Origin of the sequence: Streptomyces sp. NPDC021224 (assembly GCF_044332905.1) — a bacterium.
Lineage (GTDB): Bacteria > Actinomycetota > Actinomycetes > Streptomycetales > Streptomycetaceae > Actinacidiphila.
In genome coordinates, this window is sequence record NZ_JBIRPW010000002.1 from 360,096 (window position 1) to 415,898 (window position 55,803).

General features: G+C 73.9%; 52 protein-coding genes and 1 riboswitch (2 of these 53 running past the window's edge). Of the genes, 24 read left to right on the top strand and 28 right to left on the bottom strand.

The window, feature by feature from the left end; translation table 11 throughout:
* From ACH4PY_RS06690 to ACH4PY_RS06700, 3 genes are all read right to left on the bottom strand, one after another.
* Positions 1-547, bottom strand: partial view of a 1-phosphofructokinase gene (locus ACH4PY_RS06690; protein WP_398176666.1) — the 5' portion only. 218 nt of this gene lie to the left of the window's left edge; the window shows 547 of its 765 coding nt (coding positions 1-547); its start codon is at positions 545-547; its stop codon lies off the left edge, out of view.
* 72 nt (positions 548-619) lie between these two features.
* Positions 620-1,813, bottom strand: coding sequence for an N-acetylglucosamine-6-phosphate deacetylase (nagA, locus tag ACH4PY_RS06695; protein WP_398176668.1), 1,194 nt, complete (start codon positions 1,811-1,813; stop codon positions 620-622).
* Positions 1,813-2,745: an ROK family protein gene (locus ACH4PY_RS06700; RefSeq protein ID WP_398176670.1), complete on the bottom strand. Its 933-nt coding sequence runs from the start codon at positions 2,743-2,745 to the stop codon at positions 1,813-1,815. Before ACH4PY_RS06700 ends, nagA begins: the two co-directional genes overlap by 1 nt.
* 272 nt (positions 2,746-3,017) lie before the next feature.
* Between ACH4PY_RS06700 and ACH4PY_RS06705 the strand changes: the two genes are divergently transcribed.
* Genes ACH4PY_RS06705 through otsB form a run of 3 tightly spaced genes read left to right on the top strand, consistent with a single transcriptional unit; the run spans position 3,018 to position 5,461 of the window.
* The gene (locus ACH4PY_RS06705) at positions 3,018-4,310 is read left to right on the top strand and encodes an extracellular solute-binding protein (protein WP_398176672.1); all 1,293 of its coding nucleotides are present in this window, start codon (positions 3,018-3,020) and stop codon (positions 4,308-4,310) included.
* Positions 4,311-4,317: 7 nt separating this feature from the next.
* Entirely contained in the window at positions 4,318-4,563 is a 246-nt protein-coding gene (locus ACH4PY_RS06710) for a DUF3263 domain-containing protein (protein ID WP_398176674.1), read from the top strand.
* A gap of 52 nt (positions 4,564-4,615) precedes the next feature.
* Complete coding sequence (gene otsB / locus ACH4PY_RS06715; RefSeq protein WP_398176676.1) at positions 4,616-5,461, top strand: trehalose-phosphatase; 846 nt, start codon at positions 4,616-4,618, stop codon at positions 5,459-5,461.
* 186 nt (positions 5,462-5,647) lie between these two features.
* On the opposite strand, the gene ACH4PY_RS06720 is transcribed toward otsB, so the two are convergent.
* Both ACH4PY_RS06720 and ACH4PY_RS06725 read right to left on the bottom strand, forming a co-directional pair.
* Positions 5,648-7,057 (bottom strand): trehalose-6-phosphate synthase, encoded by a 1,410-nt coding sequence (locus ACH4PY_RS06720; RefSeq protein WP_398176678.1) that lies wholly within the window; start codon positions 7,055-7,057, stop codon positions 5,648-5,650.
* Positions 7,058-7,315: 258 nt separating this feature from the next.
* Complete coding sequence (locus ACH4PY_RS06725) at positions 7,316-8,281, bottom strand: glucosyl-3-phosphoglycerate synthase (protein WP_398176680.1); 966 nt, start codon at positions 8,279-8,281, stop codon at positions 7,316-7,318.
* Positions 8,282-8,448: 167 nt separating this feature from the next.
* Positions 8,449-8,575: riboswitch (SAM riboswitch) on the top strand.
* A gap of 17 nt (positions 8,576-8,592) precedes the next feature.
* Between ACH4PY_RS06725 and thrC the strand changes: the two genes are divergently transcribed.
* The 4 genes from thrC to groL all read left to right on the top strand — a co-directional run bounded on the left by thrC (position 8,593) and on the right by groL (position 12,741).
* Entirely contained in the window at positions 8,593-9,891 is a 1,299-nt protein-coding gene (thrC, locus tag ACH4PY_RS06730; RefSeq protein WP_398176682.1) for a threonine synthase, read from the top strand.
* Positions 9,888-10,163 carry a ubiquitin-like small modifier protein 1 gene (locus ACH4PY_RS06735; protein ID WP_398176684.1) on the top strand — a complete coding sequence of 92 codons (276 nt, stop codon included), beginning with the start codon at positions 9,888-9,890 and terminating at the stop codon, positions 10,161-10,163. Before thrC ends, ACH4PY_RS06735 begins: the two co-directional genes overlap by 4 nt.
* 434 nt (positions 10,164-10,597) lie before the next feature.
* Complete coding sequence (locus tag ACH4PY_RS06740) at positions 10,598-10,801, top strand: cold-shock protein (protein ID WP_003986833.1); 204 nt, start codon at positions 10,598-10,600, stop codon at positions 10,799-10,801.
* A 317-nt stretch (positions 10,802-11,118) separates the two neighbouring features.
* On the top strand, positions 11,119-12,741 hold the full coding sequence (gene groL / locus ACH4PY_RS06745) for a chaperonin GroEL (RefSeq protein ID WP_398176687.1): 1,623 nt from the start codon (positions 11,119-11,121) through the stop codon (positions 12,739-12,741).
* 87 nt (positions 12,742-12,828) lie between these two features.
* On the opposite strand, the gene murQ is transcribed toward groL, so the two are convergent.
* From murQ to ACH4PY_RS06760, 3 genes are all read right to left on the bottom strand, one after another.
* Positions 12,829-13,761, bottom strand: coding sequence for an N-acetylmuramic acid 6-phosphate etherase (gene murQ, locus ACH4PY_RS06750; RefSeq protein ID WP_398176689.1), 933 nt, complete (start codon positions 13,759-13,761; stop codon positions 12,829-12,831).
* A gap of 231 nt (positions 13,762-13,992) precedes the next feature.
* Positions 13,993-14,961: a MurR/RpiR family transcriptional regulator gene (locus tag ACH4PY_RS06755; protein ID WP_398176691.1), complete on the bottom strand. Its 969-nt coding sequence runs from the start codon at positions 14,959-14,961 to the stop codon at positions 13,993-13,995.
* Between the two features lie 56 nt (positions 14,962-15,017).
* Positions 15,018-15,614 (bottom strand): exonuclease domain-containing protein, encoded by a 597-nt coding sequence (locus ACH4PY_RS06760; protein ID WP_398176693.1) that lies wholly within the window; start codon positions 15,612-15,614, stop codon positions 15,018-15,020.
* Positions 15,615-15,704: 90 nt separating this feature from the next.
* Between ACH4PY_RS06760 and ACH4PY_RS06765 the strand changes: the two genes are divergently transcribed.
* Positions 15,705-16,067 (top strand): hypothetical protein, encoded by a 363-nt coding sequence (locus tag ACH4PY_RS06765; RefSeq protein ID WP_398176695.1) that lies wholly within the window; start codon positions 15,705-15,707, stop codon positions 16,065-16,067.
* Entirely contained in the window at positions 16,064-16,348 is a 285-nt protein-coding gene (locus ACH4PY_RS06770) for a DUF4031 domain-containing protein (protein ID WP_398176697.1), read from the top strand. Before ACH4PY_RS06765 ends, ACH4PY_RS06770 begins: the two co-directional genes overlap by 4 nt.
* Positions 16,349-16,364: 16 nt before the next feature.
* Here the strand turns inward: ACH4PY_RS06770 and ACH4PY_RS06775 are convergent, their stop codons facing one another.
* Complete coding sequence (locus ACH4PY_RS06775) at positions 16,365-16,706, bottom strand: hypothetical protein (RefSeq protein ID WP_398176699.1); 342 nt, start codon at positions 16,704-16,706, stop codon at positions 16,365-16,367.
* A 192-nt stretch (positions 16,707-16,898) separates the two neighbouring features.
* On the opposite strand from ACH4PY_RS06775, the gene ACH4PY_RS06780 reads away from it, so the two are divergent.
* Entirely contained in the window at positions 16,899-17,564 is a 666-nt protein-coding gene (locus tag ACH4PY_RS06780) for a class I SAM-dependent methyltransferase (protein ID WP_398176701.1), read from the top strand.
* Between the two features lie 27 nt (positions 17,565-17,591).
* On the opposite strand, the gene ACH4PY_RS06785 is transcribed toward ACH4PY_RS06780, so the two are convergent.
* The 4 genes from ACH4PY_RS06785 to ACH4PY_RS06800 all read right to left on the bottom strand — a co-directional run bounded on the left by ACH4PY_RS06785 (position 17,592) and on the right by ACH4PY_RS06800 (position 20,969).
* Positions 17,592-18,278: a hypothetical protein gene (locus tag ACH4PY_RS06785; protein ID WP_398176703.1), complete on the bottom strand. Its 687-nt coding sequence runs from the start codon at positions 18,276-18,278 to the stop codon at positions 17,592-17,594.
* 91 nt (positions 18,279-18,369) lie between these two features.
* On the bottom strand, positions 18,370-19,161 hold the full coding sequence (locus ACH4PY_RS06790; protein ID WP_398176705.1) for an ABC transporter permease: 792 nt from the start codon (positions 19,159-19,161) through the stop codon (positions 18,370-18,372).
* A gap of 39 nt (positions 19,162-19,200) precedes the next feature.
* Positions 19,201-20,019, bottom strand: coding sequence for an ABC transporter permease (locus ACH4PY_RS06795; RefSeq protein WP_398176707.1), 819 nt, complete (start codon positions 20,017-20,019; stop codon positions 19,201-19,203).
* Between the two features lie 2 nt (positions 20,020-20,021).
* Positions 20,022-20,969 (bottom strand): ABC transporter ATP-binding protein, encoded by a 948-nt coding sequence (locus ACH4PY_RS06800; protein ID WP_398176709.1) that lies wholly within the window; start codon positions 20,967-20,969, stop codon positions 20,022-20,024.
* Positions 20,970-21,649: 680 nt separating this feature from the next.
* On the opposite strand from ACH4PY_RS06800, the gene ACH4PY_RS06805 reads away from it, so the two are divergent.
* Positions 21,650-23,761 (top strand): HelD family protein, encoded by a 2,112-nt coding sequence (locus tag ACH4PY_RS06805; RefSeq protein ID WP_398176711.1) that lies wholly within the window; start codon positions 21,650-21,652, stop codon positions 23,759-23,761.
* Positions 23,762-23,784: 23 nt separating this feature from the next.
* Here ACH4PY_RS06805 and ACH4PY_RS06810 read toward each other — a convergent pair whose 3' ends face one another.
* Positions 23,785-24,495 (bottom strand): copper homeostasis protein CutC, encoded by a 711-nt coding sequence (locus tag ACH4PY_RS06810; protein WP_398176713.1) that lies wholly within the window; start codon positions 24,493-24,495, stop codon positions 23,785-23,787.
* A gap of 192 nt (positions 24,496-24,687) precedes the next feature.
* On the opposite strand from ACH4PY_RS06810, the gene ACH4PY_RS06815 reads away from it, so the two are divergent.
* Both ACH4PY_RS06815 and ACH4PY_RS06820 read left to right on the top strand, forming a co-directional pair.
* Entirely contained in the window at positions 24,688-27,054 is a 2,367-nt protein-coding gene (locus ACH4PY_RS06815) for a WD40 repeat domain-containing serine/threonine protein kinase (RefSeq protein ID WP_398176715.1), read from the top strand.
* 152 nt (positions 27,055-27,206) lie between these two features.
* Positions 27,207-27,383: a hypothetical protein gene (locus ACH4PY_RS06820; RefSeq protein ID WP_398176717.1), complete on the top strand. Its 177-nt coding sequence runs from the start codon at positions 27,207-27,209 to the stop codon at positions 27,381-27,383.
* 85 nt (positions 27,384-27,468) lie between these two features.
* On the opposite strand, the gene ACH4PY_RS06825 is transcribed toward ACH4PY_RS06820, so the two are convergent.
* The gene (locus ACH4PY_RS06825; protein ID WP_398176719.1) at positions 27,469-29,121 is read right to left on the bottom strand and encodes a DNA repair helicase XPB; all 1,653 of its coding nucleotides are present in this window, start codon (positions 29,119-29,121) and stop codon (positions 27,469-27,471) included.
* Between the two features lie 1,676 nt (positions 29,122-30,797).
* Here ACH4PY_RS06825 and ACH4PY_RS06830 point away from each other — a divergent pair.
* The gene (locus tag ACH4PY_RS06830) at positions 30,798-31,367 is read left to right on the top strand and encodes a VanZ family protein (protein ID WP_398176721.1); all 570 of its coding nucleotides are present in this window, start codon (positions 30,798-30,800) and stop codon (positions 31,365-31,367) included.
* A gap of 4 nt (positions 31,368-31,371) precedes the next feature.
* On the opposite strand, the gene ACH4PY_RS06835 is transcribed toward ACH4PY_RS06830, so the two are convergent.
* Positions 31,372-33,930 carry a helicase-associated domain-containing protein gene (locus tag ACH4PY_RS06835; protein WP_398176723.1) on the bottom strand — a complete coding sequence of 853 codons (2,559 nt, stop codon included), beginning with the start codon at positions 33,928-33,930 and terminating at the stop codon, positions 31,372-31,374.
* 163 nt (positions 33,931-34,093) lie between these two features.
* Here ACH4PY_RS06835 and ACH4PY_RS06840 point away from each other — a divergent pair, with 163 nt between their 5' ends.
* From ACH4PY_RS06840 to ACH4PY_RS06850, 3 genes are all read left to right on the top strand, one after another.
* Entirely contained in the window at positions 34,094-34,291 is a 198-nt protein-coding gene (locus tag ACH4PY_RS06840) for a hypothetical protein (protein WP_398176725.1), read from the top strand.
* A gap of 110 nt (positions 34,292-34,401) precedes the next feature.
* The gene (locus ACH4PY_RS06845) at positions 34,402-34,698 is read left to right on the top strand and encodes a PIN domain-containing protein (protein WP_398176727.1); all 297 of its coding nucleotides are present in this window, start codon (positions 34,402-34,404) and stop codon (positions 34,696-34,698) included.
* A 75-nt stretch (positions 34,699-34,773) separates the two neighbouring features.
* Entirely contained in the window at positions 34,774-35,742 is a 969-nt protein-coding gene (locus ACH4PY_RS06850; protein ID WP_398176729.1) for a hypothetical protein, read from the top strand.
* 19 nt (positions 35,743-35,761) lie between these two features.
* Here ACH4PY_RS06850 and ACH4PY_RS06855 read toward each other — a convergent pair whose 3' ends face one another.
* The 4 genes from ACH4PY_RS06855 to ACH4PY_RS06870 are packed head-to-tail and all read right to left on the bottom strand — an operon-like array spanning position 35,762 to position 39,790.
* On the bottom strand, positions 35,762-36,790 hold the full coding sequence (locus ACH4PY_RS06855; protein WP_398176731.1) for an ABC transporter substrate-binding protein: 1,029 nt from the start codon (positions 36,788-36,790) through the stop codon (positions 35,762-35,764).
* 26 nt (positions 36,791-36,816) lie between these two features.
* Positions 36,817-37,722, bottom strand: a complete 906-nt coding sequence (locus ACH4PY_RS06860; RefSeq protein WP_398176734.1) for an ABC transporter ATP-binding protein — start codon at positions 37,720-37,722, stop codon at positions 36,817-36,819.
* Positions 37,719-38,795 (bottom strand): FecCD family ABC transporter permease, encoded by a 1,077-nt coding sequence (locus ACH4PY_RS06865; RefSeq protein ID WP_398176736.1) that lies wholly within the window; start codon positions 38,793-38,795, stop codon positions 37,719-37,721. The genes ACH4PY_RS06860 and ACH4PY_RS06865 overlap by 4 nt, the downstream gene beginning before the upstream one ends.
* Positions 38,792-39,790: a FecCD family ABC transporter permease gene (locus ACH4PY_RS06870; protein WP_398176738.1), complete on the bottom strand. Its 999-nt coding sequence runs from the start codon at positions 39,788-39,790 to the stop codon at positions 38,792-38,794. The genes ACH4PY_RS06865 and ACH4PY_RS06870 overlap by 4 nt, the downstream gene beginning before the upstream one ends.
* Before the next feature lie 121 nt (positions 39,791-39,911).
* Between ACH4PY_RS06870 and ACH4PY_RS06875 the strand changes: the two genes are divergently transcribed.
* Entirely contained in the window at positions 39,912-40,592 is a 681-nt protein-coding gene (locus ACH4PY_RS06875; RefSeq protein WP_398176740.1) for an HAD family hydrolase, read from the top strand.
* A 29-nt stretch (positions 40,593-40,621) separates the two neighbouring features.
* On the opposite strand, the gene ACH4PY_RS06880 is transcribed toward ACH4PY_RS06875, so the two are convergent.
* The gene (locus tag ACH4PY_RS06880; protein ID WP_398176742.1) at positions 40,622-40,861 is read right to left on the bottom strand and encodes a hypothetical protein; all 240 of its coding nucleotides are present in this window, start codon (positions 40,859-40,861) and stop codon (positions 40,622-40,624) included.
* Positions 40,862-41,028: 167 nt separating this feature from the next.
* Here ACH4PY_RS06880 and ACH4PY_RS06885 point away from each other — a divergent pair, with 167 nt between their 5' ends.
* Complete coding sequence (locus ACH4PY_RS06885; RefSeq protein WP_043180173.1) at positions 41,029-41,412, top strand: cold-shock protein; 384 nt, start codon at positions 41,029-41,031, stop codon at positions 41,410-41,412.
* A gap of 123 nt (positions 41,413-41,535) precedes the next feature.
* Here the strand turns inward: ACH4PY_RS06885 and ACH4PY_RS06890 are convergent, their stop codons facing one another.
* The 4 genes from ACH4PY_RS06890 to ACH4PY_RS06905 all read right to left on the bottom strand — a co-directional run bounded on the left by ACH4PY_RS06890 (position 41,536) and on the right by ACH4PY_RS06905 (position 45,166).
* A complete protein-coding gene (locus ACH4PY_RS06890; RefSeq protein WP_398176745.1) occupies positions 41,536-42,477 on the bottom strand; it encodes a 1,4-dihydroxy-6-naphthoate synthase in 942 nt (313 codons plus the stop codon).
* Complete coding sequence (locus ACH4PY_RS06895) at positions 42,464-43,153, bottom strand: futalosine hydrolase (protein WP_398176747.1); 690 nt, start codon at positions 43,151-43,153, stop codon at positions 42,464-42,466. Before ACH4PY_RS06895 ends, ACH4PY_RS06890 begins: the two co-directional genes overlap by 14 nt.
* A 4-nt stretch (positions 43,154-43,157) precedes the next feature.
* Positions 43,158-43,649, bottom strand: coding sequence for a hypothetical protein (locus tag ACH4PY_RS06900; RefSeq protein WP_398176749.1), 492 nt, complete (start codon positions 43,647-43,649; stop codon positions 43,158-43,160).
* Between the two features lie 140 nt (positions 43,650-43,789).
* On the bottom strand, positions 43,790-45,166 hold the full coding sequence (locus ACH4PY_RS06905; protein WP_398176751.1) for an MFS transporter: 1,377 nt from the start codon (positions 45,164-45,166) through the stop codon (positions 43,790-43,792).
* 268 nt (positions 45,167-45,434) lie between these two features.
* Here ACH4PY_RS06905 and ACH4PY_RS06910 point away from each other — a divergent pair, with 268 nt between their 5' ends.
* Together ACH4PY_RS06910 and ACH4PY_RS06915 are read left to right on the top strand one after the other, a co-directional pair.
* Entirely contained in the window at positions 45,435-46,295 is an 861-nt protein-coding gene (locus ACH4PY_RS06910) for a DUF3027 domain-containing protein (RefSeq protein WP_398176753.1), read from the top strand.
* A 478-nt stretch (positions 46,296-46,773) separates the two neighbouring features.
* Positions 46,774-49,977, top strand: coding sequence for a sacsin N-terminal ATP-binding-like domain-containing protein (locus ACH4PY_RS06915; RefSeq protein WP_398176755.1), 3,204 nt, complete (start codon positions 46,774-46,776; stop codon positions 49,975-49,977).
* Positions 49,978-50,080: 103 nt separating this feature from the next.
* Here the strand turns inward: ACH4PY_RS06915 and ACH4PY_RS06920 are convergent, their stop codons facing one another.
* Positions 50,081-52,504, bottom strand: a complete 2,424-nt coding sequence (locus ACH4PY_RS06920) for an HAD-IC family P-type ATPase (protein ID WP_398176756.1) — start codon at positions 52,502-52,504, stop codon at positions 50,081-50,083.
* Positions 52,505-52,564: 60 nt separating this feature from the next.
* On the bottom strand, positions 52,565-52,864 hold the full coding sequence (locus ACH4PY_RS06925; protein WP_398176758.1) for a DUF2530 domain-containing protein: 300 nt from the start codon (positions 52,862-52,864) through the stop codon (positions 52,565-52,567).
* A 190-nt stretch (positions 52,865-53,054) separates the two neighbouring features.
* Here ACH4PY_RS06925 and ACH4PY_RS06930 point away from each other — a divergent pair, with 190 nt between their 5' ends.
* The gene (locus ACH4PY_RS06930; RefSeq protein WP_398176760.1) at positions 53,055-54,509 is read left to right on the top strand and encodes an NCS2 family permease; all 1,455 of its coding nucleotides are present in this window, start codon (positions 53,055-53,057) and stop codon (positions 54,507-54,509) included.
* Here ACH4PY_RS06930 and ACH4PY_RS06935 read toward each other — a convergent pair.
* Entirely contained in the window at positions 54,479-54,742 is a 264-nt protein-coding gene (locus ACH4PY_RS06935) for a hypothetical protein (protein WP_398176762.1), read from the bottom strand. The genes ACH4PY_RS06930 and ACH4PY_RS06935 overlap by 31 nt on opposite strands.
* Positions 54,743-55,014: 272 nt before the next feature.
* Between ACH4PY_RS06935 and ACH4PY_RS06940 the strand changes: the two genes are divergently transcribed.
* Positions 55,015-55,392 (top strand): MarR family winged helix-turn-helix transcriptional regulator, encoded by a 378-nt coding sequence (locus tag ACH4PY_RS06940; protein WP_398177605.1) that lies wholly within the window; start codon positions 55,015-55,017, stop codon positions 55,390-55,392.
* A 39-nt stretch (positions 55,393-55,431) separates the two neighbouring features.
* Positions 55,432-55,803: the beginning of an MFS transporter gene (locus ACH4PY_RS06945; protein WP_398176764.1), read on the top strand. 1,167 nt of this gene lie beyond the right edge of the window; the window shows 372 of its 1,539 coding nt (coding positions 1-372); its start codon is at positions 55,432-55,434; its stop codon lies off the right edge, out of view.

Consider the following 55,803-nt stretch of genomic DNA (forward strand, 5'->3'; position numbering starts at 1 on the left):
GTGCGGCGTGCCAGCCGCCCTCCTCGGCGAGGGCCAGCATGCCGGCACCGCCCGGGCCGAGGGGCGCGGCCACCGCGCGCGCCCCGCGCTTGTAGGCGTCCCGCGCCGCCCGCACGGGTTCGGCGAAGCCGGTCAGGGCCGCGAGCCCGGCGGCGTCCTGCACGACGAGGTCGGGCCGGGCGCCCAGGCCGCGGCGCAGCGCGGGCCCGTACGCGTCCAGGGCGACGTAGACGCCTGCCGCGCGCGCCTCGCGTATCAGCTCCGCGTACCCGCCGACGGGTACGCCCGGCGGCAGGCCCCCGCACAGCGCGACGCCCTCCGCTCCGCGCGCCAGCAGCCCCCGGTAGACGGCGAGCAGTCCGGCCCAGTCCCGCACGGGTCCGGGGTGCGGCTCCGTGACGCCGCTTCCGATACCGGTGACGGTGACCTCGTGTCCGAGCGCGCGCAGCGTGCGGGCCACGCGCACGCCCTTGCCGGGCGGGACGGGGGAGGATGTGGGCAGCACGGGTTCCATCGTGACGACGATCACCCGTCGATGATCCCGCACTCCCGCCTCCCCGCCCAGGGGGCGTCGCCCGCCCGCTGGGCGGCCCGGGGAAAAACGGGCGAGGTCAGGGGGTCAGGGGCGGACGATCCACTCGCCCTGCCGCATCACGCCCACCACGGCGTACTCCGCGTCCAGGACGACGAGATCCGCGTCCTTGCCCGCCTCCAGCGTCCCCACGCGGTCCGCGAGGCCGATCAGGCGGGCCGGGTTCGTGGAGATCGCCGCCACCGCGTCGGTGACGGAGAGCCCGTCGAGCGTGACGGCCCGCTTGAACGCCGTGTCGAGCGTGAGCGTCGATCCGGCGATCGTGCCGTTCTCGGCGAGCCGTGCGACGCCCTCGCGGACCTCGACCTTGAGCGGACCGAGGTCGTACGTCCCGTCGCCGAAGCCGGCGGCGTCCATCGCGTCGGTGATGAAGGCGACGCGGCCGGCCCCGGCGGTGCCGAAGGCGAGTTCGAGGACGGCGGGGTGCAGGTGGGTGCCGTCGTTGATGAGTTCGACGGTGACGCGCTCGTCCTCCAGCAGGGCCGCGATCGGGCCGGGGGAGCGGTGGGCGAGCGGCGGCATCGCGTTGAACAGGTGGGTCGCGACGGTGGCGCCCGCGTCGATGGCCTCGACGGTCTGCTCGTAGGTGGCGTCGGTGTGGCCGATCGCGGCGATGACGCCGAGGTCGGCGAGCAGCCGCACGGAGTCGATGCCGCCGGGGAGCTCGGATGCGAGCGTGAACATCTTGGCGGTGCCGCGGGCGGCGTCCACGAGCTTGCGGACGTCGGCGGGGTCGGGGTCGCGCAGCAGCGTCTCGTCGTGCGCGCCCTTGCGGCAGGGGTTGATGAAGGGGCCCTCGTAGTGGATGCCGGCGATGTCGCCCTGCTCGACGAGTTCGGAGAGCATCCCGGAGCGCCGGACGAGGAAGTCCATGGACTCGGTCACCGTGGACACGACGAGCGTGGTCGTGCCGTGCTCGCGGTGCGTGCGGACCCCGGTGAGGACCTCCTCGGCGGTGCCGGAGGTGAAGGACGCGCCGCCGCCGCCGTGGTTGTGGATGTCGACGAAGCCGGGGACGACGAGGTGGTCCGCGGGCAGGTCGAGGACGGCACCGGCGTCGGGCGCGGGCCCGGAACCGTTCCCGGAGGCCGTGTCCGCCGGGCCCGCGGAGGCGATCCGCGTGCCCTCGATCGTGATCCGGCCGCCGTCCACCACACCCGAGGGCAGGACCACACGGGCACCCGCCAGCACCGAGCGCTGCGTTGTCGTTACGGGAGCCATCAGGCGGTTACCTCCACGGAGAGTAGATCCCAGGCGAGCAGGCCCGCGCCCAGGCATCCGGCGGTGTCCCCCAGCGCGGCGGGGACGATGAGGGGGAGTTTCTGGAAGGTGATGCGGGACTCCACGGCGCTGCGCAGCGGGCCGAAGAGGGTGTCCCCGGCCTCGGCGAGGCCGCCGCCGATGATGAGCATCCGCGGGTCGAGCAGGGTGAAGCCGGTGACGAGGCCCGCGGCGAGCGCGTCCACCGCGTCCCGCCACACCTCGATCGCGCGCGGGTCGCCGGCCTCGACGGCGCGGGCGCAGTCGGCCGCGTTCGCGTCGGGCCCGCCGCCGGCCGCGGCCCAGGCGCGGGAGACGGCACCGGCCGAGGCGAGGGTCTCCAGGCAGCCGCGCTGGCCGCAGCCGCACTCGGGGCCGTCGGGCCGGACGACGACATGGCCGATCTCGCCCGCGTAGCCGTGGGCGCCCGCCTCGATCCGGCCGTCGATGCCGATGGCGCCCGCGATGCCGGTGCCGAGCGCGAGGAAGAGGAAGCGGTCGGTGCCCTGCCCGGCGCCGATCCGGCCCTCGGCGAGTCCGCCGCTGCGGACGTCGTGGCCGAGCGCGACGGGGACGCCGTCGAGGCGGGCGGAGAGCAGGTCGCGCAGCGGGACGTCGCGCCAGCCGAGGTTGGCGGCGTAGGCGGCGATGCCGCGCACGTCGTCGACGATGCCGGGGACGGCGACACCCGCGGCGGCGGCGGGCTCGCCGAACTCGCGTACCCCGTGGTCGCGCAGGTCCGCGGCGAAGTCCAGGATCGCCGCCACGACCGCGTCCGGTCCGCGCTTTCGGCCGGTCGGCCTGCGGTCCTCGTGCAGCAGTGTTCCGTCCGCTGCGACCAGGGCGGCTTTCATCCCGGTGCCGCCGACATCAAGGGCGATGACATGTCTCACGGAGGACAGTCTCCCGGGTAACCCCCAAAAAGGTCTAGTCCACTCGTCGAGGAAGATCCGCGGCGCTGCCGGGTCGATGTCCGTCGGGGCTGTTGTGGCATAGACCTCCTGGCCTGTGCGGATCGGTGTACGCGCAGGTCAGAGGGGTGGTCAGATCGCTGGACGGCCCCGATTGCGAAACAGTTTCGTAAGTGGTGTAGACCTTGGGTGAAGCTATGGGGAAGACTCTGCGCTTCCGCAGACAAATCCATCCTCGAAGGCGGTAAACCGGCATGCGCGTCCAGCGGCGAAGAGTGCGGCGGCTCCTCGGCACGGGGGCGCTCGGCCTGAGCACGGCCCTGACCGTGACGGCGGTCGGCGGATGCGGCGGGCAGTCCCCGCTCAGCAAGGACGTCACGCTGCACATGGTCGCCGCCGACTACGGGGACCCCAAGACGGGCAACAGCTCCACCGGTTACTGGAAGACCGTCGTCGACGGCTTCCAGAAGGACCACCCGCACATCAAGGTCGACGTCCAGGTCATCGACTGGGACCACGTCGACGACAAGGTCGACTCGATGGTCAAGGCCGGCAACGCCCCCGACATCGCGCAGATCGGCTCCTACGCCGGTTACGCCGCCAAGGGCCAGCTCTACAGCGCCGACAGCCTCTTCAGCATCAGCCAGCAGGCCGACTTCATCCCCTCGCTGGCCACCATCGGCTCCGTCAACCGGGTGCAGTACGGGCTGCCCTGGGTGTCCAGCTCGCGGCTGTTCTTCTACAACAAGACCCTCTTCAAGCAGGCCGGCATCAAGCAGGCGCCCAAGACCTGGGACGAGGTCGCCAAGGACGCCAAGAAGCTCAAGGCCAAGGGCGTCAAGGTGCCCTACGGGCTGCCGCTCGGCACCGAGGAGGCGCAGGCCGAGGCCCTCATGTGGATGCTCGGCGACTCCGGCGGCTACACCAGCAGCGCCGGCTCCTACAACCTCGACTACTCCGGCAACGTCACGGCCTTCCGCTGGCTGAAGCAGAACCTCGTCGGCAAGGGCCTGACCGGCCCCGGCAACCCCGGCAAGACCAACCGCCGCGACGTCTTCGCCGGCTTCCTCGCCGGCGACGTCGGCATGCTCAACGGCCACCCCACGCTGCTCGCCCAGGCCAAGGCCGCGCACATCGACGTCGGCCTCGCCGCCCTGCCCGGCCTCGACGCCCCCGCCCGCGACACGCTCGGCGTCGCCGACTGGATGATGGCCTTCAAGAAGAAGGGCGACGACCACCTCAAGGCCGACGCGACCTTCCTCCAGTACGTCTACCAGCCCGCGAACTCGCGCAAGTTCCTCGACGAGTACGGCTTCCTGCCCGTCACCAGCTCCGTCTCCCAGGAGATGGCCGACGACCCGAAGGAGGCGGACATGAAGCAGTTCATCGACGTGCTCCCGACGGCCGTCTTCTACCCCATGAACAAGACGTCCTGGGGCGCGGTCTCCGACGAGATCAAGAAGAGCATCGGCCAGGCGGTCGAGGCGGACCCCTGGCAGGTGCTCGGCGCACTCCAGCGGTTCGCGTCCTCGCAGAGCGGGCAGTAGCCCGCGTATGAGCGACCACGCGGAAGCGGGCGAGCTGCCCGAACGGGACCGGGCGGTGCTGGACCTCGCGTCCCGCTCCTGGCCCGGCCCCGGCGCCCGCGACCGCGCCGTCCGCGAACGCCTCGGGCTGTCCCCGACGCTCTACCTCCAGCGTCTCAACGCCCTCCTCGACGACCCCCGCGCCGCCGCGTACGCCCCGGCGACGGTCCGCCGCCTGCGTGACGCGCGAGCCGAGCGCCGCGCCCGCCGCTGAGCGTTTTCCGGGGGCCGCGCGGGGGGCCGCACCCCGCGGGTAGGTTAGGCGCATGGCCGAGATCCCGACGCCCGGAACGGGCGAGGGCCGAGAAGCCCTCGCCGCCCTCCTCGCAGAACCGCACCGCGCGGTCGTCGCCCTGGACTTCGACGGCACCCTCGCCCCCATCGTCCCCGACCCCGAGCAGGCCAGAGCGCACCCGGGAGCCGTCCCGGCACTGGCCCGGCTCGCCCCGCACGTCGCCGCCGTCGCCGTCGTGACGGGCCGCCCCGCCGGCGTCGCCGTACGGTACGGCGGCTTCGCGGGCGTCCCCGCCCTGGAGCACCTGGTGGTGCTCGGCCACTACGGGGCCGAGCGCTGGGACGCGCACAGCTCCGCGGTGCACAGCCCGGGCGCCCACCCCGGGGTGACCGCCGTCCGCGCGGAGCTGCCCGGCTTCCTGGACCGCAACGGCGCCTGGCAGGGCACCTGGATCGAGGACAAGGGCGGCCGCGCGGTCGCCGTCCACACCCGCCGCGCGGAGAACCCGGACGCCGCCTTCGAGGCGCTGCGCGGCCCCCTCACCGAGCTGGCCGCCACGCACGACCTGGTCGTGGAGCCCGGCCGGTACGTCCTGGAGCTGCGCCCGCCGGGCATGGACAAGGGCGTCGCGCTCGCCGCGTACCTGCGGGAGGTGGACGCCGGCAGCGTCCTCTACGGCGGCGACGACCTCGGCGACCTCGCCGCCTACGCCGCCGTGCGCGAGCTGCGCAAGCAGGGCCTGCCCGGTCTGCTGGTCGCCGCCGCGGGCGGCACCGAGGCCCCGCAGGAGCTGACGAGCCAGGCCGACCTGATCGTCCCCGGCCCGGAGGGCATCGTCGCCCTGCTGGACTCCCTCGCCGACGCCGTCACTGCCTAGGGCCTGTCGTCTGGATCTCCGCGGCGTCGCGTGTCCCGGCACGCACATCTGCCGCGTTGTCGTCGGTCGACAACGCTCCGCGTTGCCTCCCTCCTCCGCCTTGCAGCTGCACGCACCGGACCCCGCTCCGTCCTCCACGGAGATCCAAACGACAGGCCCTAAGCCGCACCGGCCCGCTCGCGGCGGCTACTCCAGCGCCGCGAGCTGGTCGAGGAACCACCGGGTCGGCGGCAGCGCCGTCGCCGCCGCGGCGAGCCGCTTCGTCCGGTCGGCGCGCTCCGCGTCCGGCAACGTCAGCGCGTCGTTCAGCGCCTCCGCGGTCGCGCTCACGTCGTACGGGTTGACCACGATCGCGTCGTCGCCCAGCTCCGCGTAGGCGCCCGCCTCGCGGGAGAGGATCAGCGCGACCCCGTTGTCGGAGACCACCGGCATCTCCTTGGCCACCAGGTTCATCCCGTCCCTGATGGGGTTGACCAGCGCCACGTCCGCCAGCCGGTACGCCGCGAGCGAGCGCGCGAAGTCGTCGTCGACCTTCAGCAGCACCGGCTGCCAGTCGGCCGTCCCGAACTCCTCGTTGATCTCCGCCGCCACCCGCGAGACCTCCGCGGTGTAGTCGCGGTAGACCGCCAGATCCTGCCGCGAGGGGTACGCGAAGGCCACATGCACCACCCGGCTGCGCCAGCCGGGCCGCTCCTGCAGCAGCCTGCGGTACGCCAGCAGGCCGCGCACGATGTTCTTGGACAGCTCCGTGCGGTCCACCCGCACCACGAGCTTGCGCCCCGGACCCGTCTCGGCCCGCAGCGTCGCCATCCGCTCCACCACGTCGTCCCGCCCCGCGCGCTCGCGCAGGAAGTCCGCGTCCGCGCCCAGGCCGTGCACGCCCAGCCGCGTCGTCCGCCCGCGGTACGTCACCGCGTGCCCGTCCGCCGACACCTCCGCGCCCAGCACGGCCACGCAGCACGCCGCGAACGCGTCCGCCCACCGCCGGGTGAGGAAGGCCGCCCGGTCCGCGCCGAGCATCCCCCGCAGCACCTCGGCCGCGATGTCGTCCGGCAGCAGCCGGAAGTAGTCCGGCGGCGCCCACGGGGTGTGCGAGAAGTGCCCGATCCGCAGGTCCGGACGCCGCTCCCGGAGCATCGCCGGGACCAGCACCAGGTGGTAGTCCTGCACCAGCACCGAGGCCCCGGGCGCGGCCGCCTCCGCCAGCGCGTCCGCGAACGCCGCGTTGTACGCCTCGTAGGACGCCCACCGCCCGCGGAACTCCTCGTCGAAGACGGGCTCCAGCGGTGTCTGGTAGAGCATGTGGTGCACGAACCACAGCACGGAGTTCGCGATGTCGTTGTACGCGGCATGGAAGACGTCCGGGTCGATCGCGAGCATCCGCGAACCCGGCTCGCCGACCCCGCGCCGCACCGCCTCCCGGTCGCCGTCACTCAGCGCGGCGCACACCCACAGGGAGTCGCCGTCCGACTCGATCGCGCTCAGTCCGGAGACGACCCCGCCGCCGCCTCGCCGGCTCTGCAGTTCGCCTTCGGCGAGGGTGTACGAGACCGGGCCGCGATTCGACGCGACGAGCACACGTGCGAGTCCATCCACGTCTGCGTACCTTGCCGTACGGCTGCCGCCTCAAACATCAGGGGCTTGGCGCTACCGCGCCGGGTGAGCGTTTGCGGGGGGCGCGGGGAACTGCGCGAGCAACCCACCACCGGCCGGTGGTCCGGATCGGACCGAAGAGACCCTTCAGGTCGGTGACGACCCGCGCCCCGGTGGGGGCTGAGCGCTCCGTTCTCCCCCAGAGCTCCGCCTGGGAGGTACCCCCACGCGCCCCTGACGGGGCGCAGCCCCTCCGTAGGGTTACGCGGCGCGGTGGCGCAGGTACTCGGGGACGGCGACCATCGGAGGGCGCTCCTCCGTGTCGACCGGGTGGGTCGAGGGGACGAAGCCCGAGGCGGCGCGGTCGTACTGGGTGAGGCGCGGCCGCACGAGATGGCCGCGCGCCAGCCGCAGATGCGCCGTGCGGTAGATCGCCGCGGCCATGCGGCCCAGCGCCGCCCCGTCCTGGTGGCGGTGGTGCCGGACGCCCACGTCCACCTGGCCGAGCGCGTCCAGCCCGACCAGGGCGAGCGCGTCGACGAGCATGCCCAGCTCGACCCCGTAGCCGACCGGGAAGGGGAGCTGTTCGAGCAGCGAGCGCCTTGCCGCGTACTCGCCGCCGAGGGGCTGGACGAAGCCCGCCAGGCGTGGCCAGTGCAGGTTGAGCAGGGGGCGGGCGACGAGTTCGGTGACGCGGCCGCCGCCCGCGGGGACGACCGTGCCGCCGGTCTCCAGCGGGCGGTCGTACATCGCCTTGACGAGCTGGACGCCGGGCTCGGTGAGGAGCGGGCCGACGATGCCGCTGACGAAGCGGGAGTCGAACTCCCGCAGGTCCGCGTCGACGAAGCAGACGATCTCGCCGCTGGTCACGAGCAGGGAGCGCCACAGCACCTCGCCCTTGCCGGGCAGTGCGGGCAGCCGGGGCAGGATGTCGTCGCGCGCGACGACGGTGGCCCCGGCGGCCCGCGCGACCTGGGCCGTACGGTCGCGGGAGCCGGAGTCGACGACGACCAGCTCGTCCACGAGCGGGGCGTCCGGCGTCATGAGGTCGCGGCGGACGGCGGCGACGATCGCGCCGACCGTGGCCTCCTCGTCGCGCGCGGGCAGCACGACGCTGACGGTCCCGGCCGGGCCCGCCGCCCGCTTGGCGGCGAGCAGCGTCTCCAGCGGCCGCTCGGCGGCCGACCAGGACCGTGTGGCGAGCCAGCGCTCGACCTCTTCCAGCACGTTCAGCGCTCCCGTGTGTCCCGTGTGTGACGCATCTCGCGGTACGGACGGCTATCTCACCGGTGTCCGGTGTCGGTTACAGTCTTGAACAACGTCCGTACGCCCCGCATGCCGGGGTCGAACGGCGGGACAAACGCCCGGACCGGCTCAGCCGTCCGGTGCCATACCGCTCATCCAGAGGGGCAGAGGGAACGGCCCGTTGAAGCCCCGGCAACCCTCCCGCCGACCGCGAGGTCAGGTGGGGACGGTGCCAATTCCGGCTCGCGGCGACCTACGCCGTGGGGAAGATGAGGAGAAAGGGCCTCGCCACCATGGCTGTGCAGAACACCGCCACCACCACCCCCCAGGACGCCTCGCAGGACGCCGTTTTCGGCCCCGCCGTCGCGCTCTCCTGCCGCGAGTGCGGCACCCGCTACCCGCTGACCCCGGTCTTCGCGTGCCTGGAGTGTTTCGGGCCGCTGGAGGTGGCCTACGAGCTGCCGACCGGTGACCCGGAGCAGCTGCGCAAGCAGATCGAGGCCGGTCCGGCGAACATCTGGCGCTACGCCCCGCTGCTGCCCGTCCCCGCGGACGTGACCGAGAAGCAGAACCTGAACCCCGGCTGGACCAAGCTCGTCAAGGCCGACAACCTGGCCCGTGAGCTGGGCGTGACCGGCGGCCTGTACGTCAAGGACGACTCCGGCAACCCGACGCACTCGTTCAAGGACCGGGTCGTCGCCATCGCGCTGGAGGCGGCCCGCACCTTCGGTCTGACGACGCTGTCGTGCTCCTCCACCGGCAACCTGGCGGGCGCGGTCGGCGCGGCCGCGGCGCGGGCCGGTTTCCGCTCCTGCGTCTTCATCCCGGACGACCTGGAGCAGGGCAAGGTCGTGATGGCCGCGGTCTACGGCGGCGACCTGGTCGCGATCAAGGGCACGTACGACGACGTGAACCGCTTCTGCTCGGAGCTGATCGGTGACCCGGCCGGCGAGGGCTGGGGCTTCGTCAACGTCAACCTGCGCCCGTACTACGGCGAGGGCTCCAAGACGCTGGCGTACGAGATCGCCGAGCAGCTCGGCTGGCGGCTGCCGGACAACCTGGTCATCCCGATCGCCTCGGGCTCGCAGCTCACCAAGATCGACAAGGGTCTCAAGGAGCTGATCGCGCTCGGCCTGGTCGAGGACAAGCCCTACAAGATCTTCGGCGCGCAGGCCGAGGGCTGCTCGCCGGTCTCGGCGGCCTTCAAGGCCGGCCACGACGTGGTGCGCCCGGTCAAGCCCGACACCATCGCCAAGTCGCTGGCGATCGGCAACCCCGCGGACGGCCCGTACGTCCTGGACATCGCCCGCCGTACCGGCGGCGCGATCGAGGACGTCACCGACGAGCAGATCGTGGACGCCATCAAGCTGCTCTCCCGCACCGAGGGCATCTTCGCCGAGACGGCGGGCGGGGTGACCGTCGGCGTGCTGAAGAAGCTGATCGAGACCGGGCAGCTCGACCCGGCCGCCGAGACCGTCGTGCTGAACACCGGCGACGGTCTGAAGACCCTGGACGCCGTCTCCCCGACCACCGGGCCGACCGCGACCATCGCCCCCTCCCTTGCCGCCTTCCGAGAGGCTGGACTCGCATGAGTGCTTCCGTCCGCATCCCCACGATCCTCCGCACGTACACCGGGGGCCAGGCCGAGGTGCCCGCCGAGGGCGCGACGCTCGGCGAGGTCATCGAGTCGCTGGAAAAGAATCATGCGGGTATTTCCGCCCGGGTTCTCGACGACTCCGGAAAGCTCCGGCGTTTCGTGAACGTCTATGTCAACGACGACGATGTACGGTTTTCCGACGGACTCGCCACTGCGGTGCCGGACGGTGCCAGCGTGTCGATCATTCCCGCGGTCGCCGGCGGCTGAAACCGGATACCGGCAACGGATACCGAGCGTGAGCGAGAGCGTGATCCGCTAGGTGTCACGGAACTGACGAGAATACGCAGAAGCTTGGACGTTTAGACCCCGCCCCATCCGGGAACTGCTTTCGCCCCGGGTGGGGCGCCCTCATGTGCGGCCCGAAGTCGTAGCGCCGATTTATCGGCAAATTCACACGCGATAAGTGCGCTATGTCCGCTGTGTCCCGCCCGAGTTGCCCTACATTATCGTTTCTTCCTCGGTTATTTCGGATGCGTCGCGCCAAGAATTCTCGTCCAATTGACCTGTTGCGGACGGCATCCGTGCAGATACATTCAGCCGCGGTCGACGCGTTCCGGCGCACACCCTCCACGGGGGGTGAGGTCTGACCCGGGCCCGCGGAGCGCGGGCCCGCGATAGGGCCAGTAATAGGGGAGTTAGGAATGGCTCAGGGCACCGTCAAGTGGTTCAACGCGGAGAAGGGCTACGGCTTCATCGCGGTCGACGGTGGTGCGGATGTCTTCGTCCACTACAGCGCGATACAGATGGACGGCTACCGCACCCTCGAAGAAGGCCAGCGAGTCGAGTTCGAGATCTCGCAGGGTCAGAAGGGGCCGCAGGCGGACATGGTCCGCGTGGCCGGCTGATCGGCGCGGGCGCGTTCGGCCACCGACGCGACGCCACGAAGGGCCACCCCCGCACGGGGTGGCCCTTTCGCCGTTGTGCGCCCCCCCGCGGGGGCGCCCCGTCCGTGGCGGGCGCTTGCACTCGGCAGGGGAGAGTGCTAATCATTGGCGTTAGCACTCTGCGCGTGAGAGTGCCACTTGGACCGGGTCGGTGAGGCCCGTCCGGACGCCGGGAAGGAACCGGCGGCCGGCAGGCCGTCCGTCGCGGGCGCCACGCGGTCCGTTCCACCGCCCCCGCCTCCGGTGGGGGAACCCCCAGTCCGCGGAGGACACTTCACATGGCTAAGATCATCGCGTTCGATGAGGAGGCGCGGCGCGGCCTTGAGCGCGGGATGAACCAGCTCGCCGACGCCGTTAAGGTCACCCTCGGTCCCAAGGGCCGGAACGTCGTCCTTGAGAAGAAGTGGGGCGCCCCCACGATCACCAACGATGGTGTGTCCATCGCCAAGGAGATCGAGCTGGAGGACCCGTACGAGAAGATCGGCGCCGAGCTGGTCAAGGAAGTCGCGAAGAAGACCGACGACGTCGCCGGTGACGGCACGACGACCGCGACCGTCCTGGCCCAGGCCCTGGTCCGCGAGGGCCTGCGCAACGTCGCCGCCGGCGCCAACCCGATGGCCCTCAAGCGCGGCATCGAGCGTGCCGTCGAGGCCGTCTCCGCCGCCCTGCTGGAGCAGGCCAAGGACGTGGAGACCAAGGAGCAGATCGCTTCCACCGCCTCCATCTCCGCCGCCGACACGCAGATCGGCGAGCTCATCGCCGAGGCGATGGACAAGGTCGGCAAGGAAGGCGTCATCACCGTCGAGGAGTCGCAGACCTTCGGTCTGGAGCTCGAGCTCACCGAGGGCATGCGCTTCGACAAGGGCTTCATCTCGGCGTACTTCGCCACCGACCTGGAGCGGATGGAGGCGTCGCTCGACGACCCCTACATCCTGATCGTCAACTCCAAGGTCTCCTCGGTCAAGGACCTGCTCCCGCTGCTGGAGAAGGTCATGCAGTCGGGCAAGCCGCTGCTGATCATCGCCGAGGACGTCGAGGGCGAGGCCCTGTCGACCCTGGTCGTCAACAAGATCCGCGGCACCTTCAAGTCCGTCGCCGTCAAGGCCCCGGGCTTCGGCGACCGCCGCAAGGCCATGCTGGGCGACATCGCGATCCTCACCGGCGGCACGGTCATCTCCGAGGAGGTCGGCCTCAAGCTGGAGAACGCGGGCCTGGACCTGCTCGGCCGCGCTCGCAAGGTCGTCATCACCAAGGACGAGACCACGATCGTGGACGGCTCCGGTGACGCCGACCAGGTCGCCGGCCGCGTCAACCAGATCCGCGCCGAGATCGAGAACAGCGACTCGGACTACGACCGCGAGAAGCTCCAGGAGCGCCTGGCCAAGCTCGCGGGCGGCGTCGCGGTCATCAAGGCCGGTGCCGCGACCGAGGTCGAGCTCAAGGAGCGCAAGCACCGCATCGAGGACGCGGTGCGCAACGCCAAGGCCGCCGTCGAGGAGGGCATCGTCGCCGGTGGTGGCGTGGCCCTGCTGCAGGCCTCCGCGGTCTTCGAGAAGCTGGAGCTGGACGGCGACGAGGCGACCGGCGCCAACGCCGTGAAGCTCGCGCTGGAGGCCCCGCTCAAGCAGATCGCCGTCAACGGTGGTCTCGAGGGCGGCGTCATCGTCGAGAAGGTCCGCAACCTGCCGATCGGTCACGGCCTCAACGCCGCGACCGGCGAGTACGTGGACATGATCGCCGAGGGCATCATCGACCCGGCCAAGGTCACCCGCTCCGCGCTGCAGAACGCCGCGTCGATCGCCGCGCTGTTCCTGACCACCGAGGCCGTCATCGCCGACAAGCCGGAGAAGGCCGCCGCGGCCGCTCCGGGCGGCATGCCCGGCGGTGACATGGACTTCTGATCCCCTCCCGGGATCACCTGTCCTGCACGCGTACGACGGCGCCCGCTCCCCGATCCGTTCGGGGGGCGGGCGCCGTCGTGTCCGCCCCTACACGGGCCGGGCCGACTCCAGCGCCTCGCGCAGATGGCCGCCGGACTCGCGCAGCAGCCGCTCCGCCGTCGCCGCGTCCACCCGCGCCAGCAGGGTCAGGATCGCGGGCTTGACCTCCCCGTCGGTCGCGGTGAGCGCGTCCTCGATCGCCGTGTCGTCCGCGCCGGTCGCGAGCGAGACGATCCGGCGCGAGCGGGCGCGCAGCTTCTCGTTGGACGCGCGCACGTCCACCATCAGGTTCCCGTACGTCTTGCCCAGCCGGATCATGGTGATCGTCGAGAGCATGTTGAGGACCAGCTTCTGCGCGGTGCCGGACTTCAACCGGGTGGAGCCGGTGAGCAGTTCGGGCCCCACGACGACCTCGATGCCGTGCTCGGCGGCCGCCGCGAGCGGCGAGCCCGCGTTGCACGCCAGGCCCACCGTGAGCGCCCCGAGCGCCCGCGCGTGCTCGACCGCGCCCAGCGCGTACGGGGTGCGCCCGGAGGCGGAGACGCCCACGACGGTGTCGGCGGCGGTCAGCCCCAGCGCGTCCAGGTCGCCCGCGGCCAGCTCCCTGCTGTCCTCGGCGCCCTCGACCGAGGTGACCATCGCGGACGGCCCGCCCGCGATGAGCCCCACCACCTCCCCGCCGGGCGTGGTGTTGAAGGTCGGCGGGCACTCGCTGGCGTCCAGCACGCCGAGCCGCCCCGCGGTCCCGGCGCCCGCGTAGACGAGCCGGCCGCCGCGCGCCATCCGGGCCGCGATGCCGTCGATCGCGGCGGCGATGGCGGGCAGTTGGGCTGCGACGGCGGCCGGAACGGTGGCGTCCTCACCGTTCATCGTGCGGGCGATCTCCAGCGTCGGCATCCGGTCGATCTCGGCGAGCTCCGGCCGGAAGGCCTCGGTGGTCAGCGTGTCCAGTTCGCGGCGCAGCTCGGTGTACTGGGGCATATGCGGCTCGTTCATCCTTCTCGCAGGTGTCGGCTCGGCGGGTGGGGCCGCAGAAGGGGCGTGGTGCATTATTTCAGGCCATGACCGGTCATGGCCCGGGAGGTCCGCGGGGCGGCCCCCGGAGGGCGGGCGGTGGCGGTCGGGGGCGTGCGGTGCCGTCCGGGGACCCGCATGTCCCGTGCGGGGCCCGGCGGTTCGCGGCCCGGCGGCCGCGGCTCCCGTCGGCAGCGTTCAGCCGCGGCTCGGGCGGGGCCGGTGGCGGTGGGCGAGGGCCTCGTAGGAGGCGGCGAGCGCGGGAGCCGCGGTCTCGTACGTCCGCTGCGCGACCCCGACGAACAGGCAGTCCACCACCAGCAGTTGACTGGTCCGGCTGGACATCGCGGCGGGCCGCAGCTCGCTCTCCCGGGAGCTGGACGTGGTCAGCACGGCGTCCGCCCACTGGGTGACCGGCCCGTCCGGACGGCCCGTCACCGCGATCGTCGTCGCCCCGCGGTCGAAGGCCGCCCGCAGCGGCTCGATCACGTCGTGCGTGCTGCCCGAGTGGGTGATCGCCACCGCGGCGTCCCCCGGCCGCAGTTGGACGGCGTTGGTCACCGCCAGATGCGGATCGGTGTGCGCCTGCGCGATCAGCCCGATGCGCAGCAGCTTCTGCGCCAGGTCCTGCCCGACCAGCCCGGAGGCGGCCATGCCGTACACGTCGATCCGCCGGGCTCCCGCCAACGCGGCGACGGCGGCCTCCAGTTGGGCCATGTCCAGCTGGGCGGCGGTGTCCGCGAGGGTCTGCTGCTCCTCCAGGGCGAGCTTGGCGACGACATCGGGCAGCGGGTCGTCCACCGCGATGTCCGCGGTCACGGCGGGTGGCACCCCGGCTGCCTGCTGCGCGGCGAGCGCGGCCAGGGCGAGCCGCAGATCCCGGTAGCCCGGGTAACCGAGCAGCCGCGCGGTACGGACGACGGTGGCCTCGCTGGTACCCGTACGGATCGCGAGGGCGGTGACGGTCTGCTGGGCGCAGCCGGCCGGATCACCCGCGACGGCTTCCGCGACGCGCTGCATGGAGCGCGTCATGGAGGGTGCGAGCGTACGGACCTTGGCGGCGAGCGCCCCCGGGGCGGGGGGCGTGACGGGTATGACGGGCGCGTCCGGGCTGCCGCGCAGCGGGCGGACACCCGGCGGGAAATTTTCCTTCACGCTGTGGGTCACTCTATGAAAGGTATTTTCACGCCATCGGGCCGTCAAGCCGTGGCCGGCGCCATTGCTCACGGACCGGCGGACCGGTCCCGGTCGCCGGGCCGTTCCCCGCCGGGCCAGTCCCCGCGCGCGGCCACGTCCAGCACGAGCGCCGCGATGTTCCACGCGTCGTCGTCCCCCCGGTGGTGCCGCCCCTCCAGCGGCAGCCCGGCCACCTCCAGCGCCTGCGCCATCCCGGGCCTGCGCCGCAGCCCGTACGACGCGGTGAAGACGGCCTTCGCGTTGGTGTGCGCGCTCCCGAAGGGATACTCCGCGCCCGTGTGACGGCACTGCCGCGTGAACTGGTTGCGGTCGTAATCCCCCCAGCTCGCCCACGGCAGCACTCCCGCGCGGTGCGTGGCCGCGAGCGCGCGGCACGCCTCGGCGAAGCTCGTCCCGCCGTCCACCTCGTCCTGCGTCAGCCCGGTCAGCTCCGTGCAGAACGCGCTCACGCGCGAGCGGGCCGGGCGCACCAGCAGCCGGTGCTTCGCCCGCCGGGTGCGGGTGGCCAGATCCACCACGGTGAGCCCGATCTCGATGATCTCGCTCACCTGTCCCGCGGGCGGCTGCCCCTCCCAGCACGTCGCCTCGACGTCGACGACATTGAGGAGGTGAGGGGTGTCCATGCGCGTGAGCATAGGAACCCCCGAGGGACGGGGGCCAACCGTTTTCCGTACGGTACGGCCGCTCCGCGGGGGTGTCGCCGGGAAGGGATAATGGGGCTCATGGACGACCCGGCGGAAGCGGCACTGCACGAGGCCCGCGCCCGCGTGCTCGCGGATCTGGGGGCGCGTGACGTGACGGGCCCCGCGATCGTCTCCCTCGTGGAGGAGGCGGTCGCCGAGCGCCGCTGGTGGGTGGGCAAGTGGCCGGACGGCGCCCCGTTCGTGCCCGGCCTGGTCGCCCAGGACGTGCAGGACGCGCTGCTGGAGACGTACGGCCGCTGGCCGCTGTGCCCGTACTGCGACGACCCGCACGCGCTCGCGGTCGAACCGGAACTGGGCCCCGACCCGATCTGGGTGTGCGAGGTGCGCCGGGAGACGGTCGCCCCGGTCGGCGAACTGGGGCCGCGCCCGTGACCGTGTACCTCGACCCGCCGACCTGGCCGGGCCACGGCCGGATGTGGTCCCACCTGGTGAGCGACGTCTCGTACGACGAGCTGCACGCCTTCGCGGCGCGGCTCGGCGCCCCGCCGCGCGCGTTCGAGCGCGACCACTACGACATCCCCGCCGAGCGCTACCCGGACGCGGTGTCGCTGGGCGCCGTGGAGATCGGCAGCAAGGAACTGGTCCGCCGCCTCACGCAGGCGGGCCTGCGCCGCCGCAAGTACGACCCGCGCCGCGCGGGCGCCGCCGGGTAGGCCCGCTACCGTCCCGTCAGGGGCGCCGGAACGTCAGCGTCAGGGCGCGGCTGCCGCTCACCTGGCCGGTACCGATGAGCTGGACGCCGCCGCTCGCCGTGACCTGGAAGGAGAGCTGGGCCTCGGCCAGCGGCAGGGTGCCGCCCCGGGCGGCGACGTCGGCGAAGACCTGCTGGAGCGCGTCCACGGTGGCGGCGAGGTTGCGCCGCAGCGGCCCGAGCGGCACGGCCCGCAGTTCGGGGTTGCCGCCGAGCAGCCCCATGGTGTCCTCGCCGTCCTCGGGCTCCACCCAGAAGGGCAGCGTCGCGCCGTCCCCCACGGCCGCCTCCGCCTCGCCTGCCGCCTCGACGTCCGTCATGCGCGCTGCCCCCACTTCCGGTCACCCCTGCCTGCGGTGCGTCAACTGTAGGCGCTGGGCGTCCGGTTGACGGCCGGGACCGGCGGACGGTCCGCGGGCGGGGTGCGCGGGGGAGCGCAAGGGTGCACGGGAGAGGGGGAAATCGTGGAGTACGGGACCTGAACGCGGGGCTTCCGCCAGGATGTCCGGGTGATGTCCGTGACCTCCCTCACCGCACCCGGACCGCTCGACGAGGAGCGGCTGTACTGGGACTGGTACCAGCGGCTCGGGCCCGGTGCCGAGCTGCTCGGCGACGTCGCCGGGGCCACCGTCGCCGACCTCGGGGCCGGGACGGGCGAGCGTGCCGCCCACGTCGCGGCCGTGCTCGGCGCGGAGCAGGTCGCCGCGATCGACACCTCGGCCACCCGCGTCACCCTGGGGCGCGAACGGTACGCCCACCTGGCGGAGCTGGATTTCGTGCACGGCGACGCGGCCACCTACCTCGCCGCGGCCGCGGGCAGCGTCGACGTGGCCTACTCCTGCTTCGGCGCCGCCGACTTCTCCGACCCGGTGCACCTGCTGCCCGCCGCCGCGAGCGGGCTGCGGCCCGGCGGCACGTTCGTCCTGGCCACCCTCGCGCACTACGAGGACGGCGCGCCGCCCGCGGCCGAACTGCGGCCCACCGAGGTGTCGGTGCGCTCCTCCAGCGGCAGCCTGACGACCAAGCGGCGCTGGGTGCTGGCGCCCGCCGTGTGGGAGAAGCTGCTCGCGGAGGCGGGTTTCACCGCCATCACCACCGAGGTGCTGCGCGACCCGGGCGGCGACCGCCGGCCGCCCATCGCGACGACCCTCATCCGGGCCGTGCGCGGCACGAGTTGACGCCCGGCCGGCCGAACAGGGGCCGTATCAGGCCTCCAGCAGCTCCAGTTCGGTGGTGAGGTTGCGGCGCGCGGTGCGCTCCCAGTGCTCGCGGCCGTACGCGGTGCGGAACAGGTGCGGCAGCTCCAGGAGTTGCCGCAGCACGCCGGCCCGCCCGGCGCGGAAGTCCGGGTCGGGTACGAAGCCGTACTCGGCGCGTACGGCGGCGGCGTAGGCGGCGTACGCGGCCGGGTCGCCCGCGAGGACGGCGAGGTCCGCGTCGCACAGCACCTCGCCGTCGGCGTCGCCGGGCGCGGGGTCGTGCGTGACGGTCAGCCGCACCAGCCGGACGACCTCCGCGACGCGCTCCGCGCCGACCCCCGCCTCGGTGAGCGCCCGGCGCGCGAGGTCGGCGCTGCGCTCCTCGTTCTCGCTGCGGTCGGGGCGGTAGACGGCGTCGTGGAACCACGCGGCCAGCGCCACGGTGTCCGGGTCGTGCGCGTAGACGGTCAGCTCGGTCGCCCGCGCGAGGACCTCCGCGAGGTGGTCGACCGTGTGGTAGCGGCGCTGCGGCTCGCCCCACCGCTCCAGCAGCTCCCGCCCGTACGGCCCCGGGTCGGGGGCCTGCTCGCCCGCCCCGCCGCGCTCGCTCTGCTGGCAGCGGCGCAGCAGCTGGTTCCACTCGGCGAGCAGGGCGTCGTACCGCGGATGGGCCGCGGAGCTGGTGTGAGGCATGCGGGCCATTGTGACGGAAGCGCACCCCAGGGGCGGTCGCGGGTCCGGCGCGGCGGCACGCCGGCACCTTCCCGCGCCGCCCCCGGCGTCCTCACGGCAGCAGCCTGCGCCCCAGCCGGCGCATCGCCAGGACCAGCGCGGCGGCGCCGAAGACGGCCAGGTAGAGGGCCGCGAAGCCGACCGCCGGGGTCATCCGGCCGAGCGCGGGCCCGCGGACCAGCTCGATGCACTGGTAGAGGGGCAGGCACTCCACCGCGAGCTGCACCGGGCGCGGGTAGACGCCCAGCGGGTAGAAGGTCGTCGCGAACAGGAACATCGGCAGCATCACCAGCTGCACCAGCTGGAAGTCCTGCCAGCTGCGGATGTACGTCACGACCGCCAGGCCCGCCGCCGCGAACGCGAACGCGATGAGCAGCGCCCCCGGCAGGATCAGCAGCCCCCACGGCGAGTGCACGAGCCCGAAGGCGGCGAGCGCCGCCCCGAAGACGGCCGTCACCGCCGTGCCGCGCAGCAGCGCCCACGCCACCTCGCCGAGCGCGACGTCGCGCACGCCCAGCGGGGTGGCGAGGATCGCCTGGTACGTACGGGTCATGGTGAGCCTGCCGTACAGCGAGAACGTCGTCTCGTTCATCGACCCGTTCATGGCCGCCGTCGCCAGCAGCGCGGGCGCGACGAAGTCGACGTAGCCGACGTCCGGGGCGCCCAGGCCCGGGACATGGCCGACGAGCGCGCCGATGCCGACGCCCATCGACAGCAGGTACAGCACCGGTTCGAAGATCTCGGCCAGCAGCAGGTACCAGGTGTGGCGGTAGATGACGAGGTTGCGTTCGACGAGAGCGGCAGGGCCCGCGACCGCGGGCGAAGTCCACAACGCGCGCAGCACGGCGGTCCTTTCGGAAGAGGTGTGGGATTCGTACGGCGGTCAGCGGTGCAGGCGCCGGGCGTACGCGCGGCGGGCCGCCCACAGCCCGGCGGCGGTCAGCAGCACGAGGTACCCGGTGTGCACGGCCGCGGCACCCGCGCCGAGCCCGCCCAGCGTGATCCCGCGGGTCAGCTCCACGCCCTGGTAGAGCGGTGTGCACTCGGCCACGTACCGCAGCCAGTGCGGGAGTTGGGAGACGGGGAAGAAGGTGCCGGAGAACATGTAGAAGGGCATCACCACGAAGCGGTAGATCCCGTTCAGCCTGCTCTGCCGCTCGGTGCGCACCGCGTACGCCATCAGCGGCGTCGCGAAGGCCAGCCCCGTCAGCAGCACCGGCCCCGCCGCGAGCAGCGCCTTCACCGGGCCCACCACCCCGAAGGCCACGACCACCGCGAGGAAGAGCAGCCCGCTCAGCAGCACCCGGAAGGCCATGAAGAGCGCGTGCCCGGCGAGGATGTCGCCCGGCCGCATCGGAGTCGCCGCCGCGGCCGGGTAGTTGCCGCTGCCGCGCGCCGACTGGAAGACGGGGAAGCCGCCCTCGATCACGCCGTTCTGCATCGCGGAGGCCGCGACCAGGCCGGGCGCGAGGAAGTCCAGATAGGGCGTCCCGGCGAGATGGCCGCTGTGCCCGGCGTCCACCAGCTTGCCCAGGCCCGCGCCCATCGCCGCCAGGAACAGCAGCGGATTGGCCACGCTCATCACCACGGTGCCACGCCAGATCCGCCGGTAGCGGCGCATCCAGTAGCCGAACTCGCGCAGCGCGGGCACCCGCGCGGCCAGCACGTCGGTCGTCGTCGGACGCACAGTCGTCGCGCTCATCGTCAGTCCACCAGCGTCCGGCCGGTGAGGGTGAGGAAGACGTCCTCCAGGCCCGCGCGCCGCACCAGCGCCGCCTGCGGGCCGACCCCCGTCGCGTGCACGGCCTTCAGCGCGGACTCGCCGTCGTCCGCGTAGACCAGCAGCCGGTCCGGCAGCACCTCGGCGCGCTCACCGATCCCCGCGACCTCCGCGGCGACACCGTCCAGCGCCGTGTCCGGCGCGAACCGCAGCTCCAGCACCTCGCGCGTGCAGTGCGCCTCGATCAGCTCCCGCGGACTGCCCTCCGCGACGATCCGGCCGTGGTCCATCACCACGATCCGGTCGCACAGCTGCTCGGCCTCGTCCATGTAGTGCGTCGTGAGCAGCAGCGTCACACCCTGCTGCTTGAGCCGGAACAGCCGCTCCCACAGCAGGTGCCGGGCCTGCGGGTCCAGGCCCGTCGTCGGCTCGTCCAGCAGCAGGATCTCCGGCTCGTTGATCAGCGACCGGGCGATCGTCAGCCGCCGCCGCATCCCGCCCGACAGCGCCTCGACCTGCTCGTCCGCCTTGTCCGCGAGCCGCGCGAAGTCCAGCAGCCGGGTGGTACGGGCCCGTATCTCGGCCCGCGGCAGACCGAAGTACCGCCCGTAGACCAGCAGGTTCTCCCGCACGGTCAGCTCGGTGTCGAGCGTGTCGTCCTGCGGTACGGAGCCGAGCCGGGCGCGGATCGCCGCGCCGTCCTCGGCGGGGTCCAGGCCCAGCACGCGCAGCGTGCCGCCCGACACGGGGGAGACGGCGGCGATCATGCGCATCGTCGTCGACTTCCCGGCCCCGTTCGGCCCCAGGAACCCGAACGCCTCCCCGCGCCGCACCCGGAACCCGATCCCCGCGACGGCCTCCAGCTCCTCCCCGCCCCCACGGGGGGCATGCACCTTCCGCAGCCCCTCGGCCTCGATCAACACGTCGTCCACGCGGCTCCCTTCTTCCCCCGCCTCGCGGGCGGCTGCGCCATCCCACCAGACACCTTGCCGAAAATCCACCACGTTTTCCCGCAAGAACCGTACGACCCCCAGGAATTCACGGAGCCCCCTCCGGAGGGGGTGCCACATGCGGTTGCCGGTCGCCTTTCCCCCGGGGGGGCCTGCCGCGCAGTTCCCCGCGCCCCCAAAAACGCTCACCCCGCGCGCCAACGCCCCGCCCTGCCCCGCAGGCCAGCACCCCAGGGGCACGTGGGGGTACCTCCCAGGCGAAGCTCTGGGGGAGAACTGCGCGAGCAACCGCCCACCGGCGGAAGGTCCCGCAACGGCGGCAAGTGGCAGCCCAGCGGGTTAAGGGGTGCGTGGGGGTACCTCCCAGGCGAAGCTCTGGGGGAGAACTGCGCGGCCAGCCCCCACCACCGGAAGGTCCCGCGGCAGCGGCCAGCGGCAGCCCGGCGGGCAAGGCCCGAGCCCCGCAGGGGCGCGCGGCGAACCCGGCGCGGAGCGCGAGACGCGGAGGTCTCGGACCAAGCCACCGGCGAGGTAATGCGTTCGCCTCCCCCGCGCCGGAGGCGTAAGATCGCCGGTCTTGCCGCCTCCCGGACGGGAGCGCCGCCGCCCGGACGGAAACCGGCCGGCCCCTCACGTACCCGCGCCGACCGCCGGAGGCCTCCGTGCCCTCGCACGCCCAGAGCCAGGACCAGGACCAGAGCCAGCACCCGCACCAGAGCAGCAGCACCCCCGCCGGAGGCGACCCGCTGGGCCGCGAGCGCGGCCACCTCGCCGCGTCGCGCGCCGCGCTGCGGGCGATGCGCGCGGACGTCGAGTCGATGGACATCAGCGACGTCAGCGGCAACTGGGTGGACGCCAAGATCCTGGCGGCCGCCTACGAGGCTCGCATCATCGCGCTCGCCGACCTCGCCGACACGCCCCTGTTCTTCGGGCGGCTGGACTACGAGCACGCGCCGGGCGTGGACGCGGCCGAGGGCGCGGAGGGCGAGAGCTTCTACATCGGGCGGCGGCACGTCCACGACGCGGTCGGCGACCCGATGGTGATCGACTGGCGCGCGCCCGTCTCGCAGCCGTTCTACCGGGCCTCGCGCGCCGAGCCGATGGACGTCCGGCTGCGCCGCCGGTTCGGTTACACCGGCGGGGAGCTGACCGCGTACGAGGACGAGCACCTCACGGATCCCGGTGAGGCGGCGACGGCGAGCAAGCTGCTCCAGACGGAGATCGAGCGGCCGCGTGTCGGTCCGATGCGCGACATCGTCGCGACGATCCAACCGGAGCAGGACGAGATCGTGCGCGCCGGGGTGACCGGCACGGTGTGTGTGCAGGGGGCGCCGGGCACCGGCAAGACGGCGGTGGGCCTGCACCGTGTCGCGTATCTGCTCTACGCGCACCGCGAGCGGCTGGCCCGCTCGGGCACGCTGGTGATCGGCCCGAACGCGTCCTTCCTGCGCTACATCGAGCAGGTGCTTCCGGCGCTCGGCGAACTCCACGTCAAGCAGGCCACGGTGGACTCCCTCGTCGCCCATGTCCCGGTGCGCGGCACGGATTCGGCGCAGGCCGCCCGTCTCAAGGGCGACGCCCGGATGGCGGAGGTGCTGCGGCGCGCGGTGCGTTCGGGCATCCGGATGCCGCAGGAGCCGGTCGTGGTGGTCCGCGGGTCCCGCCGCTGGCGCGTGCCCGCGTACGAACTGGAGGAGATCGTCCGCGAGTTGGCCGGGCGCGACATCCGTTACGGGGCCGCGCACGACGCGCTGCCGCAGCGCATCGCGCACGCCGTGCTCGTGCAGATGGAGCGCGCGGGGGAGGCCCCCGACGACCGCGTGCAGGACGCGGTGGCCCGCAACCCCGCGGTGAAGGCGGCGGTCAAGGCGTGCTGGCCGCCGGTGGATCCGGCGAAGCTGGTGCTGCGGCTGCTGTCCGACGCGGAGTTCCTCGCCGAGGCGGCCGACGGCGTCCTCGAACCGGAGGAGCAGCGGACGATCCTGTGGGACAAGCCCGCCCGCGGGCTCGCGTCGGCGAAGTGGACGGCGGCCGACGCCGTCCTCGTGGACGAGGCGCAGGACCTGGTGCAGCGCACACCGTCGCTCGGGCACGTGGTGCTGGACGAGGCGCAGGATCTGTCACCGATGCAGTACCGCGCGGTCGGGCGGCGCTGTTCGACCGGTTCGGCGACCGTGCTCGGCGACATCGCGCAGGGCACCACGCCCTGGGCGACGGCGAGTTGGGCGGAGGCGCTGACACACCTCGGCAAACCGGGCTCCCGCATCGAGGAGTTGACGCGCGGCTTCCGGGTGCCGCGCGAGGTCATCGGCTACGCGTCCCGGCTGCTGCCGCAGATCGCGCCGGACCTCGCCCCGGCGACGTCGGTCCGTGAGGCGGGCGGCGACTTCGCCGTACGGGCCGTGGCGGAAGGGGAGTTGGAGGCGGCGGTGCTCGCTGCGTGCGGGACGGCCCTGGAGCACGAGGGCTCCGTCGGCCTGATCGCCGCGGACCCGGACGTCCCGGCGCTGTCCGCCGTGCTCACCGCGGCCGGCCTGCCCTTCCTCGCCCCCGGTGACGAGACCTCGGCGGACGCCCGCCTCACCCTCGTCCCGGCGTCGCTCGCGAAGGGCCTCGAATACGACTACGTCGTCCTCGCCGAACCCGCCGCGATCGTCGACGCCGAACCCGACGCGCGCACGGGCCTGCGCCGCCTGTACGTGACGCTGACCCGTGCGGTGTCCGGCCTCACGGTCCTGCACGCGCGCCCGCTGCCGGAGTCGCTGGCGTCCTGAACGCGGGCCCCCCGCGGGGGAGTTCAGCCGACGGCGACCGGGGCGTCCAGTGCCTCGCGCCAGGTCCGGACGGCGGACGGGTCCACCGCTCCGGACCATCCGCCGGCCCGCACCGCGCCGCCGACGTGGAAGCCGTCGAGGCCCGCCGCGCGCAGCTCCGGGACGTGCTCCAGCAGCAGGCCGCCGCCCACCAGCAGCCGCGGCTCGTAGCCGGGGTCACCGCTGCGCGCGGCCTCGGCGCACAGCACGTCCATCCCGTCGCCGACGCCCTTCGCGGACCCGGCCGTCAGATACGTGTCGAGGCCGGGGAGCCCCGCGAGCTGGAGCCGTACGGCGTCGCGGTCGGTGGCCCGGTCGATCGCGCGGTGGAAGGTCCAGCGGCATCCGTCGAGCACGTCGACCAGCGCGTGCACGGCCTCCAGATCCGCCGCGCCGCTCCCGTCGAGGAAGCCCAGCACGAACTCCTCGGCGCCCTCGGCCCGCAGCCCCTGCGCCGCCTCGCACAGTTCGTCCAGCCGCCGCGCCCCGCCCGCGCTGAAGCCGTCCGTGAGCCGCAGCATCACCCGTAGCGGGATGTCGACGGCGTCGCGGATCGCCCCGAACGTCTCCCGCGACGGGGTCAGGCCGTCGGCGGCCATGTCCGTGACCAGTTCCAGCCGGTCGGCGCCGCCGGTCTGTGCCGCAACGGCGTCATCGGGTCCGAGGGCGATTACCTCGAAGATTGGTCTAGACATATGACCAAGGTTGCCACATGCCCCCGCCCCACGCGACCCCCGGGGTCCCCATGACATATGGGTGTCACAGTCGGGCCCGGCGGACACGGAGCACCTGCCCCGCGCGAAGGTGCGGGGAGTTCGTGAAGAGCTTGCACGCACCGCGCCCTCCGCGATCAACTGAGCGGCGAGCCACCGAGCGGAGAGGGCGGAATGGAGTTCCTGGGGGAGCCGGGCCGACCGGCGGAAACGGGCCCGTACCGACCGGTCGCCGCACTCGGCGAAGGCGGCATGGGCCGCGTCCTGCTCGCCGTCTCACCCGACGGCCGCCTCGTCGCCGTCAAGCTCGTGCACGAACAGCTCGTGCACGAACCCGGCTTCCGCGACCGCTTCCGCCGCGAGGTCACCGCGTCGCGGCGGGTGGCGGGCGCCTACACCGCCGCCGTGCTCGACGCGGACGCCGATGCCGCGACCCCCTGGCTGGCCTCGGTCTTCGTGCCGGGTCCCGCGCTGCGCGAGGTCGTCGAGCGTACGGGCCCGCTGGACCCGCCCGCGGTCGTACGGCTGGCGGCGGGCCTCGCGGCGGCCCTCGGCGAGGTCCACCGGGCGGGGCTGATCCACCGCGACCTGAAGCCGTCCAACGTGCTGCTGGCCGCCGACGGCCCGCGCGTCATCGACTTCGGCGTCGCGCGCGCGACCGACAGCGAGGGCGGCACCGAGATCACCCGCACCGGCGTGGTGGTCGGCTCGCCCGCCTTCATGTCGCCCGAGCAGGCGGAGAGCCGCGCCCTCACCCCGGCGGCCGACGTCTTCTCGCTGGGCTCGGTCCTGGCCTACGCCGCCACGGGGCGCAGCCCGTTCACGGGCACGTCCGCGCTGATGACGCTCTACGACGTGGTGCACGGCGAACCCGAACTCGGTGCGCTGCCGCAGGAGTTGTGCGACCTGGTGGGAGACTGCCTCGCCAAGGACCCGGCCGCCCGGCCCACCCCGGCGCAGATCCTGGCCCGCATCGGCCACGTCCCGCCCACCACCCGCCCCTGGCCCGCGCCCGTGCACGAGCTGATCGGCGCACAGGCGGCGGAGATCGAGCACGTCCTCGCCGGTACGGCGCCGGGCCCGGCGGGGGAGGAGCCCGGCCCCGGGGTGGGGCCGGAGGTCCCGGACGTCGCGCCGGGCCCGGCGGCTGCAGAGGTGCCGGAGGCCCTGGACGTCGCCGCCCTGCCGACGCGGACCGCCGCCGCCCCGGCCGTCCCGCCCGCCGGGCCCGCGCCCGTACCGCCGGAGCCGCCCGTACCGCCGGAGCCGCCCGTACCGGCCGGGGACGTACCGGCCGGGGTGGGCGCGCAAGGCCCCGGAGGGCGGCGGGGGCCGAGCCGGCGGGCGCTCGTGCTCGGCGCGCTGGGCGTCGCCGGGATCGGCGCCGCCGTGGGCATCCCGCTGGCGCTGAACGGCGGTTCCGGCGGCGGCAGCGGTACGGCCTCGGGCGCGCCGCCGTCGCGGAGAGCGTCCGGCCCCGCGTCGTCGTCCCCCTCGTCCGCCCCGCCGTCCTCGGGGACGGCGGGCCCGACGCCGACCGCGCCGCCGTCCCCGCTGCCCGCGGGGGAGGAGACGGCGGCGTACGTCCTGTCGGAGAAGACGGCGATGCTGACCGCCGCCGAGATCAGCCCGGACGGCAAACTCGTCGCGGTGGGCGACATGGACGGCGGACTGACGCTGCGCCGGGTGCCGAGCCTGCAGATCGACACCGTCCTTGCCCAGCCGGTCGACGGCTCCCTCGACCACACCACCGGTGACGTCACCTTCAGTCCCGACGGCAAGCTGCTCGCGAGCGTCGACGACAACGCGGCGGTCACCCTCTGGGACGTCGCGTCCCGCAGAAGCGTCGCCACGCTGCACGGCGACCCGGGCCAGCGGCGGACGGCGTCCACCTACGCCCTGGTCTTCAGCCACGACGGCAGGTCCCTGGCGCTGGGCGCCACCCGCACGGTCACGGTGTGGGACGTCGCCTCCCGGCGCAGGACCGCCAAGGTGACCTGGCCGCGCGACAGCGAGGCGGAGTACGAGGCGGAGAGCGACCTTCAGGGCCTGGCCTTCACGGCGGACGGCCGGACGGTCGTGGCGTCCACGTCCGTCGGCAAGCTGTACTTCTGCGACCTGCGCGCACAGCGCGTCGCCGCCACCGTGCGCGGCCCGCGCGACGGCCTGACGGACGTGGCGGTGAGCCCGAACGGCAAGATCCTCGCGGTGGGGGCGTACGGCGAGGTGCGGCTGTGGCGCCCCGACACCCGCAAGGCGCTGGAGAGCGTGCCGAGCGACCCGTACTGGGTCAGCAGCCTGGCCTTCAGCCGCGACGGCAGATTCCTGGCCTCGGCGGCCATCGGCGGCTCGGTGCAGGTCGTCTCGACCGCGGACTGGAGCGTCGTCCACGCCTTCGACGGCACGGTGGACGGGGCGACGGAGACGCTGAGCGCCGCGATGACCGACACCACGGCCCCCGACAGCGTCGCCTTCAGCCCGGGGGCCGACTACCTGGTGGAGCCGCTGGACTACTACCTGGTGCTGTGGAAGCTCAGGTGAGGCGGGCCGGGTACGGCGTGGGGCGGACGGTCTCGGGGTGACCCTGAGAGCGGGGTAGGGGGTGCGGGTCCGCCCGCGGGATGATCACCGGGCGGGGGAATTACATCCTCAGCCCGACGTGGGGCGAATGCCGGATTTCGTACCGTGGGGACATGGCCTCCTCGACGATCACTCCAGCCCCGGCGCCGCAGCTCGTGCACGGCGCGACGATCCCCGAATCCCGCCCCGACTACCCCCGCCACCGCGTGGGCGACGCCCTGCGCGCGATACGCGTCTACGCCGTCGCGGCGGTGGAGGTGGTGGTGCTCGGCACCGGCGGCAGGCGCTAGCTCCCGCCCGCCCCCGGCCCGCAGGGCCGGTCGGCCCCGAGCCCTGTTCCGTCGGCCCGGAGCCCCGTTCCGCCGTCCTCCGCTCCTAGACGTCCTCGCCCGCGCCCGTGAGCAGGTCGTCCGCGTCGACGATGCGGTAGGCGTAGCCCTGCTCGGCCAGGAAGCGCTGGCGGTGGGCCGCGAAGTCCTGGTCGATGGTGTCCCGGGCCACGACCGAGTAGAAGCGGGCCTCGTGACCGTCCGCCTTCGGGCGCAGCACCCGTCCCAGCCGCTGCGCCTCCTCCTGGCGGGAGCCGAAGGTCCCCGAGACCTGGATCGCGACCGTCGCCTCGGGCAGGTCGATGGAGAAGTTGGCCACCTTCGACACGACCAGCACCGACAGCTCGCCCTGCCGGAAGGCCTCGAAGAGCTTCTCGCGCTGCGCGTTCGGCGTCTCGCCCTTGATCACCGGGGCGCCCAGGTGCTCGCCCAGCTCGTCGAGCTGGTCGATGTACTGCCCGATGACCAGGGTCTGCTGGCCCGCGTGCTTGCGCACCAGCGCCTCCGTGACCTTGCGCTTGGTCGCCGTCGTCGCGCAGTAGCGGTATTTCTCCTCGGCCTCGGCGGTGGCATAGGCCAGCCGCTCCGAGTCCGTGAGGTTGACCCGCACCTCGACGCAGTCGGCGGGCGCGATGTAGCCCTGCGCCTCGATCTCCTTCCAGGGGGCGTCGAAGCGCTTGGGCCCGATGAGCGAGAAGACGTCCGACTCACGGCCGTCCTCCCGGACGAGCGTCGCGGTCAGCCCGAGGCGGCGGCGTGCCTGGAGGTCGGCGGTGAACTTGAAGACCGGAGCAGGAAGGAGATGGACCTCGTCGTAGATGATCAGACCCCAGTCCCGGGAGTCGAACAGCTCCAGGTGCGGGTAGACGCCCTTCCGCTTGGTCGTCAGGACCTGGTAGGTCGCGATGGTGACGGGCCGGATCTCCTTGCGCGTCCCGCTGTACTCGCCGATCTCCTCCTCGGTGAGCGTGGTGCGCCGGACCAGCTCGTGCTTCCACTGCCGCGCCGAGACGGTGTTGGTGACCAGGATCAGGGTCGTCGCCTTCGCCTCGGCCATCGCGCCCGCGCCGACCAGCGTCTTGCCCGCGCCGCACGGCAGCACGACCACGCCAGAGCCGCCGTGCCAGAAGCCCTCCACGGCCTGCTTCTGGTAGGGCCGCAGCCCCCAGCCCTCCTCGTCGAGGTGGATCGGGTGCGCCTCGCCGTCCACGTACCCGGCGAAGTCCTCGGCCGGCCAGCCCAGCTTGAGCAGAACCTGCTTGATCTGGCCGCGCTCGGAGGGGTGGACGACGACGGTGTCCTCGTCGATCCGGGCGCCGACGAGCGGCTGGACGCGCTTGGAGCGGAGGATCTCCTCCAGCACGGGGCGGTCGGTGGTGGTCAGCACGAGCCCGTGCGCGGGGTGCTTGCTGAGCCGCAGCCGCCCGTAGCGGTCCATTGTCTCGGCGACGTCGACGAGCAGCGCGTGCGGCACGGGGTAGCGGCTGTACTCGACCAGCGCGTCCACCACCTGCTCGGCGTCGTGCCCGGCGGCACGGGCGTTCCACAGCCCGAGCGGGGTGAGCCGGTACGTGTGGATGTGCTCGGGCGCGCGCTCCAGCTCGGCGAAGGGCGCGATGGCCCGCCGGCAGGCGTCGGCCAGCTCGTGGTCGACCTCCAGCAGGAGGGTCTTGTCGCTCTGGACGATCAGGCAGGACACGCGGGTACCTCCGGGCTGGCCGGGATGGGGCGAACGAAAAATTGTACGCCGGGCGGGTGGACCGACAGGGTGTCCGCCGTCACCCGGGGGTGAGGGGGTGGCGGGAAGAGGGCGGGAGAGGGGGTGACGGGTCGCGCGGGCCTCGCTGCGGGTCTCGGTGCGGGCCTGCTGAGGGGCCCGGTGCGGACCCGGTGCGGGGGGCGGAGCGCCATCCGTGCGAATCTGCGGCATCCTTACTCGCGCCTTACATCCGCGTTAGTCCTATTTGATGTTTTCTGCGGTCATGGATCACCAGCAGACGCATCCTCCCGCCGAGCCGCGCCGGCGCAGGACGTTCCGTGCGGTCGCGGCCTCCTCGGCCGTCGTCGTCGCGGGAGTCATCGCCGCGGCCGGCCTGCTGCTCCCCGCCTCCGCCTCCGCCTCCGGCGGGGACCCGACGGGCGACGGGGGGCCGTCCGCCGGCCATGGCGTCACGCAGCCCACCGACGACTGGCCCAGCGCCCCCGACACCAACGGGCCGACCCACCCGCCGGCCACGTCCCACCCGCCGGCCACGTCCCGTCCCCCGATGACGACGCAGCCGCCGACGACGGCTCAGCCGAGCGCGCCCGACACGGACTGGCCCAGCGCCCCCGACACCGGGTGGCCGCAGCCCAGCACGTCCAGCTGCCCGCCCACCCACCACCCGTCGCACCCGCCGACGTCCCGTCCGCCGACGCACCACCCGTCCCACCCGCCGACGCATCACCCGTCGCATCCCCCCACGCATCACCCGTCGCACCCGCCGACGCATCACCCGTCGCATCCCCCCACGCATCACCCGTCGCACCCGCCGACGCATCACCCGTCCCACCCCCCGACACACCCGCCCACGCACCCGCCGACGTCCCGTCCGCCGACGCATCACCCGTCGCATCCCCCGACCCATCACCCGTCGCACCCGCCGACACACCCGCCGACACATCCGCCGACGCACCCGCCGACGCACCCGCCCACGAAGCCGCCGACCACGCCGCCGACGTGGACCCCGCCCACGACGCCGTCGACGACGCCTCCCACGTGGACGCCGCCGACGCACGAGCACCCGTCCCACCCGCCGACACATCCGCCCACGCACCCGCCGACCCACCCGTCGCAGCCGCCGACCACGTCCCCCGGTCTGCCGCACACGGGTTCCGACGGGATCGAGTGGATCGCGGCCTCCGCGGTCGCGGCGCTCGGTGCCGGTGGAACGCTGCTCGTGATGACGCGTCGCCGGCGCGGCGGCCAGCACCACTGAGCCCGCCGCAGAACCGCCGCGCGAGCCACCCGCGGCGCTGAGAACGGACCGGCCGCCCCACGCTCTTCCCGGCGTGGGGCGGCCGGTCGCGGGTAGACGGCCCGTCAAGAGAACGCCTACCGGGAGGGTTACCGCCGTGGCGATGCGTATGGCCTTCTTCGATCGCCTGCGCGGTCCGAGGACCGCACCTCCGGAGGCGGCGGTACCGGCGCCGCGCCCGAAGCCCAAACCGAGGCCCAAGCCCAGGCCGAAGGTGGCGCCCGAGGCCGAACCCGGCGCGGAGCCGAAGGCGAGACCGAGGTGGAGGACGGCACCGAAGCCGACATCCGCACCGAAGGCCCCGCGCACCGGCACCGGGACCGGCAGCCGCACCCGTACCCGCACCACCCGCCCCCGGGTGCGGAAGCCGCCGCCCCCGCTGCTCCAGCGGCACTCCCTCGGCCCGATGCTCGCCCGGGGGCTGGTGCTGGCCCTGGCGGTGGTCTGCATGGTGGCCTTCGCGGTGGCGCTGGCCCGCGTCACCCTCGTCCCCTCGCCCGCGTCGGACTCGCTGGCCCACACGAACCTGCGGCCGGGCGCGTCCATCCGCGCGTACCTCGACCAGCCGGACATCCACGACACGATCAAGCAGCTCGGCGGCAACGTCCTGCTCGGCGTCCCCTTCGGGATCCTGCTCCCCACGCTCTTCCCGCGCACCCGCGGCTTCCTGCGGGTGGCGCTCCTGACGGCCCTGACCATGGTCCTGGTCGAGACGGCGCAGGGGTCGATGGTGGAGGGCCGGGCGTTCGACGTCGACGACGTCATCCTCAACACCGTGGGCGCCCTGATCGGCTACCTGCTGCTCGGCCACCGGCTGGCCGCAGCGCTGCACCCCGACCGGCCCCACTGGTGGCACCGCTTCTTCCCGCCCCGCCCGAAGCCCGGAACCGGGGCCGCGGCCGGATCGGGGGCCGCGAAGAAGCCGTGACGGCTCAGGCGGGGTCGTCGGCGAGTTCGGAGACGCCCGTGATGCGGTGCAGGGCGAAGGTGCGGACCTCGTCCGTCGTGTGGTCGTACGCGGTGACGTGGCCGCCCTCGACGCGGACCGGGGCGATGACGCGCTGGGTGGCCGTGCCCTCCGCGTTGACGTAGCCGATCCACAGCGACTGGCCGGTCAGGACGGCGGCCTGCATCGTCGCGAGGGTCTCGGCGGAGGGGCTGCGCGGCAGCCCTGGTGGGGCGGTGTCGGCCGGGGCGCGGCGGACGGCGGTGGCCGCGCGGTCCCCGGCGCGGATGGCCTTGACGGCGAGCCCCAGCAGGTTGGCGTCCGGGACGGGCGGCCCGTCCGGCACCGGGACGGGGGCGCTGCGCGGCGGGGTGCGGCGGGCGTCGGGGCGGGTGATGAGCACGTCGCCGTCGGCGGACTCCGCGGCCGGGGCCAGGCCCATGTCGCGCAGCCGCTCCAGCAGCCCCGCCGGGTCGGTCTGCGAGGCCAGCACGGTCGGGGCCAGCCGGCGCAGGCCCAGGCCCGAGGCCCGCCGGTCGGCGAGCAGCTCGGTCAGCAGGGTGTCGTCGTCGCAGCGCAGATACGCGGCGGCCGCGCCGACCCGCAGCGTGCCGTGCCGCCGGGCCACGTCGTCGATGAGGTAGGCCAGCGGCTGCGGTACGGGGGTGCGGGAGTGCTCGGCGAGGAAGGACTGCAGCTCGGCGGCCGTACGCCCGGCGTCGAGGGCGCGGCGGACGGATTCGGGCGTGAAGCGGTAGACGGTCGCGCCGCCCTTGGACTCGATGTCGGCCAGCACCCCCAGCGTCTCGGCGAGCGGCGCCACCAGCGGCCCCGGGGCGACCGCCGTGAGATCCGCCTGGAGCAGCACATGGTCCAGCGGCTCCGGCAGCAGCGGCGCGAGCTTGGCGGCGGCGCGCCCCGCGGCGGCGTCCGGCGAGGCGATCACGTCGCCGGGGGAACCGGGGGAACCGGGGGAGCCGGGGGAGCCGGGGGCACCTTGCGGCGCCGCGTCCAGCAGCGGGCGCGCGTGCGCGGCGAGCGCCCCGCGACCGGTGACGCCCAGCGTCTCCGCGTCCTCCAGCGTCCAGCCCACCAGGTCCGTGCGCAGCGCGTCCGCCCCCGCCCGCAGCGGCCGGTCCCAGCGCAGCCGGGCCAGCAGCTCGCCGGGCTCCGCCGCGGAACCCGGCGGGAGGCCGGCCAGCACCCGCAGCACCGCGACCCGTACGTGCGGGGCGAGCGAGCGGTCGAGGTCGGGCCCGAGGGCGGCCAGCGCGCGGCCCTTGGCGTCGCGCGTGCCGACCAGGCCGGGCGTGCGGGTCGCGGCCAGCCACGCGGTCGCGAGCGCGGCCCACTGCCGTTCGGCGGTCAACAGCAGCCACTCGTCGGCGGCGGGGGTGGGCGCGTAGGCCTCGTCCACCTCCCCGTCGGCGGCGACGAGACCGGCCGCGTAGGCCAGCTCCAGCCAGAAGGCGGCGCGCGGCTCGGTGAGGTCGAGGGCGGCGGCGGTGCGGCGCAGGTCGCGCACGCTCAGACCGCCCGCGCGCAGCACCGCGGGCCCGCCCGACTGCCACTCCTTGAGCAGGTCGGTCACGGTGCGTACGGCGGTGAAGGCCTGGCCCGCGGCGGTGGCGTCCACCGTCTTCGCGGTCCTGGCGACCGGTGCGACCTGCGGCGGCACCGGCTGCGGGGTGCGGTGCGCGCGGCCGGCCCGCAGGGCGAGCGCGGCCTCCCGGGGCAGCACGACGTTGTGCTGGCCCACCGGCAGCAGCAGGCCGCGGGCCAGCAGCCACTGCACGGGTGTGGCGGCCTCCTCGGCGCGTATGGCCACGGTCGCGTCCCGCACCTCGCCGTACGGCGGCCCCCACACCAGCCGGTCCAGCACCGCCCGCACGCCTTCGGGGGCCCGCGCCAGCAGCGCCGCGAAGGCGTCCAGGTCGGCGAAGAGCGCCGCCAGTGCCTCCACCGCGCTGGCCGGGTCGTGCGTGGCGCCCAGGCCCGCGTCGGCCAGCAGCTCCTGGAGGCGGGCCGGGGACATCCCGGCCGTCGCCTCGGCCACGGTCGGGCCGAGGCCCGTCGAGGACGGCATCGACGCGGACGGCGCGAGCACGTCCCGCGCGGTACGCACCAGGCGCAGCCGGTCGTCGTCGCCCCACACCAGCCCGCCGTCCCGCAGCGCGCCGACCGCCCGCGGCAGCTCGGCGGCGACCGCCGCCGCCTCGGCCTGCGCCAGCGGCTCCCCGAGCCCCGGCCGCGCCTCCCGCGCGGGCAGGCCCGTCATGAGCCCGCTCAGCTCCGCGTAGGGGCAGCCGTCGGCGGTGAGGGCGAGCGCCTCCGCCGTCTGCCGTGTGAAGGCGTCGAGGTGGTCCAGGGCCCGCGCCACGGACGTCCGGGTCGCCGCGCGCGTCGCCAGCTGCGTCACGTCGGTGGGCACGGGCGCGATGAGGTCGGGCCGCGCGCGCAGCAGCCGTACGAGCGCGTCGTCGTCCCGCGCGCGCAGATCCTCCGCGAGGGTGCGCGGCGCGCTGCTCTGGCCACCGGTCGTCATCCGTCCCACAGTAGGCCCTGCCCACCCCACCCGCGCCCGTGGTCGCGCACTCCGCTCGCCTCCACCACCCGGCCACGCCCCCGTGCGCCGGGCGCCGCCGCGGCTACGGCCCGTATGCTGACCGGTAGCCGACCGCAGCCCGTACCCGATCCGTGGAGTCCGGATGAGCACACCCAACGCGGACCACACCGACCACCCGCCGATCAGGCCTCGACTGTCCGTCGAGGAAATGCTGGCGGCCAAGAACACCCAGCCGATCCGCTCGCTGGACGACCTCCTGGCCGACACGTTCGAGTCGGACGAGGAACTGGCGGAGTTCCTGGCCTTCACCCACGCCGAGCGTCACCACGACGCCGCCTGAGCCGCCGCCGTGCAACCCGTCATCCTCGACACGGACGTCGCCTCGCTCACGCACAAGGGCAGGCTCACCGGCCCGCCCGTCTGATCGGCCGCAGGCCGGTCATCACCTTCGTGACCCTCGGCGAGCTGACCAAGTGGACCGAGATCCGCCACTGGGGCGCCCGCAGCCGTCAAGAACTGGCCGACTGGCTCTCCGGGATGCCGGTCCTTCCCGGCGACGAGCCCGTGGCGGCGACCTGGGGCCGCCTGTCCGCCGCCGGTGTCCACCGCGGCCGGCCGCGGCCGGTCAACGACATGTGGATCGCCGCGTGCTGCCTGACCTACGACCTGCCGCTCGCCACCCTCAACCTCAAGGACTACGAGGACTTCAGGACCTACCACGGGTTGCGCGTCCTCGGCGCCGAGTAGCGATGGCCGCGTGGGCCGTGGCCTGACGAGCCGCCCGGCCGGTACCGTCGGCGAAGGCCTGTGGAGGGAGCGGCGGTGGGGGTCGAGAGCGACCGGCTGGTGTTCGACTATCTGAGCCGGGTCGGCGACCTGGCGCAGACCGCCATGCCCGCCGCGCAGCGCATGCAGCTCGTCGCGCAACTGCGCAGCGACATCGAGCGGGAGCGGCGCGGCGCGGAGTCCGACGCGGACGTCAAGCGCATCCTCGGGCGCATGGGCAGCCCCGACGAGGTGGTCGAGGCCGCCGCGGGCAAGCCCGGCGCGGAGCGGCGCGAGGAGCCCCCGCCGCCCGCACGGGAGCCGCGGCCGGGGTCGTACGGGCCCTACACGGCCGGGCCCGGTGTGCCGCGGCAGCCGAAGGGCGCGGCCCGGGAGGGCGGCACGGAGGGGCGCGGCGGCCCCCTGTGGTGGCAGGGCGGACCCGGCGGTGGCGGCGGGCGGCCCGGCGAGGAGCTGGACGGGCTGCCGGGCATGACCGGCGGCATCTTCATCCCGGACGACGACGAGGAGCTCGACGCCGTCGGCCGCCCCCTGCCGAAGGAGGGGACGGGCGAGGACGAGCCCGCGCCGGAGGAGGCGGGCGCGGCCCCCGCCGTCGAGCCCGCGCCCGTGGCGCCCGCCAGGAGGCGCCGCCTGCTGCCCCGGCTGGCGGGCGGCGGCGGGGCGCGCCGCTGGGGCAGCCCCATGCTGCTGATCGCCGCCGCGCTGCTGGTGGGCGGCGCGGCGGTCGGCTCCCTCGTCCCGCTCGGCCTCGGCTGGCTGACGGCATGGCTGTCGCGCAAGCTCAGCCGCCCGCAGGCCAAGTTCGCGGTGCTGTTCATCCCGGGGGCCTTCGCGGCCGGGATGGTCGTGTGGATCTGGGGCCGCGACGTCGGCAAGTGGGGCAGCCCGATCGCCAAGGGCCAGGTGGGGCAGGCCTTCCAGGACAGCTGGCCGCTCACGCTCCGGCTCGCCGCGGTCGGTACCGCGCTGTATCTGCTGTGGCGCAGCCGCCGGTCGGCGTGACCGGCCCGCGCCCCTTCCCCTAGCCCTTCGTGAGGTCCTGCTGGAGTTCGTCGAGCACCTTGGCGGCCGCGGTGTAGCCGATGCCCTGGTACCACAGTTCGTCGTCCACCCGGTGGGCCCGGCCCGCGCCGACGGCGGCGAGCTGCTTCCACAGCGGCCCGGCCGTCACCTCCGTCTCCTTGGCGGCCTTGGGGTCGCCGTAGGTGGCGTAGAAGAGGTCGTCGCCGTCCGCCTTGTCGATCTGCTCGGGGCTGACGTCGACGCTGAGCCGGCCGACGTTCTGCGCCGCCGGGCGGCCGAGGCCGACGTCCTTCAGGACGGTGCCGATGTAGCTGGCGTTGCCGTACAGGCGGATGTCGGCGCCCTCGACGAAGCGCACCATGCTCACCCGCGTCGCCGCCGCCTTCGTGCTGCCGCCGAGCGCCGCGGTGACCTGGGCGACGTGCTTGTCGTACGCGCGCACCACCGCGGCGGCCTGCGCGGTACGGCCCAGGGCCGCCGCGTGCAGCTGGAAGTTGGCCTTCCAGGGCGCGCCGGTGGACTCGGTCAGCACGGTCGGGGCGATCTTCCGCAGGGCGTCGTAGTGCGCGCCGTCGCGCACCTTGCTGCTGAGGATGAGGTCGGGGTGCAGCGCGGCGACGGCCTCCAGGTTGGGGCTCGCGATGGCGCCGACGTTCGCGATCCCGGCGACCTCGTCCTTCGGCAGGTAGTCGAGGAAGCCGCTGCTGGTGCCCGCGCCGGTCGCCCCGACGGGCTTGACGCCGAGGGTGATCGCCGAGTCCAGCTCGGCGGTGTCGAGCACGACGACACGTTTCGGGTGGTCGGGGACGGTCACCTTGCCCATGGCCGTGTCGACGCTGTGCGTGCCGCCGGACGGCTTCCCGCCGTCGCCGGACGAGGACGAGCAGGCGGTCGCGGTGAGCGCGGCGCAGCACGCGAGAGCGGCGAGCACGGCTGCGGGACGGGCAGGGCGAGCGGGACGGGTGGGGCGAGCGGGACGGGCGGGGCGGGCGGGGCTGGACGAACGGGCGCTGCTGGTACGGGACATGGCGGTTCTCCGTTCAGGCGTGCCGGTCAGTGGTGCGGGGGCGCGGTGCCGTCCTTCGGGGACGCGGGTGCCTGCCAGGGCGCGCCGGGGACCACGAGCGGGTCACCGGTCACCGGGCACGGTACGACGACCGACTCCAGCCCGAAGACCTCGCGGACCAGCCCGGCGGTGACCACCTCGGACGGCGGGCCCTCGGCGACGATCCGCCCGGCCTTCATCGCGACCAGGTGGTCGGCGTAGCGGGCGGCCTGGTTGAGGTCGTGCAGGACGGCCACGACCGTACGGCCGCGCTCCCGGTTGAGCCGCCGCACCAGGTCCAGCACCTCGACCTGGTGGGCGATGTCGAGGAAGGTCGTGGGCTCGTCGAGCAGCAGCAGGTCGGTGTCCTGGGCGAGGGCCATCGCGATCCAGGCGCGCTGCCGCTGCCCGCCGGACAGCTCGTCGACCAGCCGGTGGGCGAGGTCGGCGGTCGCGGTGCGCTCCATCGCCTCGGCGACCAGCCGCTCGTCCGACTCCGACCACTGCTGCCACCACTTCTGGTGCGGCTGGCGGCCGCGCGAGACGAGGTCGGCGACGGTGATGCCCTCGGGTGGCACCGGTGACTGCGGCAGCAGTCCCAGGGTGCGGGCGATCTGCCGGGTCGGTACGCGGGCCAGCTCGGCGCCGTCCAGCAGCACCGCGCCCGCGCGCGGCCTGAGCAGCCGGCCGAGCGCCCGCAGCAGCGTGGACTTGCCGCACGCGTTGGGACCGACGATGACGGTGACCTGACCGTCCGGGATCTCCAGGTCGAGACCCTCGACGACGGTCCGCTCCTCGTACGACAGCGTCAGCGCGCGGGCGGCGAGCCGGTTGCGGGGCGGTCCTGCCGCCTCCGGCCGCGCGGCGGGGACGAGGGCGGGGGCGGCGGTCGCCGCGGGCTCTGGGGTCGTCATGACGGATCTCCGGAACGGCTGCGGCTGCGCACGATCAGCCACATCAGACAGGGCGCGCCGACCGCGGCGGTCATCACGCCGACGGGCAGCTCGGTCGGCGAGAACAGCTTGCGGGCCAGCAGGTCGGCGACCACCACGATGAGCGCGCCGGTCAGCGCGGAGGCCAGCAGCGGGATCTGCGCGGAACGCGTCAGGCGGCGGGCGATCTGCGGCGCGAGCAGCGCGACGAAGTCGACCGGGCCCGCCGCCCCGGTCGCCACCGAGGCCAGGACGACGCCCAGCGTGACCAGGCCGAGGCGGATACGGCCCAGCCGCACCCCGAGCGCGGTCGCGGTGTCGTCGTCGAAGGACACGGTGCGCTGCGCCCGTGCCGCCCACAGCGCGCACGGCAGCGCGACGAGCAGCACCAGCGCGAGCGGCCGCGCCTCGTCGTAGCCGCGGCCGTTGAGCGAGCCGGTCAGCCACACCTTGGCCTGCTGGGCGACCAGGTAGTCGCCCTTGGTCATGAACAGCTGGGTGATCGACGACAGCGCGACGGAGAAGCCGATGCCGATCAGCACGAAGCGCGACGCGTGCAGCCCGCGCCGCCACGCGAAGAGGTAGACCAGCGCGGCCGCCCCGAGCCCGCCGGCGACCGACAGGTAGGGCAGCGCGGTGTACGAGGTCACCCCGTACGTCATCGCGGCGACCGTGAGCGCGCCCGCGCCGTGGGTGACGCCGATGACGTCGGGGCTGGCGAGCGGGTTGCGCGCGACCGTCTGGATCAGCGCGCCGGACACGCCGAACGCCGCGCCGACCAGCAGGCCGAGCACCAGCCGCGGTTCGCGCAGCTCGCCGACCACCAGTTCGTCGGGGCTGGGGCGGCCCAGCACGACCTTCAGCACCTCGCCGGGCGCCACGAAGGACTCGCCGACGCACAGGTAGGCCACGCACGCCGCCGCCAGCAGCAGCGCCAGCACGCCTGTGACGGCGAGCGAGCGCCGGTGCACCAGGAAGGAGCCGCGCCCGCCGGGGCGGACGACCGTGTAGCCCGCGGGCCGCACGCGGCGGCGGCCCGTGTCCGTCGCGCTCACGCCGCCACCACCGCCCGGCGCCGCACCAGCGCCACCAGGAACGGCACCCCGATGAGCGCCGTCATCACCGCGACCGGCACCTCGGACGGCGGGAAGACGATCCGCCCCACCACGTCCGAGACCAGGATCATGACCGGGCCCAGCAGCAGCGCCATGGGCAGCACCCAGCGGTGCGCGGTGCCGACCAGCGCCCGCGCCAGGTGCGGCACGGCCAGCCCCACGAAGGCGATCGGCCCGGCGGCCGCGACCGCGGCGCCGGTCAGCACCGTCGCCCCCAGCGCCCCGAGCAGCCGCAGCAGCGCCACGTTCTGCCCCAGGCCCTTGGCGACGTCCTCGCCGAGCGCGAGCGCGTCCAGCCCGCGGGCCATCGCCAGCACCAGCAGCAGCCCGGCCAGCAGGAAGGGCCAGATCATCCCGATGATGTGGGTGTCCCGCCCGGACAGCGAACCGACCTGCCAGAAGCGGTACGTCTCCAGCGTCTGCGCGTCCGTCGTCAGTACGCCGGAGACGATCGAGGTCAGGAACGCGTTCATGGCCGCGCCCGCGAGCGCCAGCTTCACCGGCGACGCCCCGCCCCGGCCGCGCGCGGCGATCGCGTACACGGCGACGGCGGCGGCTCCGGCGCCCGCGAAGGCGAACCAGACGTAGCCGCTGAGCGTGCCCACCCCGGCGTACGCGATGGCGCACACCACGCCGAGCGACGCGCCCTGGCTCACGCCGAGGATGCCGGGCTCGGCGATCGGGTTGCGGGTGATGCCCTGCATGACCACTCCGGCGACCGCGAGGGCCGCCCCGACCATGATCCCGATGACCGTACGCGGCACCCGCAGGCTGCGGACCACCTCGGCGTTCTGGCTCGTGCCGCCGTGCAGCAGCGCGTCCAGCACCTGGTCCGGGGGTATCGCGCGGCTCCCGACGGCCAGGCTGAGCAGCACGGCGAGCAGCAGGGCCACCGCCGCCGCGGCCATCCAGCCGGTGCGGCGACGCAAGGGCATGACGAGCGGTCCTCCGGAAAGCGGCGACCGTCGGACGCCGGGCATGAATTAGCTTAGGCTGCGCTAACTATACGCCCAGGCCCAGGTCACCTCAGGGGTGAGGTTGACCCGTCAGGTGACAATGGGTGCCGTGACCACTGAGACCACTGATCTGCGCTCCGTGCCCTCGACCGCGGTGCCCTCGGCCGGGCCGGCCCTCACGGTCGGCTTCGACCTCGACATGACGCTGATCGACTCCCGGCCCGGCATCAAGGCCGTGTACGACCGGCTCGCGGCGGAGACCGGTGTGTTCATCGACTCCGACCTCGCCGTCACGCGGCTGGGACCGCCGCTGGACGAGGAGCTGGCCCACTGGTTCCCGGCCGAGCGCGTGCCGGAGATGGCCGACCGCTACCGCGAGCTGTACCCGCACCACGCCATCGCCCCCACCCCGGCGATGCCCGGCGCCGTGGAGGCGGTGGCGGCCGTCCGGGCGGCGGGCGGCCGCCCGGTGGTGGTGACCGCGAAGTACGGCCCCAACGCCGAGCTGCACCTCGCGCACGTGGGCATCGAGGCGGAGCTGCGCGGCTGGCTGTGGGCGGAGGCCAAGGCCGAGGCGCTGCTCGAATGGGGCGCCGGCATCTACGTCGGCGACCACACCGGTGACGTGCGGGGAGCGCGCGCGGCGGGCGCGCTCTCCGTGGCGGTGGCCACCGGGCCGTGCAGCGCGGCGGAGCTGCGGGCGGCGGGGGCCGATGTCGTACTCGCCGACCTCGGTGATTTTCCCGGCTGGCTGGCCGCCCACACCTCCGCGGCGGCCTGACCGCCGGATTCACGCCTGTGGGTGACCCGTCAGGCCTGCGGGTGACCCTCGGGCCGCCGCTGGGCCAGCGCCGACCGCAGCAGCCCCAGCAGTGACAGCGCCAGCCCCACCCCCATCAGCATCGAGACGAAGTACGCGGGTGTCGGCAGCCGGTGGGTGCCCAGCAGCAGCGGGGCGACCGTGACGAGGGTGCCGACCGCGCCGACCATGAAGACGACGGCGCCGGTCCTGACGAGCAGGTCGCCCGCGCCCCTGGTTTGTTTGCTCACCGGACAAGGGTAGGTCCGTTGCGTGAGGCGCGGGGGAACGGTGCCTCGCCGTCTTGTCACACGGCATCTGGCCATTAGCCTTGGTGTCGGCGGGTCTCCGGTGGGCCCGCTGCTGTCTTATCCAGAGCAGTTTCGAGCAATATCGAGCAATGAGGACGAGGTCGGACGTGCCTACCGGCAAGGTCAAGTGGTTCAACAGCGAGAAGGGCTTCGGCTTTCTCTCCCGCGACGACGGCGGCGATGTCTTCGTGCACTCCTCCGTGCTGCCCGACGGGGTCGCCTCGCTCAAGCCCGGCCAGCGCGTGGAATTCGGTGTCGTCGCCGGCCAGCGTGGCGACCAGGCGCTGTCCGTGACATTGCTGGACCCCACGCCCTCCGTCGCCGCGGCCCAGCGCCGCAAGCCCGACGAGCTCCTGCCCATCGTGCAGGACCTCACCACACTGCTCGAAGACGTCGCCCGCTCGCTCCAGCGCGGCCGCTATCCCGACAAGGCGCACGGCCACAAGATCGCGTCCGTGCTGCGCGTCGTGGCCGACCAGCTGGACGTATAGCCGACAAAAGGCGGCGCCTTACCGGAGGATCGAACTCCGGTAAGGCGCCGCCGTTTTCCGCCGAATCCCCGGCCGGGTGCCCGCGGGCTCCGCGGGCGGCCGCTTGCCGGGATAGCCGGAATTTCAGAAAGCGAGCGCGTCCGCGCCGAGCGCCGGCACGAGTCCTTCGGCCGCCGCACGCGTCAGCAGACCGCGTACGGCCGCGTAACCGGCCTCGCCCAAATCCGCTGTGAATTCGTTCACATACAGCCCGATGTGCTGGTCGGCGACCGCCGGATCCATCTCCTGCGAATGCGCGAGCACATACCCGCGGGACGCCGCCGGGTCGTCCCACGCCATCCGCACCGACGTGCGCGCGGCCTCGGCGAGCGCGTGCAGCCGCTCCTTGCCCAGCGAGCGGCGCGCGATGATCGCGCCCAGCGGGATCGGCAGCCCGGTCGTGCCCTCCCAGCGCTCGCCCATGTCCGCGAGCTTGTGCAGCCCGTAGTTCTGGTAGGTGAAGCGCGCCTCGTGGATCACCAGCCCCGCGTCCACCCGGCCGTCCCGCACCGCCGGCATGATCTCGTGGAAGGGCATCACCACGATCTCCCCGACGCCGCCGGGCACCTCGGCCGCCGCCCACAGCCGGAAGAGCAGGTAGGCCGTCGACTTCTCGCTCGGCACCGCCACCGTCTTCCCCGACAGGTCGGTGCCCGGCTCCCGGGTGAGCACCAGCGGCCCGCAGCCGCGCCCCAGCGCCCCGCCGCAGGGCAGCAGCGCCCAGTCGTCCAGCACCCACGGCAGTACCGCGTAGGAGACCTTCAGGACGTCGAACTCGCCGCGCTCGGCCATCCCGTTGGTGATGTCGATGTCCGCGAACGTCACGTCCAGCGGCGGCGCGTCCGGCACCAGGCCGTGCGCCCAGGCGTGGAAGACGAAGGTGTCGTTCGGGCACGGGGAGTAGGCGATCCTCAGTGCCTCTGGGCCGTCCCCTGGGCCGTTCCCGGCGCCGGGGGTCCCGCCGGGGTTCCCCCCGGGAAGGGGAGTGGGCGTGCGGTCGTCCGCGCCGCTGCTAGCTGTCGTCATGTCCTGCCTCAACCTCCAGTACACCGGGGAGCGTCCCGAACGCCGCCGTCAGCGCCGCCAGCGCGTCGCCGATCCGCCAGGCCGCGCGGTCGCGCGGGCCCACGGCGTTGGAGATCCCGCGGATCTCCAGCACGGGTATCTCCAGATACGCCGCCGCCTCCGCCACCCCGAAACCCTCCATGCCCTCGGCCACCGCTCCCGGGTGACGGGCCGCCAGCTCGGCGGCACGTTCACCCGTACCGGTGACCGTGCTGACCGTCAGCACCGGTCCGTAGGCGGCGCCGAGCGCGTCCGCGACCGCCCGGCTCAGCGGTGCGGGCGGGCGGTGCTCGGAGCGGCCGAAGCCCAGCTCGGCGATCGGGGCGAAGCCCTCGGGGGTCTGCGCGCCGAGGTCGGCGGCCACGATGGACCGCGCCACCGCCAGCGAGCCGACCGGCGCCGCGGGCGCGAAACCGCCGCCGATGCCCGCGCTGACCACCAGGTCCGGGCGGCGGGCGGCGTCCTCCACGAGCAACCGGTACATCGCCGCGGCCGCCGCGGCCGCCGGGCCCGCGCCCACCGTGGCGACGTCGAAGCCGCGCGCGGCCTTCCCGGCGGCGGCCAGGCCCGCGCGCACGGCCTCCCGCTCGGCCTCGACCGCGGTCAGGACCAGGACGCGGCGGCTGCGCCGCGCCATCGGGCTACTGCCCCCGGATCAGGTTGACCTGGATCACCCGGTAGGAGTCCTCGCCGCTGGTGTCGGACGACTCCACGATGTTCAGCGTCACCTGCTTGGCGGTGCTGGTGCCGCCGGTCGTCGGGTCCTGCTGGTTGAACAGCTGCTCGCTGTCCACCGACCAGTACGTCTTGTCCTTCAGCGGCTCCGGCGTCACCAGCGTCGTGCCCGACGCGATCAGCCAGCCCTTCTTCGCGATGGACGGGTCCACGCCGATCCGGACCTTGTCGCCGACCGGCACCGTGATGTGGTGCTTGGGGGTGACCTGAAGGCACGCGAGGAAGACGTTCTGTTCGAGCTTCTTGCCGCCGTCGAAGCACTTGTCGGCGGCCTCCGCCTGCACGGTCTTGCCGCCCACCGTCACGGTCGCCATGGCGGTCGGCTTGTCGCAGGCGGTCAGGACGACGAGCCCGAGGGAGAGGGCACCAAGGGTGGTGGCAGTACGGCGAATGCTCATGGCAGGAGGCTACCGGGCGGTCGCCCCCAGCCCGCGCGGGGGTGCGCGTGTCCCGGGGCGTACGCCGTACGGGCGCGCGCCCGGCAACGCGCCGGTCAGACGTACGGCCGGACGTACGTGCGGGGTCCGGACGGGACCCCTCAGGCGACCCGGGCGCGGGCCGTACCGCCGCGGCGCGCACCGCCCAGCAGCCCGCGGGCCGACACGCTGAACGCCAGCAGCACCAGCCCCGCCGCGCACCCCATGCCCAGCGGGCCGATCAGCGGCAGCATTATGCCGAGCCCGCCGCCGACCACCCACGACAGCTGGAGCGCGGTCTCGGACCGGGCGAAGGCGGACGTGCGCACCAGCTCGGGCACGTCACGCTGGATCAGCGCGTCCAGCGACAGCTTGGCCAGCGCCTGCGAGATACCCGCGACGGCGGTGAGCGTGGCCACCGTGATCAGGCTGTACCAGCCGGCCGCGACCGTTGCCGCGGTCAGCGCGCACAGCAGCACCGTCGCGATGATCACCTCGGGTCCGCGCGCCTTGAGCCAGGCGCCGAGCGCCGTCCCGAACGCGTTTCCGACACCCGCCGCCACACCCACCACGCCCAGCGACATCGCGGGCGTCAGCCCGCCCAGCGGGTGCTCGCGCATCATGAACGCCAGGAACATCGTCAGGAAGCCGGACAGCGACCGCAGCCCCGCGTTGCCCTGCAGCGCGTGCAGCACCGACGAGCCGACGCCCAGCAGGCCGGGCTTGCGCCCCGGGATCCCCGCGGGCTCGGGGTCGGCCTCCTCGTCCGCCGACAGCCGCACCCGCTGCTCGCCGCGCGCCGAGTCGACCTTCGACGGCAGCGACAGCGACAGGATCGCGCCGCACAGGAAGACCACGAAGGCGCCGTAGAGCGGCCACTGCGGCCCTATCACGTTCAGCCCCGCGGCGACCGGGGCCGCGACCGCCGTGGCGAGCAGACCCGACAGGGTGACCCGCGAGTTGGCCTTCACCAGCGTCGTACGGGCCGGCAGGAGCCGTGGCACCACCGCGCTGCGCACCACGCCGTACGCCTTGGACGCCACCAGCACGCCCAGCGCCGCCGGATACAGGCCGAGGCCCGCCGTCGAGATGACCCCGGCCATCGTCCAGGCCAGCACCGCGCGGGCCATCATCGCCATCGCCATCGCGGCGCGGCGGCCGTGCTGGAGCCGGTCCAGCAGCGGGCCGATCACCGGCGCCAGCAGCGCGAAGGGCGCCATCGTCACCAGCAGGTACAGCGCCACCCGGCCGCGTGCCTCGCCGCTGGGCACCGAGAAGAACACGGTGCTGGCGAGCGCGACGGTGATCATCATGTCGCCCGCGGAATTCACCGCGTGCAGCTCGATCAGCTTGGCCAGACCCGACTCGCCCGCGCCGCCGGAGCGGGTCGCGCGCCGGATGCGGTGGCCCAGCACACGGGCGGGTGTGCCCACGGCGTGGCCGAGGGCGCGCCCGGTGCTGCGCACCGGCCCTCGGCCGGCGGTGACGGTTCGTGCCATGTCGCAATCCTGCCCCAATCGGAAGAGAGCTCACCCCCTCCTTTGCGGGCGTGGTGCGCACAGGTACCGTGCGATCACGCAGAATGGGTGGTAACAGGTGCGCCCGAGGACGTTCGGGCAGGGCCGGATGAGGCAGGGAGACCAGGCGTCGAAGCGGTCCACAGGTCCGCTCCGCTGCAACTCCCCGCATCTCCGTCAGGCTCCTTCCCGCCCGCGAGCGCACACGTGAGACGGCGTAGAGAGAGAAACGATTTCTGTGAGTGCAGCGATGCGAAGCCGTACCCCGGACCGCCTGTGCGCCGAGGCGGTCGAGATGGCCAGGGCCGTCACGCTGGAGGCCGCGGGGCCGGAAGCGGTGGGGGAGCACCTGGGTGTCGCCGCGGAGGGCGACCGGGTCGTCACGCACTACTTCGCCTGCACCGAGGCGGCCTATCGCGGGTGGCGGTGGGCCACCACGCTGACCCGGGCCTCCCGCGCCAAGGTCGTCACCATCGACGAAACGGTGCTGCTGCCCGGCGCCGACGCCGTCCTCGCGCCCGAGTGGGTGCCGTGGAGCGAACGGCTGCGGCCCGGTGACATGGGGCCGGGCGACCTGCTGCCGACCGAGGCCGACGACCTGCGCCTGGAACCGGGCTGGACGGGCGAGGACGAGCCGCGCGGCGCCGTCGCCGAACAGGAGTTCCCGGCGGACGGCGAGGACGCCGTCGTGCCGTCCGTGGCCACGATCGCGGCGCTCGCCGGGCAGCTCGGGATGGGCCGCCCGCGGGTGCTGTCCCGCTACGGGCTGCACACCGCCGCCGACCGCTGGGACGAGCAGTTCGGCCCCAAGACGGCGATGGCGCAGGCCGCCCCCGCCAACTGCGCCAGCTGCGGCTTCCTGGTGCCGATCAGCGGCTCGCTGAGCCAGGCCTTCGGGGTGTGCGCCAACGAGTTCTCCCCGGCCGACGGCCGCCTGGTGTCGCTCGGCTACGGCTGCGGCGGCCACTCCGAGGCCGCGGTCATGCCCAAGCCCCCGCAGCCCGCGCCGATGGTCCTCGACGAATTCCACGACACCGACCCGCTCCCGCTGGGCCGGCCGGTCCGGACCGACGCGGGCGACGACGACGGCGAGGCTCCGACGACCTCCTGAGTCCCCGGACCGGCCCCGGAGCCGGAAACCGGAGCCGGGCCGCTGAAGGCCCCCGGTGCGCCTCCTGCGGCCTCCTGACCGGTCCCGTGCCGGGCACGCTGCCGCGGGGGAGGGCGAGCGTTCCCAGGGGCGCGTGGGGGGCCTCCCGGGCGAAGCTCCGGGGCAGACCGGAGCGACGAGCCACGGCACCGGGACGGCCGCGGCGCCTGCCGCACCAGGCACCCCGCAGCGCGAAGGGCGCGGCGCCGCCTCCCGCAGACGCGCGGGGGAGGACCTTCCCGTCCCGCGTCTGCGTCGGCTCGTCCGCCGCCTCCCGCAGACGCACGCGGGAGGACCCCCGGCGGAGCCCGAGCGCGTCCCGGGCCGCCCGTTCCGGCGGGGCCGTGCGCGGGATGAAGGGCACGCCGAATGGCGGTACGGTCACCGTGCACAGCGCACAGCCCCTGACGGGGCGACCCGGCGAGCGAAGGACCGTACGTTGACCCGCGCAGGCGTAATCCGCACGCCCCTGGAAGGCCACCCCGACCCCTTCCGCACCGCGGACCTGCGCCGGGCGGTCCTGACCGCCTGGACCGCCTCCGCCGCCCGCTTCCGCGAGGACGCCAACGCCGAGGAGGACCTCGCGCTCGGCGGCCACCGCGACCGGCTCGTCGTCGAGCTGGCCCAGAACGCCGCCGACGCCGCCACCCGCGCGGGCGTGCCGGGACGGCTGCGGCTGACCTACCACGAGGCCACCGGCGACGCCCCCGCCGTGCTCGCCGCCGCGAACACCGGCGCCGCCCTGGACGCCGCCGCCGTCGAGTCGCTGTCCACGCTGCGCGCTTCCGCCAAGCGCGACGACGGGCCCGGCGCGGTCGGCCGCTTCGGTGTCGGCTTCGCCGCCGTGCTCGCCGTCAGCGACGAACCGGCGGTCGTCGGGCGCGGCGGCGGGGTGCGCTGGTCACTGGCCGAGGCGCGGGAGATGGCCGCCGCCGTCCCGGGCCTGGACGACGAGCTGCGCCGCCGCGAGGGCCATGTGCCGCTGCTGCGGCTGCCGATGCCCGCGGAGGGCACCGCGCCCGACACGTACGACACCGTCGTGGTGCTGCCGCTGCGCGACGGCGCCGCCGAGGACCTGGCCGGGCGACTGCTGGCCGCCGTCGACGACGCGCTGCTGCTGGCGCTGCCGGGCCTCGCCGAGGTCGTCGTCGAGACCCCGGAGGGCGTGCGCACCCTGACCCGTACCGCCGTGGACGGCGGCGACGTCGTCGTAGCGGACAGCGCCGCGGCCGCGCCCACCCGCTGGCGGGTGGTGAGCGACGGCGGGGCCCTGACCGCCGACCTGCTCGCCGACCGGCCCGTCGAGGAGCGGCTGCGCCCGGTGTGGTCGGTGACCTGGGCGGTGCCCGTCGCTGCCGACGGCTCACCCGCCGCGCCGCGCACCGCGGCCGTCGTGCACGCCCCGACGCCGACCGACGAACCGCTCGGCCTCCCCGCCCTGCTGCTGGCCTCGCTGCCGCTCGACCCGACCCGGCGGCACGCCGCCCCCGGTCCGCTCACCGACTTCCTGGTGGCGCGGGCCGCCGAGGCGTACGTGGCTCTGCTCGCCGCCTGGCGCCCGGTGGGCACCGGTGTCGTCGACCTGGTGCCCGGCCCGCTCGGCAAGGGCGAGCTGGACGCCGAGCTGCGCCGCCGCGTCCTGGACCGGCTGCCGCGCACACCGTTCCTGCCGCGGGCCGCGCCCCCGGCCGCCGACGAGGCCGCGGAGCCCGCCGTGGACGCCGACGCGTGGGACGGCGGCGGCCCGCTCGCGGGGGACGGCCAGGCGCTGCGCCCGGTCGAGGCCGAGGTCGTCGAGGGCGCGGGCGCCGAGGCGGTCCGGGTGCTGGCCGAGGTGCTGCCGACACTGGTCCCGTCCGCGCTGGAGCGCCGCCCGGCGCTGCGGCAGCTCGGTGTCGCCCGGCTGTCGCTCGGCGAGGCCGTGGACCGGCTCGCGGGCACCGAACGCCCCGCACAGTGGTGGTGGCGGCTCTACGACGCGCTCGCCGGCACCGACGCCGACGTGCTCAGCGGCCTGCCCGTGCCGCTCGCCGACGGCCGCACCGTGGTCGGCCCGCGGCAGGTGCTGCTGCCCGTGCCGGGCTCGGCGGAGGGCGCCGACGCGCCCGACCCGGCGCTGCTCGCCCGACTCGGGCTGCGGCTGGCCCACCCGGACGCCGCGCACCCGCTGCTGGAGAAGCTCGGCGCCGCGCCCGCGACCCCCCGGGCGATCCTCACCTCGCCGCAGGTACGCGCCGCCGTCGCCGCCTCGCTCGACGAGGACACCGCGTGGGACGTCGAGGATTCCGGGCTGGACGCCGACGAGCTCGCCGACACCGTGCTCACGCTCGCCCGCGCCGCCGCCCTCGCCCCCGGCGACGAGCCGTGGCTCGCGGCCCTCGCGCTGCCCGACGACGAGGGCGAGCCGACGCCCGCCGGTGAGCTGGTGCTGCCCGGCAGCGAGCTGGAGGCCGTGCTGCGCGAGGGCGAGCTGGGCACCCTCGACCCGGACCTGGCCGAGCGCTGGGGCGAGCAGCCGCTCACCGCGGTCGGCGTGCTCGCGACCTTCGCGCTGGTACGCGCCGCCGACGTCGTCCTCGACCCGGACGACCTGGAGCCGCGCGACAGCGACTGGGCCGAGCCGGACGACGTCGGGCTGCTGGACGCCGTCGACGTGTGGTGCGAGGACGTCCTCGACCAGCTGCCGGAGACCGACGTGCCGCCGGTCGCCACCGAGGTCGTCGGCGTCCGCGACCTCGACCTCGTCGATGACGACGCCTGGCCGCAGGCCCTCGCACTGCTCTCCCGCCCGCCACTGCGGGACGCCGTGACCGCGCCCGTGCGGGTGCTGCTGCCGGACGGCACCACCGAGTCCGTCCGCCCGTACGCCGCCTGGTGGCTGCGCGACCACCCCGTGCTGGACGGCCGCACCCCGGTGGGCCTGCGGACGGCGGGCGGCGACCGGCTGCTCGCCGGGCTCTACGACGAGGCCGAGACCGACTCCGGCGTGGACGAGCAGGTGCTGCGCGCGCTCGGGGTGCGCACCACGGTCACCGCGCTGCTGGACGAGCCGGGCGGCGCCGCGGAACTCCTCGCCCGGCTCGCCGACCCCGGCCGGCCCGTCACCCCTGCGCAGCTGCACGCCCTCTACGCCGCCCTCGCACTCCTCGACCCCGACCAGGTCACGCTCCCGGACGAGCTGCGGGCCGTCGTGGACGGCGAGACGGTCGTGGTGGACGCCGCGGACGCGCTGGTCGCCGACGCCCCCGACCTGCTGCCGCTGGCCGCCGGGCTGCCGCTGCTGCCCGTACCGCCGCGGCTGGCCGCGGAACTGGCCGACCTCTTGCAGGTCCGCAGGCTCAGTGAGGCCGTGGAGGCCGCCGTCGTCTCGCAGGGCGAGCCGCACGATGTGCTGCCCGCCGTCCACGACCTGCTGCCGGGCGCGCCCACCTCGTACGTCGAACACGAGGAACTGCTGCTCAACGGCGACATCGAGGTGGACTGGCGCTACGCCGAGGGCGTCCTGCACGCCGCGACCGTCGAGGGCGTGGCCGCCGGTCTCGCCTGGGCGGCGGGCCGCTGGGAGCGCCGCTTCGAGCTGGCCGCGCTGCTGGAGGACCCGTCCCGCACGGAGGAACTGGCCCGCGACCGCTGGTTCGACTGACCCGCCCGCCGTACGCGCCGCCCCGGCACATTGCCGGGGGCTCGGCATACTGCCACGCGCTGCACCTATGCCACGCGCTCGGCATACTGCCGAGCCCCCCGGGTCAGTCCTCCGCCCGCTCCCGGCGCCGCACCACCGCCCAGCTGACCTCCAGCAGCACCGCGCCCGCCGCCGCGATCCCCACCGCGGCCCAGGGCACCTCGTCCCCGACGAGCTTCAGCGCGAAGAAGTTCTGCAGCCACGGGACGGCGAGCACGAGCGCGAAGCCCAGCACCATGGCCAGCACCAGCAGGATCCGCCACCAGGTGTACGGCCGGGCGATGATCGCCAGCACCCACAGCTCCAGCAGGAAGAGCGTCAGTGTCGCCGCGCTGGTCTCCGCGTCCAGCGCGCCGCGACCCGTGTAGTGGTGACGGGCCACCAGGTAGGCGACGAAGGACGCCGCCCCGCAGATGATCCCGGCGGGTGTGGAGTACCGCATGACCCGGCGGACGAAGTTCGGCCGGGCCCGCTCCTTGTTCGGCGCGAGCGCCAGGAAGAAGGCGGGCACCCCGATGGTCAGCGTCGACAGCAGCGTCAGATGCCGCGGCAGGAACGGGTACGGCACCTGCCAGCACACCACCAGCACCGCGAGCAGCACCGAGTAGACCGTCTTGGTGAGGAAGAGCGTCGCGACCCGGGTGATGTTGCCGATCACCCGGCGTCCCTCGGCCACCACCGAGGGCAGCGTGGCGAAGCTGTTGTCCAGCAGCACGATCTGCGCGACCGCCCGGGTGGCCTCCGAACCCGAGCCCATCGACACGCCGATGTCGGCGTCCTTGAGCGCGAGCACGTCGTTGACCCCGTCACCGGTCATCGCCACGTTGTGGCCGCGTGACTGGAGGGCGCCGACCATCTCCCGCTTCTGCTGCGGGGTGACCCGGCCGAAGACCGCCCCCTCGTCCAGCACCTCGGCCATCGCGTCCCGCTCGGGCGGCAGCCGCCGCGCGTCCACCGGCGCCTGCGCGCCCGGCAGCCCGAGCTTCCCGGCGACCGCGCCCACCGAGACCGCGTTGTCCCCCGAGATCACCTTGACGTGCACGCCCTGCTCGGCGAAATACCGCAGCGTGTCGCCCGCGTCGGGCCGCAGCCGCTGCTCCAGGACGACGAGCGCGACGGGTGTGACGTCCCGCGCGACCTCGGGGTCGTCCAGCGGGCGACCGGTGCGGGCCAGCAGCAGCACCCGCAGGCCCTGGTCGTTCAGCCGGTCCACCTCGCCGAGCGCCGCGTGCCCCGCCGGGAGCAGCACGTCGGGCGCGCCGAGCAGCCAGGCGCTCTCCGTGCCGTCCGGCTCGGTGAAGGCGGCGCCGCTGTACTTGCGCGCCGAGCTGAAGGGCAGCACACCCCGGCCGCGCCAGTCCGCGGCGCCGGACGGGGGGTAGGCGTCGATGATCGCCTGGAGGCTGGCGTTGGGCCGCGGGTCGGAGCCGCCGAGCGCGGCGAGCGCCCGAGCGGCATGGCCGGTGCCTTCGCCGCCGGGGCCGTCCTGCGTGCCGTCCGCGCCCCGCTCGCCGTCCAGCGGGCGCAGCTCGGTGACGTCCATGCCGCCCTCGGTCAGGGTGCCGGTCTTGTCCAGGCACACCACGTCGACCCGGGCCAGCCCCTCGATCGCGGGCAGCTCCTGCACCAGGCACTGCTTGCGGCCGAGCCGGACCACGCCGATCGCGAAGGCCACCGAGGTCAGCAGCACCAGGCCCTCCGGCACCATCGGCACGATGCCGCCGACCGTCCGGCGCACCGCCTCGCGCGCGTCATGGCTCTCCACCGTGAACTGGCTGATGATCAGCCCGATCGCGGTCGGCACCATCGCCCAGGTGATGTACTTCAGGATCCGGCTGATGCCGCCGCGCAGCTCGGAGTTGACCAGCGTGAAGCGCGACGCCTCCTCGGCGAGCTGGGTGGCGTAGGCGTCGCGGCCCACCTTGGTGGCGGTGAAGGCGCCGCCGCCCGCGACGACGAAGCTGCCGGACATCACCGGGTCGCCGGGGTGCTTGAGCACCGGGTCGGCCTCGCCGGTCAGCAGCGACTCGTCGATCTCCAGCCCGTCGGCCTCGGCGACCTCGCCGTCCACCACGACCTTGTCGCCCGAGCCCAGCTCGACCAGGTCGCCGAGCACGATCGCGGCGGTGGGGATCTCGACCGTCTCGCCGTCCCTGCGCACCTCCGGGCGGGCCTCGCCGATCACTGCGAGGCTGTCCAGGGTGTGCTTGGCCCGCAGCTCCTGGAAGATGCCGATCGCGGTGTTGGCGACGATGACGAAGCCGAACAGGCCGTCCTGGATCGGGCCGACGACCAGGATGACCAGGAAGAGCCCGCCGATGATCGCGTTGAAGCGGGTCAGGACGTTGGCCCGGACGATCTCCGGCACCGAGCGCGAGGACCGTACGGGGACGTCGTTGACCTGCCCCGCCGCCGTCCGCCGCGCCACCTCGGCGCTGCTCAGCCCCGGCAGCCGCGCCGCCACGCCCGTGAGGTTGCCTTCCGCCATGAGCCGACGGTACGTGCCGCGGACGGCTTTCACCCGTTTCCGGGCGGTTTACGCGCCCGGTTACGCGTCCGGCGTGCTGTCCCCGCCGGATCCGGCCGCGGCGGCGGCGCGGTGGCGAGCGATGGCGTCGCGGCGGGCCCGGACGTACTTCAGGCCGACCAGGCCGAGGCCGGCGCCCGCCGCGCAGGACCAGATGAACCACGTGTGCCCGTGGTCGGAGTACCAGCCGTAGAAGGGGAGCTGCACCACGAAGAGCGCGGCCCAGACGATCGTCCCGACCGTGACGGTCATGACGTCGTTGGCCTCCAGGGGCTCGGGGGCCTCGCGCAGGGGTCCTGGCTGCTTGCTCATGGCGCCCATCGTATGCGGCCGGGGGCTGCCGGACGCGGGCGGGCGGCGGGGGTGCCCGGGGCGCGGGACCCCGGGTGTCTACGCGCGGAGATGGCTTTTTGGGTGGTTGTGTATTCATACTGAAACCAGTCAGTGTTGACTGAAATCATTCGTATGATCGCCCATATGAGGGCGAGCCCCCGCCCCCATGAGGTTTCACATGCCCGCCTCGGCCCCCGCTCCGGTCGACATGGGCCGGTCGTCCGGTCACCCGTCCAGCAACCCGCTGGACCGCTATTTCCGCATCTCAGAGCGCGGTTCCACGATCGCGCGGGAGATCCGCGGCGGTCTCGCGACCTTCTTCGCGATGGCCTACATCATCGTGCTGAACCCGATCATCCTCGGCTCGGCGGTGGACAAGTTCGGCCACCACCTCAACGGTGGCCAGCTCGTCACCGCGACGGTGATCACCGCGGCCTTCACCACGCTGCTGATGGGCGTCATCGGCAACGTGCCGATCGCGCTCGCCGCCGGTCTCGGCGTCAACACCGTCGTCGCCCTCCAGCTCGCCCCCAAGATGAGCTGGCCGGACGCGATGGGCATGGTGGTGCTCGCCGGTATCGCGATCATGCTCATGGTCGCCACCGGCCTGCGCGAGCGCGTCATGACAGCGGTGCCGCTGGGGCTGCGCAAGGGCATCGCGATCGGTATCGGCCTGTTCATCCTGCTGATCGGCCTGGTCGACTCCGGCTTCGTCAGCCGTATCCCGGACGCCGCGCACACCACGGTCCCGCTGCAGCTCGGCGCCGACGGCCACCTCACCGGCTGGCCCGTGCTGATCTTCATCCTGGGCACGCTGCTCACGCTGGGCCTGATCATCCGCAAGGTCGCGGGCGCGATCCTGATCTCCATCGTCACCATGACGGTGCTCGCGGTGATCATCGACGCCGTCGCCGACATCCCGGCGGGGAACTGGGGCCTGACCGTTCCCAAGTGGCCCGGCAACCCGGTCGCCACCCCGGACTTCGGCCTGGTCGGCAAGGTCAGCCTGTTCGGCGGCTTCCACGAGGTCGGCATCCTCACCGGCGTGCTCTTCGTCTTCACCGTGCTGCTGTCGTGCTTCTTCGACGCGATGGGCACGATCCTCGGCGTGAGCGACGAGGCCGGTCTGCTGGACAAGAAGGGCGACCTGCCGGGCATCAACAAGGTCCTGATGATCGACGGTGTCGCCACCGCGGTCGGCGGCGCCACCTCGTCGTCGGCGAACACCTGCTTCGTGGAGTCCACCGCCGGTGTCGGCGAGGGCGCGCGGACCGGCCTCGCCAGCGTCGTCACCGGCCTGATGTTCGTGCTCGCGCTGTTCCTCACGCCGCTGGCCACCATGGTGCCCGCGCAGGCGGCCACGCCCGCGCTGATCGCGGTGGGCTTCCTGATCCTCGCCGGGTCGATCCGGGAGATCGACTGGAGCGACTTCACCATCGCCATCCCGGCGTTCCTGACGATGGTGCTGATGCCGTTCACCTACTCGATCACCAACGGCATCGGGATCGGCTTCCTGACCTTCTGCGTGCTGCGGGTCGTGGCCGGGCGGGGCAAGGAGGTCCCGATCGCCCTCTACGCGGTCTCGGCCGTCTTCGCCTTCTACTACCTGATGCCGGCGCTGGGGCTGCTGTAGGGCGGCTGCGGCGGGACGGCGGGCGCCGGAGGAGCCGCGGACGGCGGCTCCTCGCGGCGGCCGTAGAAGCGGTCGGTCTCCTCGACCGCGGCCTTGAAGCGCTCGTCGAAGTCCTCGCGGACCAGGGTCGCGACGACGTAGTCCTGTGCGGTCATCCCGCGTCGGGCGGCATGCTCGCAGATCCGGTCCCACAACTGCGCGTCTATGCGCAGACTGAACACTCTCGATGCCATACGCCCACGGTCGCGGGCGAGGGCGGCCGACGGGGCCGCTTTCGCCCGCGACCTCATCCGTTCGGGTGAGATGTGGGCGAGTGGCGCGTAAACGAACCGGGCGGGTCCGGTCGTGCGCCGCCGGAATCCGGCGGGTGCGGCCGGGCCCGCCCGGCCGCGTGGCCCATGTGCGTGCAGATTGTACTTAGGTTAACTAATGAGCTAACCTAAACACCGTGACCGAACTGTCCGAGGACGACCGCGCTGCTGTCAACGAACTGCGCGGCGCCGTGATGCGGCTGTCCCGCCGGCTGCGCAACCAGCGCGTCGACGAGACGCTGAGCCCTACCGAGATGTCGGTGCTGGGCACCCTCGCCCGCTGCGGCTCCGCCACACCCGGCGAGCTGGCCCGCAAGGAGCACGTCCAGCCCCCGTCGATGACCCGCATCGTGGCGATGCTGGAGGCCAAGGGCCTGGTCCGGCGGGAGCCGCACCCCGAGGACCGCCGCCAGGTCGTGGTCAGCCGTACCGAGCAGGCCGACTCGATGCTGGCCGAGAGCCGCAGCAAGCGCAACGCGTGGCTGGCCTCGCTCGCCGAGCGGCTGACCGAGGAGGAGCTGGCGATCATGCGCCAGGCCGCGCCCGTCCTGGAGAAGCTCGCTCACCTGTGACCGAACCGGAAGACCCGAAGAGGGGGAGGCGAGTACCGATTGAGTTCGGCAGCCGGACCACACACCGCAACCGAACCTGACCGTCCCGCGGAGACGAAGACGGGCACCTTCAGCTCGCTCAAGATCCGCAACTACCGGCTTTTCGCGACCGGCGCCGTGGTGTCCAACACCGGCACCTGGATGTCGCGGATCGCCCAGGACTGGCTGGTGCTCAGCATCACCGGCTCCTCGTTCGCGGTCGGCATCACCACCGCGATGCAGTTCCTGCCGATGCTGCTCCTCGGCCTGTACGGCGGTGTGATCGCCGACCGCTACCCCAAGCGGAAGATCCTGCTGTGCACCCAGGCCGCGCTCGGCATCCTCGGCCTGCTGCTCGCCGGCCTCACCCTGGGCGGTGTGGTGCAGGTCTGG

Excerpts from the sequence above, each read along its gene's own strand:
- nagA (WP_398176668.1), bottom strand. The coding sequence starts at position 1,813 with ATGGCTCCCGTAACGACAACGCAGCGCTCGGTGCTGGCGGGTGCCCGT.
- ACH4PY_RS06705 (WP_398176672.1), top strand. The coding sequence starts at position 3,018 with ATGCGCGTCCAGCGGCGAAGAGTGCGGCGGCTCCTCGGCACGGGGGCG.
- ACH4PY_RS06710 (WP_398176674.1), top strand. The coding sequence starts at position 4,318 with ATGAGCGACCACGCGGAAGCGGGCGAGCTGCCCGAACGGGACCGGGCG.
- otsB (WP_398176676.1), top strand. The coding sequence starts at position 4,616 with ATGGCCGAGATCCCGACGCCCGGAACGGGCGAGGGCCGAGAAGCCCTC.
- thrC (WP_398176682.1), top strand. The coding sequence starts at position 8,593 with ATGGCTGTGCAGAACACCGCCACCACCACCCCCCAGGACGCCTCGCAG.
- ACH4PY_RS06735 (WP_398176684.1), top strand. The coding sequence starts at position 9,888 with ATGAGTGCTTCCGTCCGCATCCCCACGATCCTCCGCACGTACACCGGG.
- ACH4PY_RS06740 (WP_003986833.1), top strand. The coding sequence starts at position 10,598 with ATGGCTCAGGGCACCGTCAAGTGGTTCAACGCGGAGAAGGGCTACGGC.
- groL (WP_398176687.1), top strand. The coding sequence starts at position 11,119 with ATGGCTAAGATCATCGCGTTCGATGAGGAGGCGCGGCGCGGCCTTGAG.
- murQ (WP_398176689.1), bottom strand. The coding sequence starts at position 13,761 with ATGCCCCAGTACACCGAGCTGCGCCGCGAACTGGACACGCTGACCACC.
- ACH4PY_RS06760 (WP_398176693.1), bottom strand. The coding sequence starts at position 15,614 with ATGGACACCCCTCACCTCCTCAATGTCGTCGACGTCGAGGCGACGTGC.
- ACH4PY_RS06765 (WP_398176695.1), top strand. The coding sequence starts at position 15,705 with ATGGGGCTCATGGACGACCCGGCGGAAGCGGCACTGCACGAGGCCCGC.
- ACH4PY_RS06775 (WP_398176699.1), bottom strand. The coding sequence starts at position 16,706 with ATGACGGACGTCGAGGCGGCAGGCGAGGCGGAGGCGGCCGTGGGGGAC.
- ACH4PY_RS06780 (WP_398176701.1), top strand. The coding sequence starts at position 16,899 with ATGTCCGTGACCTCCCTCACCGCACCCGGACCGCTCGACGAGGAGCGG.
- ACH4PY_RS06785 (WP_398176703.1), bottom strand. The coding sequence starts at position 18,278 with ATGCCTCACACCAGCTCCGCGGCCCATCCGCGGTACGACGCCCTGCTC.
- ACH4PY_RS06795 (WP_398176707.1), bottom strand. The coding sequence starts at position 20,019 with ATGAGCGCGACGACTGTGCGTCCGACGACGACCGACGTGCTGGCCGCG.
- ACH4PY_RS06810 (WP_398176713.1), bottom strand. The coding sequence starts at position 24,495 with ATGTCTAGACCAATCTTCGAGGTAATCGCCCTCGGACCCGATGACGCC.
- ACH4PY_RS06815 (WP_398176715.1), top strand. The coding sequence starts at position 24,688 with ATGGAGTTCCTGGGGGAGCCGGGCCGACCGGCGGAAACGGGCCCGTAC.
- ACH4PY_RS06820 (WP_398176717.1), top strand. The coding sequence starts at position 27,207 with ATGGCCTCCTCGACGATCACTCCAGCCCCGGCGCCGCAGCTCGTGCAC.
- ACH4PY_RS06835 (WP_398176723.1), bottom strand. The coding sequence starts at position 33,930 with ATGACGACCGGTGGCCAGAGCAGCGCGCCGCGCACCCTCGCGGAGGAT.
- ACH4PY_RS06840 (WP_398176725.1), top strand. The coding sequence starts at position 34,094 with ATGAGCACACCCAACGCGGACCACACCGACCACCCGCCGATCAGGCCT.
- ACH4PY_RS06855 (WP_398176731.1), bottom strand. The coding sequence starts at position 36,790 with ATGTCCCGTACCAGCAGCGCCCGTTCGTCCAGCCCCGCCCGCCCCGCC.
- ACH4PY_RS06860 (WP_398176734.1), bottom strand. The coding sequence starts at position 37,722 with ATGACGACCCCAGAGCCCGCGGCGACCGCCGCCCCCGCCCTCGTCCCC.
- ACH4PY_RS06870 (WP_398176738.1), bottom strand. The coding sequence starts at position 39,790 with ATGCCCTTGCGTCGCCGCACCGGCTGGATGGCCGCGGCGGCGGTGGCC.
- ACH4PY_RS06875 (WP_398176740.1), top strand. The coding sequence starts at position 39,912 with ATGGGTGCCGTGACCACTGAGACCACTGATCTGCGCTCCGTGCCCTCG.
- ACH4PY_RS06890 (WP_398176745.1), bottom strand. The coding sequence starts at position 42,477 with ATGACGACAGCTAGCAGCGGCGCGGACGACCGCACGCCCACTCCCCTT.
- ACH4PY_RS06895 (WP_398176747.1), bottom strand. The coding sequence starts at position 43,153 with ATGGCGCGGCGCAGCCGCCGCGTCCTGGTCCTGACCGCGGTCGAGGCC.
- ACH4PY_RS06900 (WP_398176749.1), bottom strand. The coding sequence starts at position 43,649 with ATGAGCATTCGCCGTACTGCCACCACCCTTGGTGCCCTCTCCCTCGGG.
- ACH4PY_RS06905 (WP_398176751.1), bottom strand. The coding sequence starts at position 45,166 with ATGGCACGAACCGTCACCGCCGGCCGAGGGCCGGTGCGCAGCACCGGG.
- ACH4PY_RS06910 (WP_398176753.1), top strand. The coding sequence starts at position 45,435 with ATGCGAAGCCGTACCCCGGACCGCCTGTGCGCCGAGGCGGTCGAGATG.
- ACH4PY_RS06920 (WP_398176756.1), bottom strand. The coding sequence starts at position 52,504 with ATGGCGGAAGGCAACCTCACGGGCGTGGCGGCGCGGCTGCCGGGGCTG.
- ACH4PY_RS06925 (WP_398176758.1), bottom strand. The coding sequence starts at position 52,864 with ATGGGCGCCATGAGCAAGCAGCCAGGACCCCTGCGCGAGGCCCCCGAG.
- ACH4PY_RS06930 (WP_398176760.1), top strand. The coding sequence starts at position 53,055 with ATGCCCGCCTCGGCCCCCGCTCCGGTCGACATGGGCCGGTCGTCCGGT.
- ACH4PY_RS06935 (WP_398176762.1), bottom strand. The coding sequence starts at position 54,742 with ATGGCATCGAGAGTGTTCAGTCTGCGCATAGACGCGCAGTTGTGGGAC.
- ACH4PY_RS06940 (WP_398177605.1), top strand. The coding sequence starts at position 55,015 with ATGCGGCTGTCCCGCCGGCTGCGCAACCAGCGCGTCGACGAGACGCTG.